This is a genomic window from Streptomyces sp. NPDC093568 (genome assembly GCF_044764945.1).
In the GTDB taxonomy this organism is placed as follows: Bacteria; Actinomycetota; Actinomycetes; order Streptomycetales; family Streptomycetaceae; genus Streptomyces.
The window spans coordinates 1006063-1048664 of sequence record NZ_JBIWJD010000002.1; the positions used below are offsets into that span (position 1 = coordinate 1006063).

Below are 42602 nucleotides of genomic sequence, written 5' to 3' on the forward strand. Positions count from 1 at the left end.
CAGGGCAGCCGGCTGGGCCTGCCCGGCGAGCACCACTTCGACCTGCTGGACCAGGCGGAGCTGGTGCTGCGGCGGGCGGCCGAGCGGGGGCTGTCCGAGGGACGGCGCGGGCCGCTGTTCGAGCAGCTCTTCGCCGCCGTGCTGAAGACGGCCGCCCACCCGCGCCGGCTGCCGCACGGGCGGCGGGCCTTCTTCCGCCGGGCGAGCAGGCTGCACCGGCGGCACTGCCCCGCCGGGTTCCGGCTGCCGGGCGGCAGTCTCGGCGTCCAGCACCGGCTGCTGGCGAACGGGGCGTACTCGGCGTTCCGGGCGCTGCGCGTGGCCAACCAGGCGGCGGCGAAGGCCGCTTCGGGCGTGCCGCGGCCGCGCGGGCTGCGCACGCGTCTGCGCTACCGCTTTCAGCTGCGCCGCCCTCTGGACCCGAACCTCGCGGTGTACTGCGCCTACTGGGGCCGCGGCTACACCTGCAACCCGGCGGCGATCCACGCCAAGGCCCGGGAACTCGCCCCGCACCTGCGCTCGGTGTTCCTGGTCGAGGCGGACCAGGCGCACACCGTGCCGCCGGACGTGGAGTACGCGGTCATCGGCAGCCGCGCGTACTGGGACGTGCTGGCCCGCGCCACCTATCTGGTCAACAACGCCAACTTCGCGGACGCCGTGGTCAAGCGCGAGGGCAGCGTGCATCTGTCGACGCAGCACGGCACCCCGCTGAAGAAGATGGGCGCCGACCAGGCGACGTACCCGGTGGTGGCGGCCGCGACCGGCAGCATCGCCAAGCTGCTGGCCCGCGTCGACCGCTGGGACTACAACCTCACCTCCAACCGGCACTCCACCGAGATGTGGGAGCGGGCCTACCCGGCCGCGCACGAGACGCTGGAGTACGGCTATCCGCGCAACGACGTCTACTACACGGCGACCGCCGACGACGTCGCCCGCGTCCGCCGCGAACTCGGTGTCCCCGACGGCAGGAAGGCCCTGCTCTACGCGCCCACCCACCGCGACCACGCCACCGGTTTCGAGTCGGCGCTCGATCTGGAGGCGCTGTGCGAGGAGATCGGTGACGAGTACGTCGTGCTGCTGCGCGCCCACTACTTCTACGACCGGGGCGGCGCGCGCGGCAGCGGCCGGATCATCGACGTCACCGGGCACCGCTCCACCGAGGACGTGTGCCTGGCCGCCGACGCGCTGATCACCGACTACTCGTCGATCATGTTCGACTACGCCAACCTGGACCGGCCGATCGTGGTGTACGCCGACGACTGGGACGTCTACCAGGAGCTGCGGGGCGTCTACTTCGACCTGATGGAGGCGCCGCCGGGGCGGGTGGCGCGGACGCCGGGCGAGCTCGCGGCGGTGCTGCGGGACGGCTCGTACGAGGACGAGGGGGCGAGGGCCCTGCGGGCGGCGTTCCGGGAGCGGTTCTGCCAGTTCGACGACGGGCGCGCCGCCGAGCGGGTGGTGCGCCGGGTGCTGCTGGGCGAGCCGCCCGAGGCGATCGAGCCGGTGATCCCGCTCGCCGATCGTCTGCCCGCCCCCGCCGCGACGACCCTCGTGAGGAACTGACGTGCCCCGCTTCAGCATCATCGTCCCCGTCTTCAAGGTGCAGGGGTTCCTGCGGGAGTGCCTGGACTCGGTGCTGGGCCAGTCGTACACGGACGTCGAGGTGATCGCCGTCGACGACCGCTCCCCCGACGGCTGCCCGGCCATCCTGGACTCCTACGCCGAGCGCGACGCGCGCGTGCGCGTGCTGCACCTGCCCGAGAACGTCGGCCTCGGGCGGGCCCGAAACGCCGGTCTGGCGGAGGCGAGCGGCGACTACGTCCTCTTCCTGGACAGCGACGACTTCTACACTCCGGGTCTGCTGGAGGCGGTCGCGGCGCGGCTGGCGGCGACCGGCGACCCGGACATCCTGGTCTTCGACCATGTCCGCACCCACTGGTGGGGCCGCGGCGGCCGCAGTACGGCGGCCGACCTGCTGGCGAAGGGGGCCGCCGCGGGCACCTTCGACGTCCGGGAGAACCCGGAGTACCTGCACCTGTTCCTGGTCGCCTGGAACAAGGCGTACCGCCGCGACTTCTTCCTGAAGCACGAGCTGAGCTACGCGCCGGGCCTGTACGAGGACGCGCCGGTCACCTACCGCTCGATGGTGCTGGCCGACCGGATCGCCTGTCTGGAGCGGATCGGGGTGGAGTACCGGCAGCGGCGGCAGGGAGCGATCACGAAGACGCCGGGGCGGCGGCACTTCGACATCTTCGCGCAGTACGAGGGCCTGTTCACGTTTCTCGAGGGCCGCCCGGACCTGGCGTGGGCGCGGCCGCTGCTGTTCGAACGGGCCCTGGACCACATGCTGTTCGTGCTGGCGCGCGAGGACCGGGTGACGCCCGCGGACCGGGCGGACTTCCACCGCGAGATCCGCGCCTTCCACGCCCGCTACCTCCCGGAGGGCTTCACCCCGCCGGCCGGCCGGCGCGGCACGGAGATGCGGCTGCTGGCGGCCGCGCCCTACCCGCCGTACGCCCTGGTGCGCGGGCTGCGTGAGCTGCGCACGGTGGCCGGGGCGGGCAAGCGGCGGGTGACCGGGGCGGTCTCGCGGCGGGCCCAAGGGGCCTGGTACGCCGTCCGGTCGGCGCTGCCGCTCGATCCGCACCTGGCCGTCTACTCGGCGTTCTCGCACCGGGGCGTGCTGGGCGACCCGGCGGCGATCCACGCGAAGGCGGCCGAGATCGCCCCGGACCTCGAGAGCGTGTGGGTGGTGCGGGAGGAGGAGGCTCACTCCCTGCCGGCGGGCATCGACCATGTGACGCCGGGCTCGCGGCGCTATCACGAGGTCATGGCACGGGCCACGTACTGGGTGAACAACGTGAACTGGCCGGGCACCCTGGCCAAGCGCGCCGGCAGCGTCCACATCCACACCCACCAGGGCACTCCGCTGAAGTACATGGGCGCCGACCTGCTGACCAAGCCCGGCGCTCGGCACGGCTTCGACGTGCCGAAGATGCTGCGGCGGGCCGACCGCTGGGACTTCAGTCTGGTCGCCAACCGGCACTCCGAGCTGGTGTGGGAGCGGGCGTACCCGTGTCACTTCACCTCGCTGCGGTCGGGCAGCCCGCGCAACGACGCTCTGGTGAACGCGGGCCCCGAGGCCACCGGGGCGGCCCGGGCGCGGCTCGGTGTGCCGGACGGACACACGGTCGTGCTGTACGCGCCGACCCGCCGCGAGTACCGCAGGGGCGGCCATGTCGACCGGATCGACCTGGCCCGGTTCGCCCGGGACCTCGGCGCGGGCCACACCCTCGTCGTACGGCTGCACCCGTCCCTGGCGACGGGCACGGCACGCGGGATGGGCCTGACGGAGCTGCACCGGCGGGGCGTGCTGATCGACGCGACGGACGAGCCGCACGTCGAGGAGGTGCTGCTGGCCGCCGACGTGCTGGTCACGGACTACTCCGCCCTGATGTTCGACTACGCCAACCTGGACCGGCCGATCGTCGTGCACGCCGACGACTGGGCGGCGTACACGGCGAGCCGGGGCGCCTACTTCGACATCGCGGCGGAGGCGCCGGGTCATGTGTCGCGCTCGTACCGGGAGCTGGCGTGGCTGCTGACGTCCGGGGCCTGGCAGGACGAGGAGTCGGCGCGGCTCAGGCGGGGTTTTCGGGAGCGGTTCTGCGAGTTCGACGACGGGCTGGCCGCCGAGCGGGTGGTGCGGACGCTGATGCTGGGCGAGCCGATGCCGCAGGTGCCGTCCGGCTCACTCGATGAGGTGACGTGAGGTAGCGCCGTTGACCCGGCCGGGAACATACGGCAAATGCCCCAGCCCCACGCGAACCCCTACACCGGAAAGGCGGCCGTCAGCACTCTCGTCCCAAGGACGGTGCGCGGTGCGACCGCGCTGCGCGGCGGCCGCGGCCCGCGTCCGACGCCGTACCAGGTCTTCGGGTTCCTGTTCTTCCTGGTGATGCTGCTGGCCTACTGGGCGGTGCCGCTGTGCTGCGACGCCGGCCAGCACGCGGCGGTGGTGGAGCGGCTGAGGGCGGATCTGCTGCACCCGCGCCATCCGATGGCGGACCTGCCGGGCGCGGGCAGCCCCTACTACTCGCCGTACGCGGTGGCGCAGGGCGTGGTCGCCCGGCTGACCGGGCTGGGCGGCTGGGAGGTCGTGCGGCTGAGCGGTGTCCTGAACCTGGTCGTGCTGCTGACCGGCATCGGCCGCCTGGTGCGGACGCTGACGCCCCGGCCGTGGGCGCCGGTGCTGGCGCTGGGCGCGATGACGTTGCTGTGGGGGACCGAGCGGGCCTGGTGGAGCGGGTACCTCAGCCTGATGTCGATGACCGGGAGCCTCGGCTACCCGTCGGCGTTCGCCATCGGGCTCACCTTCTGGGCCTGGGCGCTGACGGGGGCGCGGGCCCGGGGGCAGCGGCCGGTGCGGTACGTCGGGCCGAGCGGCCTGCCGGGGTACGCCGGGTACGCGGGGCTCGGCGCGCTGTACGCCGGGATCCTGCTGGTGCATCCGATCACCGCGCTGGCGGCGGCGCTGGGGGCGGTGGCGTTCGTCGCGGGGTGGCAGCGGGGGTGGGGGTCCGACGTGGTGCCGCGGTGGGGGGTGACGGCGGCGACCGCGGCGCTGCTCGCCGGGTCCTGGCCGTACTTCGACGTGTTCGCGCTGGCCGGGGACGACAGCGTGGACGGCATCCACCGGCGGCTGTACGAGGACCTGCCCGGGCAGTTCTGGCTGGCGCTGCTCGGCCTGCCCGCGCTGTGGGCGCGGTGGCGGCGGGGCACCTGGCGGGATCCGCTGGTGCTGCTGTTCGGCCTCGACTGCCTGGTCGTGGCCTACGGCTGGATCAGCGGCCACTACACCTACGGCAGGATCCTCGGGCTCACGCTGGTGCCGCCGCAGTTCGCGCTGGCGGTGGAACTGGCCGCGCCCCGGCCCTGGTGCCGGGCACGCCGGGTGCTGGGCGGGGCCGCGGCGGCCGGGGCCTGTGTCGGGTTCCTCACCGTGCAGGGCGGGGCGGTGGTGCCGCGCGCGCTGGATCCGCTGGGCCTCGAACAGCCGTCGCGCTGGCCGTCGTACGCCTGGGTGGCGCGGTACGTGGGGAAGGGCGAGGTGGTGATCTCCGACGGGCACTACGCCCCGCGCTCCCTCCCCGGCTACGGCCCGGACCTCGCGGCACCGATCTGGCCCGACCCCGCCCTGGACGAGCGGGAGCGGGCCAGACGGCTGGCCGACGTCCACGCCTACCTCGCCCCCACCTCGACCCGCGCCGAACGCACGACCGTCGCCCGCCGCTACCACGCGCGCTGGCTGCTGCTGACGCGGTGGAAGCGGGTGCCGGAGGAGGCGGTGGTGGTGGCTTGGAGTGGGGAGACCGGGGAGGTGCTGGCGCGGATCGGGGGGTGAGAGGGATCCCGGCCTTCGGCACTCCTCGTCACGGGACCGGGCGCGTGCTCATCAGCCAGGGCCAGGCGTCCGCGTCCCGCTCCAGCCAGGTGCACAGCACGTCCAGGGTCTCGAACAGCGGAAACGAAATACGCTTCGCGTTCTCCTCCACGTAGCCGCGTACGGTCATTACGAATTCCCCGGCCCCGCCCTCCGGATCGAACTCGATGCTGAAGTGGTCGCGGTGGTAGCGGCGCTCGATGCCGCGCACTTCCTCGTTCACCTCGCCGAGGCGGGCGACGCCGCAGAACTGCGGTTTGCCTCCCCAGTTGGTCACCCGCACGTACCGCAGGACCCGGATATCGCTCAGGCCGAGCCTGCCGCGACCGCGCAGCCCGAGTTCCTCGGACATCTCGCGCAGCATCGTGCTCTTGGCGAGGCGGAGCAGGTCGGGGCAGCGTTGCAGGTCCTTCCAGTCCATGGAGCCGCTGCCCGAGGCGGCCAGCATGCCCTGGCCGGTGTCGTTCTTGTCCCCCTGGAGGGTCAGCACGACCCGACCGCCGGAGGTCACCCCCACGACGTCGACACCAAGGTGGTTGGAGCAACTGCTGTAGCGCAGCCGCGGGATCGTGCCGTTGCGCAGGAGCACGGCCTCGCTGGAGACCAGTTCGCGGCGCCGCTGCCGCTCCCGCAGCATCACCTCTCCGAGCAGGTTCGTGACCACGTGAGCGGAGTACTGGGTCTTCTGCACGCGAACCCGGTCCGTGTCCGGGAGGAGATCGTCGCAGAGACGGATCTTGTCGTCGTCGAAGTCGAGCAGGACGCGCACCAGCCGCCGCGCTTCCTCGCATTCGGTGGGTACGTCCCACAGGCCCGGCTCCACGTGGAGCGAGATGTCCAGATCACTGCGCAGACGGTCGTCCAGGTCCTCGCTGTGCACCGAGGAGAACCCGTTGAATCCGAGACGGCTCCAACCGTCGTACGGTGCGGCGTAGGACGCGTTGAGCGGGTTGGTACGGGTGTCGCGATAGATGCGGGACACCCGCGTCCAGTCTTCGACGATCTGCGCGAAAATGCCGGCCAGGGACGCGAGGACACCGGCCAGTCCCAGCAGCAGCGGGACCAGCGACCCGCCCTCGAAACCGACGAAGCTGATGACGACGCCCAGGACGCCGACGCCGAGCAGGCCGCCGTGCAGTGCCGACAGCCGCCCGAACCGTCCCAGGATGATGCGGAGCAAGTACGGCATGTGCGCGCGTAAGGCACGCCGGCTGGTCAACTGCATCGGTCGGCTCCCATCCGTCGAAGCAGGGTCCGTGTCAGTCCTGGGAAGTTCCGGACTGCGGATAGAAGCCCCAGCCGCCCACCTCAAGGTAGAGCGTGCCGGCCCCGAACTCTCGGTGCTGCCACGTGCCGGGGTTGTCGAAAATCTGCACCGTCTCGGCCAGGCTCGCCCGCAGCCTGGCGTCGTCCACGGTCCGGTAGAGCGTGTGTCCCGTCATCAGGATCACGGTGTCGCACCGCTTCAGGCCCTCCGGGAAGCGCAAGGGCCGGACTCCGGTGATTCCCTGGACCTCCGCCGGCGAGTACAGCGGGTCGTGTGCGTACACCTCCGCGCCCCGCTCCCGCATGTCCCGAATCAGCTGGAGAGCCGGCGACCGGGTGTGGATCTTCATGTCGGAGGCGTAGGCGATGCCCAGTACCGCCGCACGGCCGACCGGCCGGTGCCGCCACACCATCTGACGGAGGGCGAGGAACAGGTCGTTCTCGGTGCGCTCGACGTCGGTCACGGCGCGCTGGGCGCCCGACTCCGTGCCCAGGTAGTCCTTGGCCAAAGGAACGCAGTAGCCACCTATGCCGAACGAAGGGTGGTAGAGGTCCATGTTCCACTTCGTCGACGCGAGGCGCAGGATTTCCGCCGTGTCGAAGTCCGGCAGCATCAGGCTGAGTTCGCACGCCAGCAGGATGTCGCGGTACCGGAAGTAGTTTTCGACCACCTTGACCATGGCCGCGTGCCGGGCGTCTCGCGCTTCGTAGATGTCGTTGCAGACGGCGGCGTACAGGCGCCTCATCAGCATGACGATCTCGGGGCTGTCCCCGCCGATGACCTTCGGCGTGGAGGCCATGCTGCGCTCCCGGTCGGTCAGCCAGTCCCGGCGTGGGGACACCCCGACGTGGTAGTCGAGGCCTCGCCGCAGTCCGGCGTCGCCGAGCACCCGGTGCACCACGGAGTCCAGCCAGGCCGGCGCGATGGTCGACTCGATGATCAGGTACAGAGGTCGGGCCCGTGCCCCCTCGGCTAATCGCCTGACGACGTCCGACAGGGCGGATGCGTCGATCGCACCGTCGGCCTCGGTGGGTACGCACAGGATGTGCACCGCGTGGTCGGGCTTGAGCACGTCGCCCACATCGGTGGTGCCGCGCAGAGCGCCCCGGCGCACCTCCGCGCCGAAGTGGTCCCGCAGGTACGGCAGGTGGTGGAAGGGGCGTTCACCCCGGTTGAGCCTCGCGACCCGCTCGGCGTCCACATCCATCACGACGCACCGCCGACCGGATCTGGCGAGGGCGCCCGCGAGTGAGTAGCCGATGAGCCCGAGGCCCCAGATGCACAGCTCCCCGTCGTCAGTCGTGTTCATGCGAACTCCCCCCGGAGGCCTGCGCGCCGTCGACCGTACGGTGTTCCGTCCGTGCGGCAGGTACGAACCTGCCCGTACGGACGCCTGTCCCCCGCCGCTGGTGCGGCACAGATGGCTATGCCCGCCGCAGCCGGGAGTAATGCAGGCGCGCCCGTCTTTCGCCGCCGGGCCACGGCGTCGTCCCGCCCACGGCCGAGCGGGCCGGGGAGGGCTCCGCGTCACGCCGAAATGGCTGGTCGGCCCAGTCCTCCTCGGTCCGCGCGGAACCCGTCCCCGGCTTGCTCAGCGCATTACTCGATGACGAGGTCGACGTCGATGTTGCCGCGGGTGGCGTTGGAGTAGGGGCAGACCTGGTGGGCCTGCTCGACCAGCTTGCGGCCGGTCTCCTCGTCCAGGGTGTCGGGCAGCTCGACGCGCAGCGTCACCTGCAGACCGAAGCCCTCGCCCTGCTTGCCTATGCCGACCTCGGCGGTCACGGCGGCGTCGGAGACGTCGACCTTCGCCTGGCGGCCGACGAGGCCGAGGGCGCTGCCGAAGCAGGCGGCGTAGCCGGCGGCGAACAGCTGCTCCGGGTTCGTGCCCTCGCCGTTGCCGCCCAGCTCCACCGGCGGGGCCAGCTTCAGGTCGATCTTGCCGTCGTTGGAGACGGCGCGACCGTCGCGGCCGTGGGTGGCGGTGGCGACAGCGGTGTAGAGCGCGTCCATGGAAAACCATCCCTCTCGAGTCACGGTCCGGCGGCTCCGTTGGCGGCCACCGGCACGGCCACAAGTAGAGCACACAATTCAATTGTGCACAACTGAATGGCGGGCGGGAGTTACCCTGAAGGCATGACGACCACGCCCACGGCGGACTGGCTCCGCCTCGACCAGCAGATCTGCTTCTCCCTGCACGCCGCCTCACGCGCCTTCGGCGGCGTCTACCGCGTGGTCCTGAAGGACCTGGGACTCACGTACCCGCAGTACCTGGTGATGCTGGTGCTGTGGGAGCACGGCGACCTGCCCGTGAAGAAGCTCGGCGAACATCTCCGCCTCGACTCCGGCACGCTGTCACCGCTGCTCAAGCGGCTGGAGGCGGCGGGCCTGGTGCGCCGCGAGCGCAGCGCCCGGGACGAGCGGTCGGTGGAGGTGCGGCTGACCGAGGAGGGCACCGCGCTGCGCGAGCGGGCGCTCCAGGTGCCGCGCCGGATCGCCACGGCGACGGGGTTCGGCGCGGACGAGATCGGCCGGCTGCGGGAACGACTCGACGAGCTCACCGCCGCCCTGGACGCGGCCGCACTGCAGGAGACGCCCGGTCAGGGGGCGTGACCTGGCCGACCGCGCGAGGACGCGGATCCCTTAGCAGTCCTCCACGCAGTCAGAAGTGCCGGAGGTACGTATTGGCCGCGTATGTATGGCCGGGGGTTCACGGGGAGTCATCTCGGTGGTGCGCGGCAGTCTTCGCCGCCTGCTTCACTGTCACTGACACAGACCACTGACGAGGGGACGGCCACACATGACCTGGCTGATCACCGGCGGCGCCGGTTACATCGGGGCACACGTCGTACGGGCGATGACCGAGGCGGGCGAGAAGGCAGTGGTCTACGACGACCTGTCCACCGGCGTCGCCGACCGCGTCCCCAACGGCGTGCCGCTGGTGGTCGGCTCCACCCTGGACGGCAAGCGCGTCGCCCGCGCCCTGGCGGACCACGCGGTCACCGGCGTGGTCCACCTCGCGGCGAAGAAGCAGGTGGGCGAGTCGGTCGAGCGCCCCTTGCACTACTACCACGAAAACCTCGAAGGTCTGCGCGTCCTCCTGGAGGCGGTGGCGGCGGCCGAGGTCCCGTCCTTCGTCTTCTCCTCCTCGGCAGCCGTCTACGGCGTGCCGGACGTCGATCTGGTGACGGAGGAGACGCCCTGCTTGCCGATGTCGCCGTACGGCGAGACGAAGCTGGCCGGTGAGTGGCTGGTGCGGGCGACGGGCCGGGCCACGGGGATGGCCACGGCGTCCCTGCGCTACTTCAACGTGGCGGGCGCCGCGAGCCCCGAGCTCGGCGACGCCGGCGTCTTCAACCTCATCCCGATGGTCTTCGAGAGACTCACGGAGAACGCGGCCCCGCGCATATTCGGTGACGACTACCTGACCCCGGACGGCACCTGCATCCGCGACTACATCCACGTGGTCGACCTGGCCGAGGCCCACGTCGCCACGGCTCGCGCCCTGCGGTCCTCGCCCGGCCACGACCTCACGCTCAACATCGGCCGCGGGGAGGGGGTCTCGGTCCGGGAGATGATCGACATGATCAACGCCATCACCGGGTACGACCGCTCCCCGACCGTCACCCCTCGCCGCCCCGGAGACCCGGCCCGCGTCGTCGCCTCCGCGGACCGCACCGCCGCCGAACTGGGCTGGAAGGCCAAACACGACGTGCGGGACATGATCAAGTCGGCCTGGGAGGGGTGGGTGCATCTGCACCCGGAGGCAGCGCGGGGCTGAGCCCCATGCGGGCCGGAACCTCGCGCTCGCGCGGAGTGAGGGAGGGTAAGTCGGGGCGGCGGGTGAGGAGTTCGGTGACGACCTGGGGGTCGAGCGCCGTCCAACCGGCGGGGGCCCGCCCCATCGCGTCGAGGAACTCGTCCACGCGGCCGTTGAGCAGATAGCCGAGGCGCGGCAGCTCCCCGCTCGGCGAGGGCGGCGCGCAGCAGGGCGTTGCCCGGCGACGACGACGTTCACGGCAGCCCGCCCCCGCTCACAACGCCTTGAGCGCCTGAGTAGTCGTCCGCGCCAGCGCATCCAGGTACCCCTTGGGAAGCTTGCGCGTGCGGGCCACCACCATCCGCCAGTACAGCGGTCCCGAGATCAGGTCGAGCGCCAGGTCGCCGTCGACGCCCGCGCGTACCTCACCGCGCTGCTCGGCCCCGACCAGGATCTTGCTGGCGACGCCCTCCTGCCCCTGCTCCAGCGCCTTCTGCAGCGCCTCGGCGATCTCGGGGCTGCGGGCCGCCTCGGCCTGGAGGTCGGGGATGATCTGCGAGACGACGGGGTGCCGCAGGGCGCGTGAGGTCACCTCGTACAGCATCCGCAGGTCGCCCTCCAGCGAGCCCGTGTTCGGCGTGGGCAGCCCCATCACGGCGACCGCGGACACCACGTCCAGGACCAGGTGCAGCTTGGACGGCCAGCGCCGGTACACCGCGGTCTTGCCGACGCCCGCGCGGCGCGCGATGCCCTCGATGGACATCCGGGCGTAGCCGACCGCCGCCAGTTCCTCGAAGACGGCCGCACGGATCGCCTCCGTCACGTCCTCGCGGAGCACGGCCGCCCCCGCGGGGCTCCGGCGCCGGGGCCGCGTCTGGGACTGGTCGGCGTTCGTCGTCATGCGGACCAGCATAGGGCGTTACGACGATACGGTCCCGTCCCCACGTTGTCGTAATCTCGCTCACGTAACGACGAAACGGTTGCGTTCCGACGCCGAATCGACCTACGCTCACGTTGCGACGATACGGTCCCGTCCCGACGTAAGAGTTCGTGAAGAGTCACGTAAGAGAACGTCGCCGCACCCCTCCCCCCGAGCGAAAGCAGCGGATGTGAGCCAGGCCCTCTCCACACCGCCCCCGACGGCCTCCGCCCCACCCGAGGCCCACGACCTCGCGGCGCTCGCCGCCCGGCACGGCCTGTCGGTCAGCGGTGCCCGCCCCTCCCTGCCCGAGTACATCCGCGAGCTGTGGGCGCGCCGCCACTTCATCAGCGCCTTCGCCACCGCCAAGCTCACCGCCCAGTACAGCCAGGCGAAGCTCGGGCAGGTGTGGCAGGTCATGACGCCGCTGCTGAACGCGGCGGTGTACTACTTCATCTTCGGCATGCTCCTGGGCACCAGCCACGGCGTCCCGGACTACATCCCGTTCCTCGTGACGGGGGTGTTCGTCTGGACGTTCACGCAGAGCTCGATCATGGCGGGCACCCGCGCGATCTCCGGCAACCTCGGCCTGGTCCGCGCCCTGCACTTCCCCCGGGCGGCGCTGCCGATCTCCTTCGCCCTCCAGCAGCTCCAGCAGCTGCTGTTCTCGATGGCCGCCCTGTTCGTCATCCTGCTCTGCTTCGGCATTCCGGTCGCCGCGTCCTGGGTGCTCGTACTCCCCGCGCTGTTCCTGCAGTTCACCTTCAACGCGGGCGTCGCGATGGTCATGGCGCGCATGGGCGCGAAGACGCCGGACATCGCCCAGCTGATGCCGTTCGTGCTGCGCACCTGGATGTACGCGTCCGGCGTGATGTTCAGCATCAGCCACGTCACGGGCGGCCACAAGGGCCTGCCGTCCTGGGTGCCCGAGCTCCTTCAGGCCAACCCCGCCGCCGTGTACATCGACCTGATGCGCTTCGCGCTGATCGACAGCTTCCACGCGAGCCAGCTCCCGCCGCACGTGTGGGCGATCGCCACCGGCTGGGCGCTGCTCGCCGGCGTCGGCGGCTTCATCTACTTCTGGAAGGCTGAGGAGACGTACGGCCGTGGCTGAGCACCCGAACGACAACGCCCCCACCGTCATCGCCGACGGCGTCGACATCGTCTACCGCGTCAACGGCACCGGCTCCGGCCGCGGCTCCGCCACCGCCGCCCTGAACCGCATCGTGCGGCGCAAGCAGAGCGAGCGGGCGGCCGGTGTGCGCCGGGTGCACGCCGTCAAGAAGGTCTCCTTCGTGGCGTACAAGGGCGAGGCCATCGGCCTCATCGGCACCAACGGCTCCGGCAAGTCGACCCTGCTCAAGGCGGTCGCGGGCCTGCTCCCGGTGGAGAACGGCCATATCTACACCGACGGCCAGCCCTCCCTCCTCGGCGTGAACGCGGCCCTGATGAACGACCTCACCGGCGAGCGCAACGTCTACCTCGGCGGCCTCGCGATGGGCATGTCCCGCGAGCAGGTCAAGGAGCGCTACCAGGAGATCGTCGACTTCTCCGGCATCAACGAGAAGGGCGACTTCATCACCCTGCCCATGCGCACGTACTCCTCCGGTATGGCCGCCCGCCTGCGCTTCTCCATCGCCGCCGCCAAGGACCACGACGTCCTGCTCATCGACGAGGCGCTGGCCACCGGCGACCGCTCCTTCCAGAAGCGTTCCGAGGCCCGGATCCGCGAGCTGCGCAAGCACGCGGGCACGGTGTTCCTGGTCAGCCACAACAACAAGTCGATCCGCGACACCTGCGACCGCGTCCTGTGGCTGGAGCGCGGTGAGCTGCGCATGGACGGGCCGACGGACGAGGTGCTGAAGGAGTACGAGGCGTTCACCGGCGACAAGGCGGCCAAGCCGAAGGCGTAGCCCGCACCCGCACGCACAGGAGCGCCCCGGACCCGCACGGTCCGGGGCGCTCCCTTACGTGTACGGCCGTGGCCGTTACGTGTGCGTGCGCAGCAGCGTCCGCATGGTGCGCATGGCCACCGACAGATTGGCCAGGTCGAACTCGTCCGACCCGCGGATCTCCTCAAGCGTCGTGCGCGCACGGCCCAGGATCGCGCCGTTGCGCTGCTCCCACGCCTTGAAGCGCTGCTCGGGCGTCGCCGTGCCGTTGCCGGCCGCGAGGACGTCCGAGGTGAGGGCCGCGTGGGCGGCGTAGAGGTCCTCGCGGATGGAGGCGCGGGCCATGGACTGCCAGCGGTCGGCGCGCGGCAGCTCGATGATGCGGTCCATGAGCTGGGTGATGTTCAGCCGGTCGGCGAGGTCGTAGTAGACCTCGGCGACGTCCATCGGGTCCTTGCCCATGCGGTCGGCCACCGAGACGATGTCGAGCGTCGGGAAGGCGGAGGAGAACCCGGCGACCCGCGTGGCGAGTTCGACGGGCACACCGGCGCCGGTCAGCTCGTCATGGATCCGCTGGTACCACTCCAGGTCCTCGCCGCGCAGCAGCTTCGGCAGCTGCGACCACACCTGCTCGACGCGCTCACCGAAGAACTCGACGGTGTCGGCGAGCTGGAGCGGCTGCGGCCGGTTGTTCAGCAGCCAGCGGGTGCCGCGCTCGACGAGACGGCGCGAGTGCAGCCGGATCCGGGTCTGGACGGCCGCCTCGACCTTGTTGTCGAGCGCCTCGACCGCGTCCCACACCTCCGCCGAGCGGAAGATCGCGCGGGCCACGGTCTGCGCCCGGACGATCTCCTCCAGCGAGGCTCCGGTCTCCTCGCGCAGCCGGTGCAGATACGTCGTACCGCCCGTGTTGACCGTGTCGTTGACCAGCACGGTCGTGGTGATCTCACGGCGCAGCGGGTGACCGACGAGGTGCTCGGGGAACCGCTCGCGCAGCGCGGTCGGGAAGTACGCGTGCAGCAGGGTGCTCAGGTACGGGTCGTCCGGCAGCGTGGTGTGCAGCAGCTCCTCGGCGACCGTGATCTTCGTGTACGCCATCAGGACGGCCGTCTCCGGGCCGGTCAGGCCGTGGTCGGCGTTCAGGCGCTCGCGGATCTGGCGGTCGGTGGGCAGGAACTCCAGCGCACGGTCCAGGTGCCCCTCCCTGACCAGGTGCTTCATGAAGCGCTGCTGGGCGTGGAGCATGGCACCGGACTGGGCGAGCGCGTTGGCGATCGCCGTGTTCTGCGCGTAGTTGTTGCGCAGGACGAGACGGCCGACCTCGTCGGTCATCTCGGCGAGCAGCTTGTTGCGCTGCTTGACGGTCATGTCGCCCTCGGCGACCAGGCCGTTGAGCAGGATCTTGATGTTCACCTCGTGGTCGGAGGTGTCCACGCCCGCGCTGTTGTCGATGGCATCGGTGTTGATCTTGCCGCCGTGCCGTGCGAACTCGATCCGGCCGAGCTGGGTCAGACCCAGGTTGCCGCCCTCGCCGACGACCTTGACCCTGAGGTCGGCGCCGTCGACGCGGATGGCGTCGTTGGCCTTGTCGCCGACGTCCGCGTGCGTCTCGGTGCTCGCCTTGACGTACGTACCGATGCCGCCGTTCCACAGCAGGTCCACCGGCGACTGGAGGATGGCCTTCATCAGCTCGGCCGGGGTCATCTTGGCGACCTTGCCCTCGATGCCCAGGGCCTCGCGGATGTGCGCGTTGACCGGGATGGCCTTGGCGCTGCGCGGGAAGACGCCGCCGCCGGCCGAGATCAGCTCGGTGTTGTAGTCCTCCCAGCTGGAGCGGGGCAGCTCGAAGACGCGGCGGCGCTCGGCGTAGGAGGTGGCCGCGTCCGGGTTCGGGTCGATGAAGATGTGCCGGTGGTCGAAGGCGGCGACCAGGCGGATGTGCTCGCTGAGCAGCATGCCGTTGCCGAACACGTCACCGGACATGTCGCCGATGCCGACGACCGTGAAGTCCTCGGTCTGCGTGTCCACGCCCAGCTCGCGGAAGTGCCGCTTGACGGACTCCCAGGCGCCGCGGGCGGTGATGCCCATGCCCTTGTGGTCGTAGCCGGCCGAGCCGCCGGAGGCGAAGGCGTCCCCGAGCCAGAAGTTGTACTGCTCGGCGACCCCGTTGGCGATGTCGGAGAAGGTCGCGGTGCCCTTGTCGGCGGCGACGACGAGGTAGGTGTCGTCCTCGTCGTGCCGGACGACGTCGGCGGGCGGCACGACGTCGCCGGCCACCATGTTGTCGGTGATGTCGAGCAGCGCCGAGATGAAGGTCTTGTACGACGCCACGCCCTCCGCGAGCCAGGCGTCCCGGTCCACGCTCGGGTCCGGCAGCTGCTTGGCGACGAAGCCGCCCTTGGCGCCGACCGGCACGATGACGGTGTTCTTCACCATCTGCGCCTTGACCAGGCCGAGGATCTCGGTACGGAAGTCCTCACGCCGGTCGGACCAGCGCAGACCCCCTCGCGCGACCTTGCCGAAGCGCAGGTGCACGCCCTCGACGCGCGGCGAGTAGACCCAGATCTCGAACGCCGGGCGCGGCGCGGGCAGGTCGGGGATGGCCTGCGGGTCGAACTTCATGGAGACGTAGTCGTGCGGGTGACCGCCCGCCGCCTCCTGGAAGAAGTTCGTCCGCAGCGTCGCCTTGATGACGGTCAGGAAGGACCGCAGGATCCGGTCCTCGTCGAGGCTCGCCACCTGGTCGAGCGCCGCGTCGACCTCTTCGAGCAGCGCGTCCACGATCTCGCGGCCCGCGCGCTGGCGGTCCGGCGACATCCGCGCCTCGAACAGGGAGACGAGCAGCCGGGTGGTGTGGACGTTGTTGCGGAGGGTGTCCTCCATGTAGTCCTGGCTGAAGGTGGAGCCGGCCTGGCGCAGGTACTTCGCGTACGCCCGCAGCACCATGGCCTGCCGCCAAGTGAGCCCGGCGCCCAGCACCAGCGCGTTGAAGCCGTCGTTCTCCGCCTTGCCGGTCCAGGTGGCGGCGAAGGCCTCGGAGAACCGCTCGCGGGCGTCGTCGCCGAGGTACTCGCCGCCGCCCGCCTGCGGGGCCATGCGCAGGCCGAAGTCGTAGATCCAGGCGACGGACCGGTCGGAGCAGCGCAGTTCGTACGGCCGCTCGTCGACGACCTCGACGCCGAGCCGGCTGAGGACGGGCAGGACGGCGGACAGGGAGACGGCCGCGCCCTTGCGGTAGATCTTGAACCGGCGCTCCTCGGGGGCGGCGCCGACCGGCTCGTACAGGCTCAGGGAGAAGTTGTTCTCCTCGGTGAGCTGCTCGATGTGGACCAGGTCGGAGACCGCGGAGCGCGGGGAGTGGTCGGCTTTGTAGCCCTCGGGGAAGGCGCCCGAGTAGCGGCGCAGCAGTTCGGCGGCGCGCTCCTCGCCGAGCTCGGCGTTCAGCGCGTCGGCGAAGCCGTCGGCCCAGGACCGCGCGGCCTCGACCAGGCGGGCCTCGATGCGCTCCTTGTCGGCGTCGGAGAGCTGCGGCAGCTCGGTGCCCTGCGGGACGCGGACGACGAAGTGCAGCCGGGAGAGGATCGACTCGGTGTTCCAGGCGGTGAAGTCGACGCTGGTGCCGTCGAGCTCCTCCTTCAGGATGTCGATGATCCGCAGGCGCACGCCGGTGGTGTAGCGGTCGCGGGGCAGGTAGACGAGGGCGGAGTAGTAGCGGCCGTACTCGTCCTGCCGCAGGTAGAGGCGCAGCCGGCGCCGTTCCTGCAGGTAGAGGACGGAGGTGGCGATGCGCTGGAGCTCGGGGACCGGGGTCTGGAAGAGCTCGTCGCGCGGGTAGGTCTCCAGGATCTGCAGCAGGTCGCGCCCGTCGTGGCTGTTGGGCGAGAACCCGGCGGCCTTGAGCACGTCGTCGACCTTGCGCCGGACGACGGGCACACGGCGGACGGACTCGGTGTAGGCGGCGGAGGAGAACAGGCCCAGGAAGCGCCGCTCGCCGACGACCTCGCCGTTCTCGTCGAACTTCTTCACACCGACGTAGTCGAGATACGACGGCCGGTGCACGGTCGCCCGGCTGTTGGCCTTGGTCAGGATGAGGAGCTTGTGCTCGCGGGCCTTCGCGCGGGCGTCGGCGGGCAGCCGCTCGAAGGAGGGGCTGACGGGGTGGCTGTCGGTCTCGGAGTGGTGCGGGTCGGCGCGCAGGATGCCGAGGCCGGTGCCCGGCACGGCGGCCAGCGAGTCGTCCTCGCGCAGCTCGTACTCTCGGTAGCCGAGGAAGGTGAAGTGGTCGTCGGCCAGCCAGCGCAGTAGCTCGCGGGCCTCCTCGAACTCCTGCTCACGGAGATCGGAGTGGGGCTCCCGCGGCAGCTCGTCGGCCATCCGCAGGGCCAGGTCCCGCATCTTGCTCCAGTCCTCGACGGCCTCACGGACGTCGGACAGGACGCGCAGCAGGTCGGCGGTGATCTGCTTCAGGTCGCCGCGGTCGGTCTCGCGGTCGATCTCGACGTGGATCCAGGACTCGGTGTGCGCGTCGTGCGGCAGCTCGCCGGAGGGCGGGGCGGTGAGGACCTCGATGAGCTTGCCGGCGACGTCACGGCGGACGAGGACCTGGGGGTGGATGACCACATGGATCCCGCGCCCCTGCCGCGTCAGTTCGTTGGTGACGGAGTCGACGAGGAAGGGCATGTCGTCGGTGACGACTTCCACGACGGAGTGGCTGCACGTCCACCCGTTCTCTTCCACGGTGGGCGTGTGCACCCGCACGTTGGCCGTGCCCTGGGGGCGGTTCTCGGCCAGCCGGTAGTGCGAGAAGGCGGCTCCGAAGACGTCGACCGGGTCGCGGTCGGTCAGGTCCTCCGGGGCGGTGTGCAGGTAGTAGCGCTGGAGGAACGAGAGCACGGTGTCGTGGTCCGGGGTGCCGGGGCTGCTCTCGTCCGTGGTCCCGGTCGGTAGGTGCCCCCCGACCGGGCTGTTCTCAGCTACCCGGGCGGCCCTCTCGAGCAGCTCGGCCTTGGCTTCGTCCAGCTTGGTCTGCATTGTCCTCTGGCTCCTGTCGCGCGCCGTTGCGTGACGTTGAAGGAAGTACGGTGTCTTCCCCTCCGGTGTAACGCCGCGACGCGGGGTGTCCGGTCTGGTTCGACGCTATGCCGCGAGGTGGGATGAGCGGGGTTATATGAGCCAATCTTGAGCTGCCCGCGGCGTGTGACGCTGCTCTCTGCGAAGCATGGGCCCAAGGTGCGCATGGCTTGCCGGGAGCCCGTTCGGCTCCCTCCCGCCCGCGAAGACCAGCGACCGCCGCCCGGTCACGGATGTCCTCCGTGCTTCCCGGGCGCAGGGCAGGGGCAACGATGCCCCCGCGAGCTATCGCGCTGATCACGCCACTAAGGCTATCGCTCCTTACAGGGCCCCCGTCATGAGCCGTATGTGTACAAAAGAGGGGGTGGAACTTTGACGTTCTGCACAGGGGCAAAGGGGGTGGGGAGGGCGTAACTGGCGGGGTCGGGTGGCCGGGGGGAGGCTGGAGGGGGCCGGGGTACCGGGCCGCGGTGGTCCCGGAGCGACGAGGACGGGCCGAAACCCAGGCCATCCGGATGCGAGCCGTGTCCGAAAACAGTCGTCGGCCGTGGCCGACCGGCGCCGCCCGGGGTGATAGGTGGCGGGGCGGCGCCCCATCCACCGCGCGGCCCCTTGGCAATCCTCCCGCCCCGAGGCACGTTGCCCCTGGAACGGTCAGCCCGACGGAGCCGCAGACCACGGCCCACTGGAGGAGCGCACCCGACATGACAGCGAAGATCCTCATCGTCACCGGCGACGCCGCGGAGTCCCTGGAAGTCCTCTACCCCTACCAGCGCCTCCGCGAAGAGGGCTACGACGTGCACATCGCGGCCCCCACCCGCAAGAAGCTCCAGTTCGTGGTCCACGACTTCGAACCCGGCTTCGACACCTACACCGAGAAACCCGGCTACACCTGGCCGGCCGACCTGGCCTTCTCGGAGGTCGACCCCGGCGAGTACGCCGCCGTCGTCATCCCCGGCGGCCGGGCCCCTGAGTACCTCCGCAACGACCCCGAACTCCGCAAGATCCTCAAGTCGTTCTTCGACGCCGACAAGCCGGTCGCCCAGATCTGCCACGGCCCGCTGCTCACCGCGGCGATCGACAGCCTCAGCGGCCGCCGCGTCACGGCGTACCCCGCCCTGGAGCTGGACATGCAGGCCGCCGGCGCCACCTTCCAGGACGCCGAGGCGGTCGTCGACGGCACCCTGGTCTCGTCCCGCGTCTGGCCCGACCACCCGGCGTGGATGCGGGAGTTCCTGACCGTCTTGCGGGCTAAGGCGCCGGTGACCTGACGGCGCCGGAGCACGTGGCGCGGTGTACGGGGCGCCGCGCCATGTGGTGGCGCCCTGTACGGGGTGGCACGCCATCTGGGGCGCCCCGTACGGGCGGCAGGCCCCCGCCGCGCCTTACCGGCTCACCGCAGCTCGCCCACCCCTGGGTCCGCTCAGGCGCACGCCCAGGGGCCCGCTCAGGCCGCCAACCGCTCCGCCTCCTCGACCGCCTCCCCCAGCGTGTCCACGACCGGCACCCCCACCTCCTCAAGGCTCGCCCGGCTGTGCGAGCCCCCGGTGTACAGCACGGCCCGCGCCCCCACGTGCAACGCCGCCACGGCGTCGTCCGCGGCGTCCCCGATCACCACCGTGCGAGCGGGATTCACATGCACCAGCGCCTCGATGTGCCGCACCATGTGCTCGGCCTTGCTGCCTCCGGACGGCCCGGTCCGCCCGTCGACCCGCAGGAAGTGCTCCTCGATCCCGAACCCCCGCACCAGCGGGACGAGTTCCTCATGCCCGTACATGCTGAGGATCGACTGGCTGCGCCCCGCCGACCGCCACCGCACGAGCAGCTCCGCCACACCCTCGGTGAGCCCGCATCTCACCCGGTGCTCGGTGTAGTACCGGTGGAAGGTCTCGTCCATGACTTCCCACTCGGCATTCGTCGGCAGCCGCCCGAGCAGCCGCTCGTAGAACTTCGGCACCGGAACGCAGTAAAGCGTCCGGTACTGGTCCATCGTGATCGGCGTCAGTCCCAGCTCGGCGAACGCCGCGTTCGTCGCCCCGATGATCGCGTCATTGTCGTGGAACAGCGTCCCGTTCCAGTCCCAGACAATGTGTGCCCCTGCCTGCTTCCCCATGCCAAAAACCGTACCCGCCCCCACTGACAATCAAGAGAGCAGCAGGTCAAAGCGGGTCAGGAAGCCGTGGGGACACGAATCCGCGCCGGGCTCGGGCCTAGAGCCCCACGAGGTTCGGGATCTCCTGAGTGGCGTACCAGAGCAGCTCGTGATCCTCGGCGCCGTCCACGACGAACTGCGCGTCGTCGTCCCCGGCGTCCGCCGCCGCCAGCGCCTCCGCGCCCGCCGCCACGTCCGACTCCGCGTCCCCGGCGTCGACATGCACGGCCGCCGCCTTGGCCAGCGCCACGCCCCCGGCGATCCGCACCTCGCCCAGCGCCGAGGGGTCCAGCCCGCGGTCGGGGTCGGCGACGGCCGCCCCGTCGGGCACGTCGACGGCGACCACGACCCGGCGCCGCGCGGCGCCCGCGTCCGCCGCAAGCAGCCGCAGCGAGGCCAGTGCGGCCCGGTTGAGCGCCGCGTACTCCAACTCCTCGATGTCGTCGGAGAGATACCACTCGCGCAACGCGGGCGTGACGGCGTACGCGACGAGCGGTCCGCCGCCCAGCTCGCCCGTCTTGTACGCCTCGGCGAGACCGGGGAGGGTCAGAGGGACGTAGACGCGCATGGCTGACCGCTTTCGTTCGTGAGGCTCCGCAGGAACACCGGGAGAGGGCGCTCCCGCGCCTCCCGGACGGCCTTCAGGATACGTGCGGGTGTCCCCTTTCGAGTCCCCACCGCCGCCTCCCGCAGCGTCCACTCCGGTCCGGAAACTCACCCGGCGCACCCTTGCCGTCACGGCCTCCCGCGCCCGCCGTTCACCCGGATAAGTGAATGTTCCCGCCGCCTTCTCCGAGCCTCGACTTCCTTGCCGTCGGCCCCCGCCGCCCCGTACAAGATCACCGACCACCAAGTTACTGCCCGGTATTTCCCGGGCCCGCCGAACGGGGACCCCCATGAACAAGGTCATGACCAGGGCACAGCACCGCCCCGGCACCCGCCCGCCGACCCGCCGCGACTCCCGCAGGCCCGCCGGCTCCCCCACCCGCGCACCGAGCGGCCCCGCATCCCGTACGGCCTCGCCCGTCGGTCCACGCGCCGGCCGCGCCGACCACCCCGCCCCGGCCACATCACCGCGCCCGACGCGAACGCAGGTGACCGCCCCGCCGCAGAGCCCCCTCGGGCCGATCCCCCAGCCCCGCCCCACGGACGTCTTCGCCGACCGTCTGCTCCTGGTCCTGAGCGGCCAACGCCCCGTCCACTCGATGCTCCGCCACACCGCGGGCCGCGCCTACGACGACCTCGCCCGGCTCGCCGAACGCGGCCCCCTGCGCACCCGCGGCGCCCGCCCCGTCGTCCGCGACATCGGCTACTTCGAACCCCGCCCCGGCGCCGTCGAGGCCTTCGCCCGCATCGGCGCCGGCGACCAACTGCGCGCCATCGCCTTCCGGCTGGAGCAGGGCGGCGACCTCCGCTGGCGCTGCACGGCGGTGGAACTGGGCGGCCCGCGCCGGCCCCAACCGAACGACGACTGACCGCCCGCCGAGGTCCGGGCAGCACGAAGGGCCGGGCCCCCGACAGGAGATCCGGCCCTTCCAGCAGTCCAACCGCTAAGGCGCCACCGGCACCGCGGCGCTCACCCGGCGCTACTTCTTACGACGCCGACCGCCACGCGCCTGCTTGCGCCGCTCCGCGCGCGTGAGGCCGTCGGCCTCGGAACGCACCGGCTCGTCGCCGTTGTCGAAGTCGCCCTCGACGATGTCGCCCTCGCCGTCCACCTTGGGCGCCGTGTAGTGCAGCCGGTCCGGGCGGCGCGGGGCCTCGAGGCCCTTGGCACGGATCTCGGGACGCGCACCCGCCTGCGCCGGCACGGCGTCCTTCTTCTCCAGGTCGGCCACCGGCTTGGTGTCCTCGACCGGGACCTCCTCGACCTGCTGCTCGACCTGGACCTCCAGGTTGAACAGGTAGCCGACGGACTCCTCCTTGATGCCCTCCATCATCGCGGTGAACATGTCGAAGCCCTCGCGCTGGTACTCGACCAGCGGGTCCTTCTGCGCCATCGCGCGCAGGCCGATGCCCTCCTGGAGGTAGTCCATCTCGTAGAGGTGCTCGCGCCACTTGCGGTCCAGGACCGACAGCACGACCCGGCGCTCCAGCTCACGCATGATCTCGGAGCCGAGCTGCGCCTCACGCGCCTCGTACTGCTCGTGGATGTCGTCCTTGATGGACTCCGAGATGAAGTCGGCGGTGAGCCCGGCACGGTCGCCGGCCGCTTCCTCCAGCTCGTCGATGGTGACCTTCACCGGGTAGAGCTGCTTGAAGGCGCCCCACAGCCGGTCCAGGTCCCACTCCTCGGCGAAGCCCTCGGCGGTCTCCGCGGCGATGTAGGCGTCGATGGTGTCGTCCATGAAGTGCTGGACCTGCTCGTGCAGGTCCTCGCCCTCCAGGACGCGGCGGCGCTCGCCGTAGATGACCTCACGCTGGCGGTTGAGGACCTCGTCGTACTTCAGGACGTTCTTACGCGTCTCGAAGTTCTGCTGCTCGACCTGCGACTGGGCGGAGGCGATCGCGCGGGTGACCATCTTGTTCTCGATCGGCACGTCGTCCGGGACGTTCGCCATCGACATGACGCGCTCGACCATCTGGGCCTTGAACAGGCGCATCAGGTCGTCACCGAGGGAGAGGTAGAAGCGGGACTCGCCCGGGTCCCCCTGACGGCCGGAACGACCGCGCAGCTGGTTGTCGATACGCCGCGACTCGTGCCGCTCGGTACCGAGCACGTACAGGCCGCCGAGCTCCTCGACCTCGTCCTTCTCGGCCTTGACCGCCTGCTCGGCCCGCTCCAGGGCGGCGGGCAGGTACTGCGCCCACTCCTCGATGTGCTCCTCGGGGTCGAGGCCCTGCTGGCGCAGCTCCGCCTCGGCGAGGTCCTCGGGGTTGCCGCCGAGCTTGATGTCGGTACCGCGGCCGGCCATGTTGGTGGCGACGGTGACGGCGCCCTTGCGGCCGGCCTGGGCGACGATGATCGCCTCACGGTCGTGCTGCTTGGCGTTGAGCACCTCGTGCTGGACGCCGCGCTTGGACAGCTGCTGCGACAGGTACTCGGACTTCTCGACCGACGTCGTACCGACGAGGATCGGCTGGCCCTTCTCGTGCTTCTCGACGATGTCGTCGACGACCGCCTCGAACTTCGCGACCTCGGTGCGGTAGATGAGGTCCGACTGGTCCTTGCGGATCATCGGCTTGTTCGTCGGGATCGGGACCACGCCGAGCTTGTAGATCTGGTGGAACTCGGCGGCCTCGGTCATCGCCGTACCGGTCATGCCGGACAGGCCCGGGACTTCCTTGCCGTTGTGGTCGTGGCGCTTGTACAGGCGGAAGAAGTTCTGGAGGGTGATCGTGGCGAGCGTCTGGTTCTCGTCCTTGATCGGCACGGCTTCCTTGGCCTCGATGGCCTGGTGCATGCCCTCGTTGTAGCGGCGGCCCGCGAGGATACGGCCGGTGTGCTCGTCGACGATCATGACCTCGTCGTCGATGACGACGTAGTCCTTGTCCTTCTTGAAGAGCTCCTTGGCCTTGATGGCGTTGTTCAGGTAGCCCACCAGCGGGGTGTTCACCGACTCGTAGAGGTTGTCGATGCCCAGCCAGTCCTCGACCTTGGAGACACCGGACTCGTGGATGGCGACCGTGCGCTTCTTCTCGTCGACGTCGTAGTCGCCGGTCTCCTCCAGGCCCTTGAGCGGGTTGCCGGCCTCGCCGCGCTTGAGGCGCGTGACCAGCTTGGCGAAGTCGCCGTACCACTTGGTGGCCTGGTCGGCCGGGCCGGAGATGATCAGCGGCGTGCGGGCCTCGTCGACGAGGATGGAGTCGACCTCGTCGACGATGGCGAAGTTGTGGCCGCGCTGGACGAGTTCGTCCTTGGACCACGCCATGTTGTCGCGCAGGTAGTCGAAGCCGAACTCGTTGTTCGTGCCGTAGGTGATGTCGCACGCGTACTGCTCGCGGCGCTGGGCCGGCGTCATGTTCGCGAGGATGCAGCCGACGCTCAGGCCGAGGAACTTGTGGACGCGGCCCATCATCTCGGAGTCGCGCTCGGCCAGGTAGTCGTTGACCGTGATGAGGTGGACGCCCTCGCCGGACAGCGCGTTCAGATACGCGGGCAGGGTGCCGACGAGCGTCTTGCCCTCACCGGTCTTCATCTCGGCCACGTAGCCGAGGTGGAGGGCCGCACCGCCCATGATCTGTACGTCGTAGTGACGCTGTCCGAGGACGCGCTTGGCGGCCTCGCGCACGGTGGCGAAGGCCTCGGGCAGCAGGTCGTCCAGGCTCTCACCGTCTTCGTAGCGCTGCTTGTACTCATCGGTGAGGGCCCGCAGCTCGGCGTCGGAGAGGTCGACGAAGTCCTCTTCGATGGAGTTGACCTGGTCCGCGATGCGGTGCAGCTTGCGCAGGATCTTGCCTTCGCCTGCACGCATGATCTTCGAGAGGACGGACACGGGGGTTGGTCTCCTTGCCGGTCGGGCCTGGGACGGTCGGTTTCCATTTGACTTGGCTGAGCAACGGCCATCGTATGCGAGGACCCCGCCGCGCCGGGAGCCTGCCGGGGGCGCCGGGCGTCCACTGCTTCAAATCTCCGTCAAAGGGGACAACGGACGGGGGTCGCGGATGGTGCCGCGTTCCGCGCAGGAATTGTGCGAAATGCGATCGTGCGCTCACTCACCGCATAAACGTTGGCGCTTGTCACCGACCCGCGAGGAGAATCGGCCGATGGAACCCGTCACGCTCTCCACCGACCGCCTCGTGCTGCGCACGGTCGGCCCCAAGGACACCGATGCCGTGTACGAGGCCGCCCAGGATCCCGACATCCAGCGCTGGACCACGATCCCGTCGCCGTATCTGCGCGAGCACGCGGAGGGCTTCACGGAACAACTCGTCCCGGAGGGCTGGAAAAACGGTTCGATGTTCACCTGGGGGCTGTTCCTCCCCGGAGGGGAGGACCTGGCGGGGATGCTCGGCCTCACGATGCGTTCCATGAGCGAGGCCGAGATCGGTTTCTGGGGCACGAAGGAGCACCGCGGCAACGGCTACATCACCGAGGCCGTCCTCGCCGCGTCCCGCTGGGCCTTCGTGCGGCTGTCGATCGACCGGGTGGAGTGGCGCGCGGAGGTCGGCAACAGGCCCTCCCGCGCGGTGGCCGAGCGAGCCGGCTTCCGCGTGGAGGGCACCCTGCGCTCCGCCATCGTCCACCAGGGCGTACGCCGGGACTGCTGGGTGGGTTCCCTGCTCCCGTCGGACCTGGCACTGCCGTCGACGGCCCCCTATCTTCCGGCGAGGATCCAGCAGGGCTAGGCCCTGTCGTTTGGATCAGGCCGGCTGTGAGGTGCGGCGCCTTTCAACCGACCCGAGCGGGGTCTGGTGCGTGCAGCTGCAAGGCGGAGGAGGGAGTCGACGCGGAGCGTCGGCGAGTGACGACAACGCGGCTGGGGGTGCCCCCTGCTCGAAGAGCTTGGGGGAGGGCGTGCCAGACCCCGCGACGCCGGGATGATCCAAACGACAGGGCCTAGCCGTGACCGCCGCCCAGGAGGCCGCGAATCCCCAGCTCACGTCGCGTTGTCAGTGCCACGTTCTAGGGTGCGGACCATGACCACCCTGCGCCCCACAACCGACCTCTCGGCCGACGAGGCCCGCCGTATCGCGCTGCGCGCACAGGGGTTCCTCGGCGCTCTCGACCGCAGGTCCGGCGTCCGCGGCATCCTCAGGCACCTCGGCGCGGTGCAGCTCGACACCATCTCGGTCCTGGCCCGCTCCCACGAGCTGATCCCGTACGCCCGCCTGGGCGCTGTGGGCCGCAAGACGGTCGAGCGCGCGTACTGGACCGACACGCACGCCTTCGAGTACTGGTCCCACGCGGCCTGCATCCTCCCCGTCGAGGAGTGGCCGCACTTCGCGTTCCGCCGCCGCGCCTACCGCGGCCGCCCGCACTGGAACCACGACCTCCCCGACGGCGCCTACGACCAGGTGATCAAGCAGCTCCGCGCGGAGGGCCCGCTCACGGCGACCGAGCTGGGCGGCGCGAAGCGGACGAGTGAGTGGTGGGACTGGTCGGGCGCGAAGGTCGCCGTGGAGCGGGCCCTGATGTACGGCGAGGTGGTCTGCGTCGAGCGCCGCGGCTGGAAGCGCGTCTACGACCTCGCCGAGCGCGCCGTTCCGCAGGCACTGCTGCACGACGAGCTGGACGACGCCGAATGCCTGCGCCGCCTGGTCCGCCTGGCCGGCCAGTCCCTCGGCGTCGGCACCCGCGCGGACATCGCCGACTACCACCGCCTCAAGGGCGAGCAGGTCGACGCGGTGATCGCCGACTCGGGTCTGGTCCCGGTCACCGTCGAAGGCTGGGGCAAGCCGGCCTGGGCCGACCCGGCGGCCCTGGAGACCCCTCCACGCGGGCGCCACCGTACGACGCTGCTGTCGCCGTTCGACTCCCTGATCTGGGAACGGGCGCGCACGGAGCGGATCTTCGGCTTCACCCATCGTCTGGAGGCGTACGTCCCCAAGCAGAAGCGGATCTACGGCTATTTCGCGATGCCGGTCCTGGCCGGCGGCCACCTCGTCGGCCGCGTGGACCCGGCCCGCGAGGGCCAGACCCTGGTGGCCAAGCAGGTCACGCTGGACGGCCCGAAGGCGGTCCCGGCGGTGGCCCAGGCGCTGGTCGAGGCGGCGAGCTGGGTGGACTGCACGGACGTACGGGTGGAGCGGGTCGACGCCCCCGCCCTGCGCGAACCGCTCGCGAGGGAAGTCGCCCGCCTGGTGGGCTGACCCTCAGCGGATCTCGAGGATCTTCTCCCGCATCGCGTACACCACGGCCTCCATCCTGGAGTGCAGCTGAAGCTTCTCCAGGATGTTGCGCACGTGGTTCTTCACGGTGTTCTCGGAGATGAACAACTCCTTGGCGATGTCGCGGTTGTTCATCCCCGTGGCGACGAGCTTGAGGACCTCCAGCTCACGGTCGGTGAGCCGCGGCGCGGGCACGAGCCGGCGCTCGTCCGTCCGCTGGATCATCGACTTGAACTCGGTGAGCAGCTTCGACGCCATCGACGGGCTGATCTGCGACTGCCCGTCGGCCACCGCGCGGATCGCCGTGGCGACCTCGTCCGTGGAGATCTCCTTGAGGAGGTAGCCGGTCGCGCCCGCCTTGATCGCGTCGTAGAGGTCGGCCTCCTCGTCGCTGATCGTCAGCATGATGATCTTCGCGCTGGGGGCCACCTCCTTGATGGAGGTGCAGGCCTCGATGCCGCCCCGCTTGGGCATCCGTACATCCATCAGCACGATGTCCGGCAGCAGGTCGGCGGCCTTGTCGACGGCTTCCGCGCCGTCTCCCGCCTCCCCCACCACCTGGATGTCCTCCTCGGCCGCGAGCACGATCTCCAGTCCACGGCGGAACAGGGCGTGGTCGTCGACGACAAGGACTCTGATCGGCTCCTTGCGTGGAGAGCCCGCGTCCGGGCCCATGCCGACGACATCACCGTCGGCATCCTCGTCCCGCATCGGTCCGAAGCTGTCCGCCATCGTTCCTCCCCCTGAAGGCTGTGGCTGGTCGTCTGCCATCGCCAACCCAAGGCAGCGGCCCAACGGTTGGGCCGGTGCGGCCATGATTTCATGCCCGGCCGACACTCCGGTGACGAGCGGGGCGCGAAGTGGTCGCACACCGGTGCCCCTGGGGGCGCACACGCGCTCCAGGGGCACCGGCTCAGCTGTCAGCCGGGTGGTTCAGCCGCCCAGCGTGCCGCCGGCCGCGGGAGAATGCGCCTGGGTGACCATCGGGTCCGTGTTGAGGTGGATGACCCCGTAGTCGTAGGCGTGCCGCCGGTAGACGACACTCGGTTCCTTCGTCTCGGAGTCGACGAAGAGGTAGAAGTCGTGCCCGACCAGCTCCATCTCGTAGAGGGCCTGGTCGAGGGTCATCGGGGAGGCGACGTGCGTCTTCTCGCGTACGACGAGGGGTCCTTCGCCCTTCACTTCCAGCGAGCCGATCTTCTTGGTGGGAACTCCGTCGGACTCTTCTTCCTGGAACGTGTGGCCGTTGCCGTTCAGCGTCGCCGCGCCCGGAACGTGGTCGGGGACCTCGGCCGCCGTGAGTCGGCGTGCGCCTCGGCGCGAGAAACGCTTGTCGTGCTGCTTGCGCAGCCGGGCATCCAGCTTCTCCGCCGCGAGGTCGAGTGCCGCGTACGGATCGCTGGCCGCTGCCTCCGCCCGGATCACCGGACCGCGGGAGCGGAGCGTGATCTCCACTCGATCGCTGCGGTCGGCCTGTCGCGGGTTGGGCTCTTTGGACACCTCGACGTCGAGGCTGATCACCTTGGCATCGAGCCTCTGGATCTTCTCCAGCTTCAGCTTCTCGGCCACGTGCTTGCGGAACCGCTCGGGCACCTCGGTCTTGCGGCCTTTGACGACGATGTCCACGCAGAACTCCGTTCCCGGATCGCCCCGCTCCATCGGCGGAGCATCTCCCTTTTTGCACCAGGTCCCGGCGATCTCCGGAACCTCGGACTCGGCGACTTCACCTCCTCCTCCCCCATGGGCAAGATCTCCACCCCATGGCCGCGGGAGATTGAGCTAAACCCGCGGCACGGCATTCGGATATGACGGGGATGGCCTGCGCCTTTCCCTCCACAACCGAACATATCTCGCCCGGACGGATGTCGTCACCCTCTACTCCGGCGTACCTCCGTTCAGGTGAATTGACCCTCTCGTTACCTGCAACGATGCAAGTTCGCAGTCAGTTCCGGTTTATTTCGAAGGAATCCGGCGGCGCAGCGACCACAGCCGCTCGGATCAGGTCGTGCGCTGGTCCGGCGCCCCTGATTCCCGGTCTCTCGCACGTCCACCGCATCGCGTCCTCCGTCGATCCAGCGTTCCGTTCCCCTGTGCTTTCCCGACTTCCCGCCGTGTACACAGCCGTTGTCCCGTCACCACCCTCATCCGGCCCCGTGGTCCCCCATCTATACGCGTCCACCTCCTGAATCGTTCTGCCGCATACGCTCCTCCGTTCCGAGCCATTGACGCTCCCCGAGTCCCCTACGCCCAGCCCCGCTCCCGGCCGACCTGCCCGGCGGCCGTACTCAGCCGTTGGCACTGCCCGTCGGCCGTACTCAGCCGACCGCACTGCCCGCCGGCCGTACGAGGCCGACCGCACTTCCCGGCCCTGGGCTGCCGACTCCGCCGTACCGCTGCGTTCCTCCGCCCGGTCCGAGCCTGGCCGCTCAACCAAGGCCGCCCGCAAGGCCCGCGCCGCCTCCGCCAAAGACGCCCCCGTCGTCATCAGGTCGTCGACCAGCACGACCGGACCGCCACCGGCGAGCAGCCGCCCTCCCCCAGGAGCCACCGTCAGCGCGCCCGCGAGATTGTCCAGCCGTTCACGGGAGTTGAGCCCCGCCTGATCCGCCACCGTCCGCCGCTGCCGCAGCACAGCCAGCACACGCGCCGACGTCCCGGCCCGCCGCAGCTCACCCGCCGCCGCCAGGGCGATCCGCCGCGCCGGATCATGCCCGCGCGCCCGAACCGCCGCACGCGCCGACGGAACCGGCACGAGCAGCACCGGGGCACCGGCGCTCCCGAACCACCCTTGCCCGTCAGCCCGCTCCTCAGAGCCCCGAGGCGGTCCAGCCCGCCCCGACACGCCACGACCGCTCTCTCCTCCGGCCTCCCGAAGCGCCGCCCGCACAGCCCCCGCCAAGGCCGCTCCGAGCGGCGTCGCGAGTGCCAGCGCACCGCGTTCCTTGTGAGCCAGCAGCACGGCCCGCGCCTCGTCCGCGTACCGGGCCGCCGCGTGCACCACCGGCAGCCCGGGCGGCTCCGGCACCGGTCGCACCCGGCTCGGTACGGTCCCGCTCAGGACGGCACGGCACTCCGGGCAGAGCACCGTGCGAGGCCTTCCACAGCCCCCGCACTCGGCCGGCAGCACCAGGTCGGTGAGGTCCTGCCACCACCCCCGCATGCCCACCACTGTGCCAACGCCCACGCCGGCCGACCACCCCTGTGGATAACCCCCTGTGGAAAACTCCGACCTCTGGGGCAGCGACCGGTTTCCGTTGCCCGGGCCGCCCCGAATTCCCGGCCCGCGCGCTGCGGCACACCAGCCGGCAAACCGCGGGACCGCCGCAGCCGCCATAACCGACGTACAAAAGAAAGCGACCGCTTCCCCGGGGAGTCCCCCAGCCGGAAGCGGTCGCCACGAGGCGTTCGAAACCTCACCCCGGATAAACCGGAGCCGTCCCGTCCGTAACGACCTTCTGCCACTGCGCCCCGGACGGCAGCCGCACGATCCCGTCCTCCGAGTACCCGACCAGCGGCAGGCGGGCGTCCTCGGACGCGGTGATCTCCTTGACCCCGCTGAGGGCCGCGGGCGCGGGCCCCTCCGGCGTCGAGCCGTCGACCTGCACATACCGCATCGTCTGCACGCCGCCCTGCTCACGCCCGACCACCACGAGCCGGCTGTCGCCGGCCCACGACATGGCCGTGACCTCTTCCAACGCGGGCGTCGCGGAGCGCAGTTCGTGCACCGAGACGGACGCTTCCTCGCCGGACTTGCCGCCCTCGCTCCGCTCGATCCGCCCGATCAGCAGCGACGACTTGTCGCCCTCCTTGACCACGAGCGCGATCCGCACACCGTCCGCGGCCACCCGCACGGACTCGATACGGCCCTCCAGCCCCGGCGGCGTCTTCACCACCACCGGATCGCCCACGCCCTCCTTCAGCAGGAGCAGCCGGGAGTTGTCGGGGTCGCGGTCGGCCACCCACAGGTCGCCTTGGGCGTCCCAGCTGGGTGCCGAGAGCCGTTCGTCCGCCGTCCTGCCCGCGCTGGTCAGCTCGGGCTCGCCGAGCTGACCGCCCGCGACCAGCGCCCCGACGTACAGGTTCCGGCCGTCGAGGCCGACCCCGGCCGCCATGTCCTCATCGCGCGAGACCGCCACCGACTCGAGCTGTGTGTCGCCCTCGCCGAGGGCACCCGGCACGGGGTCCGGCTTCGTGTCGTTGGTGGCGGCGGCCAGCCGTACCAGGTGGTGCTCGGCGTCGAGGAAGTACAGATAGTTCGCGCGTTCCACCGATCCGCGCACCGCGACGCCCTCGGCGCCCTCCTCGGTCAGCGTGCACAGCTGCCTGCCGCCCGCGCGCAGCTCGACCTCGTCGACCGTGGGCGTGAGGTTCTGCAGCGTGAACAGAAGCTGGGCCGCCATCTCGCTGCACTTGGTCAGCCCGACCCGCGCGGCCTTGTCGTTCAACCGCACGGTCAGCCGGTTCTGGTCGTCGGGCGTCAGCGTGGTGACGTCCTTCTTCAGCGCTGTCCCGGTCGGGAAACTCGACCTGACCACCGGGTTGAGCCAGCTGGTGGGCCCCTTGAGCAGCGAACGCACCGTCTGCGTCATGGGGTCGACGTTGCGGCGCACATAGACGGGATCGGCGACGGCCGCCGTGTGCGGGGAGGTGCCGAGCGTGGTGTTCGTCGCGAAGTAGTACTTGTCGACGGACATGTAGTTGCGCTGGAAGTCCGACTTGCCCATGACGACGCCACGCGGCGGCACGTCGATACGCCACTGCTTGGTCTTCTTGTCGCGCGTGAGGTGCATCGACTCGCTGTAGTTCCCGCTCGCGGGCGCGTACGACTGCTGCGCGTCGACGGTTGCGACCTTGGCGCCGGACAGCGTGTACGAGAGGCTGTCGGTCTCCTCCCGGCCTCCCACACGGTCGCCCTGGGCGGCCGGACCGTCGGCGAGCACCGTCGTGGACAGCAGGGGGCGCCAGTTGTCCGACGCCTCCTTCGTCAGGTATTTGCGCGCGATCTCATAGTCCGGGTCGTCGCTGGTCAGGGCCTCCAGGAAGCCCGAGACGATCTCCGACGACGAGGCGTCCTCGTGCGGCGGCATCGCGAAGACCCGCACCTGGGTGTCCTGGCGCGGCGTGGACTCGACGCCCCGCAGATCGCCGCTGTCGGGCATGGAGGCGCATCCGGCCAGCAGTACGGCGCCACAGGCGACGTACGCCACCGCGCGCCCCGGCGTGCGCCGGGCGCCTCCCTCGCGGTCAGCGCCCACGAGATGCCTCCCCATGCTTGCTCGACTCCTCGGTGTGCCCGGTTTCCTCACTCGGCGGCTCTTCCGCACCCGGCGCCTCGTCCTGGCGCCGCGTGCCCGACGCGGGCCGGGGCACGACTCGCGCGCCGTTGCCGGGCAGTGCCGTCGGATCGGCCTTGGGGGCCGCGGTAGCTCCGTGGCGGGGCGGTATCGGGTCCCGGGACGGCGTCGCGGAAGCCTGGTCGCCGCCCGGCTGGGCCGGCAGCGTGGCGGCCTTGTCCACGCCGCCGTGCGGCAGGCCGGCGTCATCGAGCCCGCGGTTGCGCCGCGAGTCCTTGGGTTCGAGGGGTATGGGCGAGCCCCGCAGCGGCTCGTCCGCCGTCCGCGGCAGTGTCAGCCGGAACTGCGAACCGCCGCCCGGCTCACCCCACGCCTGCAGCCAGCCGCCGTGCAGCCGTGCGTCCTCCAGCGCGATGGACAGCCCCAGTCCCGTACCGCCCGTCGTACGCGCGCGTGCCGGGTCGGCCCGCCAGAAGCGGCTGAAGACGCGCGTCGCCTCGCCGGGCTTGAGCCCGACGCCGTAGTCGCGCACCGCGACCGCGACGGCTCCGCCCGCCGAAGCGAGCTTGACGACGACGTCCCGGCCCTCGCCGTGCTCGACGGCGTTGACGACGAGATTGCGCAGCACACGCTCCACACGCCGGGCGTCCGCCTCGGCGACGATGGGCTGCTGGTCGCCGAGGACGCGTATCTGCGTGCCCTTGCGCTCCGCGAGCGGCTCGGCTCCGCTGACGACACGACGTACGACCTCCCTGAGGTCGATCGGCTCGGCCTCCAGCGCCGCCGCGCCCGCGTCGAAACGGCTGATCTCCAGCAGATCGGCGAGCAGCGACTCGAACCGGTCCAGCTGATCGGCCAGCAGCTCCGCCGACCGCGCGGTCACCGGGTCGAAGTCCTCCCGCGCCTCGTGGATGACGTCGGCGGCCATGCGGACAGTCGTCAGCGGCGTGCGCAGCTCGTGCGACACGTCGGAGACGAACCGCCGCTGCATCCGCGACAGGTCCTCCAGCTGCTGGATCTTCAGCTGGAGGTTCTGCGCCATCTTGTTGAAGGCCTCACCGAGCCGCGCGATGTCGTCCTCGCCGGTGACCTTCATCCGTTCCTGAAGCCGACCGGCCGACAGCCGCTCGGCGATCCCGGCCGCCATCCGCACGGGCGTGACGACCTGCCGCACCACGAGCCAGGCGATGGCCCCAAGGAGTACGACGACGAAGAGCCCGGCGGTCGCGAGTGTCCCCTTGACCAGGCTCAGCGACTTCTCCTCCTGCGTGAGCGGGAAGAGGTAGTAGAGCTGGAAGGGGTCGCCGTTGGGGTCGTTGACCTGCTTGCCGATGACCAGCGCCGGCTGGGCTTCCTTGTCGGCGGTGGGGTTGTAGACGATGCGGGTGTAGCTCTGGAACGCGCCCATGTCGCCGTCGATCCGCTCACGCAGATCCTCGGGCACGCTGGACGTCGGGTCCACGCCGCCGGACGCGCGCGGGCCGCGCCCACCGGTGTCACCTCCGGCGGAGGCCGGGAGGGTCACCACGTCGAAGGCGCCCTGGCCGCCGCTGGAGAGCGAGGAGACGAGGTCGCTCATCCACTGGATGACGTTCTGCTCGGAGCGCTCGTCCGCCGCCGCACCGTCGTCGGCGGTCCCCGCGGCCGCCTCGTCGGCGCTCTGCTTGGCCGCCGCGAAACCGCCGGTGGCCTGACTCTGCGAGGCCTTCACCTTGGCGTCCAGCAGGCCGTTGCGCACCTGCCCGATGACCACGAAGCCCAGCAGCAGGACGACGCCCAGCGACATCAGCAGCGTCGTGACGACGACCTTGAGCTGGATGTTGCGCCGCCACAGCCGCATGACCGGCAGCAGCGGCCGGCGCACCCAGCGCAGCAGCAGACGAAGGACCGGGCTGCCCTGGACTCCGCCCTGCAGCAGCCCGCCCTCCAGAAAACGACCCCAGCGGGAGCCCGCCGACTTCCGGCCGACAGGCCGCTCCGGGCGGGTCCCGGTCCGACCGGGGGCCGAAGCGGCACTGTCCCCGGTCATGTCAGCTCGGCCCTGCCTTGTAGCCGACGCCACGGACGGTCACCACGATCTCCGGGCGCTCCGGGTCCTTCTCGACCTTGGAACGCAGGCGCTGCACATGCACGTTCACCAGACGGGTGTCGGCCGCGTGCCGGTAGCCCCACACCTGCTCCAGGAGCACCTCACGCGTGAACACCTGCCACGGCTTACGGGCCAGCGCGACCAGCAGGTCGAACTCCAGCGGCGTCAAGGCGATCGACTGGCCGTCCCGCTTCACGGAGTGCCCGGCCACGTCGATCACGAGGTCACCGATGGCGAGCTGCTCCGGCGCCGGCTCCTCCGACCTCCGCAGCCGCGCCCGGATCCGGGCGACGAGCTCCTTCGGCTTGAACGGCTTCACGATGTAGTCGTCGGCACCGGACTCCAGGCCCACGACCACGTCGACGGTGTCGCTCTTGGCCGTCAGCATCACGATCGGCACTCCGGACTCCGCCCGGATCAGACGGCACACCTCGATGCCGTCCCGCCCGGGCAGCATCAGGTCCAGCAGCACCAGATCGGGTTTGGTCTCCCTGAATGCGGCCAGCGCCTTGTCGCCGTCGGCTACGAAAGACGGCTCAAAACCTTCACCACGCAGCACGATGCCGAGCATCTCGGCCAGTGCGGTGTCGTCGTCGACGACAAGGACTCGTCCCTTCATAAACGACATCATCCCATTCTCATAACAGTGGCGAAGGCTCAGGTGAGGTAGGTCACCGGGCAGTGACCTTAGTCGTAGGAAGTCACCACTGTCTGCCCTCGCACCTAGCACAGACAGTGACCTTTGGGCGGGTTTGCCCCGCTCTGCCCGCCCGGCCGATTTCGACCGCTACCTCACAACGTCCGCGTCATCCGCCCGCGACCGCGCGCACAGCTCCGCCAGCGCCTCGCCGGTCACCGGCGACACGACCCCTTCCTCGGTGACGATCGCCGTCACGAGCTCGGGCGGCGTCACATCGAACGCCGGGTTGTACGCCTGCGTCCCCAACGGCGCCACGGGAATCCCGCCTCCCGGCTCCCCACCGGCCGTCGGCGCCTGCGGCGCGGCGATCTCGGTGACCTCGAAGCCCGGCCGCTGCTCGACCTCGATGGACGCCCCGTCCGGGGTGTCCGGATCCACCGTCGTCAGCGGCGCCACCACGATGAACGGCACATGGTGGTAGCGCGCGAGCACGGCGAGCGGGTAGCTCCCCACCTTGTTCGCCACCGAGCCGTCGGCCGCGATGCGATCCGCTCCGATCAGCACCGCGTCCACCTCACCGGCCGCGAACAGCGACCCTGCCGCGTTGTCCGTGAGCAGGGTGTACGCCATCCCGTTGCGCGCCGCCTCGTACGCCGTCAGCCGCGCCCCTTGCAGCAAGGGCCGCGTCTCGTCGACCCACAACCGCCTCAGCCGCCCGGTCCGGTGCGCCGCGAGCGCCACCGCGAACGCCGTGCCCTCCCCGCCCGAGACCAGCGCCCCGGTGTTGCAGTGCGTGAGGATGCGGTGCCCGCCGCCCGGCAACAGCTCGTCCAGCAGCGCCAGGCCGCGCTCGGCCATCCGAACGCTGCCCGCGGCGTCCTCCTCGTGCAGCGCCCGCGCCGCCACCAACGCCGCGGCGACCGCCTGCTCGGCGTCCCCGCCGGCGGCCAGCTCGGCCCGGTATGCCGCCTGGGCCCGCCGCACCCCGACGGCGAGGTTCACCGCGGTGGGCCGGGCGCCCGCCAGCGAGTCCGCGGCGGCGTCCACGTCGAAGCCGCGCGCGGCGGCGAGCGCGACCCCGTACGCCCCGGCGATCCCGAGCAGCGGCGCACCACGCACCGCGAGCGTACGGATCGCCTCCACCAGCGCGGGAGCGTCCGTACAGACCAGTTCGACCTCCTCGGCCGGTAGCCTCGTCTGATCGAGAAGGACCAGTACGGGACCTTCGGGTGGTTCGTCCCATCGGATCGCCGGAATCTCGGTCGGCTTGCTGTCCTCGCCGGATTGCGCGTGCTGATCAGCCATGCCGTCAGTCTGCCCCGTCTCCGGCGGACAATTGAAGGTGCGCAGCCCAGACCGCGGCCGGTACCCATCCGACCACCCCATGGCACGATGGCTGCCAACCTGCCACCGCGACCGCGGACGGGCACCGTGAAGGAGCGACGATGAAAGACACTCCGGGCTGGGCCTCGCCCGGATCCGTCCCGTCCGACGGACAGGAACCCGGCGCGACCGGTCCTGCCGAGCCCGCAGACCGTCCCGGCCCCGCGCAGCAGCCGGAAGACCCTCAGGGCCCCGGCTCGAAGTGGTCCAAGGAGCAGCCGCCACCCGGCCAGTGGTCCGCACCGACGGGATCCCCGGCCCCCGGCCAGACTCCGCCACCCCCGCCGCCCGGCCCGGGCTGGGGCGCTCCCCCTCCGGCCGGCCCCGGCGGTTACGGCGGCGGCCACCCGGGCTACGGCGCTCCGGGCGGATACGGCGGCTGGGGAGGCGGCTGGGGCGGACCTCCGCCCGCGGCCAAGCCCGGCGTGATCCCGCTGCGCCCGCTCGGCGTCGGCGAGATCCTCGACGGCGCGGTCTCCACCATGCGCACCTACTGGCGCACGGTCCTCGGCATCTCCCTGACCGTCGCCATCGTCACGGAGATCCTCGTCATCCTCGTCCAGGGCTTCGTGCTGAACGACCTCACGAGCACCGACGCCCTCAACGACCCGAGCGCCAGCCTCGACGAGGTGACCCGCGCTATGGGCGACGCCATGCTGAGCTCCAGCGTGCTCCTGCTGATCTCCATGATCGGCGCGATCATCGCGACCGCCCTGCTGACGACCGTCACCAGCCGCGCGGTACTCGGCAAGTCGGTGACCACCGGCGAGGCCTGGCGCGACGCGCGACCCCAGGTGCTGCGGCTCTTCGGCCTGCTCTTCCTGCTGCTGCTCATGACCGTCGGCCTGGTGATCGTGGGCGCCCTGCCCGGCATCCTCATGGCCGCCTCGGGCTCCGGCGACGCGGGCGCGGCTCTCACCATCCTGGGCATGCTCGCCGCCGGCATCGTCGCGCTGTGGCTGTGGTTCCGCTTCTCCCTGGCCTCCCCGGCGCTGATGCTGGAGAAGCAGGGCATCGTGAAGGCCCTCAGCCGGTCCGCCAAGCTGGTGCGGGGCTCCTGGTGGCGCGTCTTCGGCATCCAGCTGCTGGCCACGATCATCGCGAACATCGTCGCGGCGATCGTCGTCATCCCCTTCACCTTCCTCGGCGCCGCCCTCAGCGGCGACGCCACCACCAACATCCTCGAAGGCAGCACCGACCTCGGCTGGACGTTCCTCATCGTCAGCGGCGTCGGCTCGGTGATCGGCTCCATGATCACCTTCCCGATCTCGGCCGGCGTCACCGTCCTGCTCTACATCGACCAGCGCATCCGCCGCGAGGCCCTCGACCTCGAACTCGCCCGAGCAGCCGGCGTCCAGAACTACGGCACCGGCACCCCGGGGAGCTGAGCCGGTGAGTCTTGCGGGGGGAGTTGTCACGGCGGCATCAGCGCTGCCCGACACAGCCGTACGCGCCGTGCTGGGCGCCGGCGACGCATCCGTACGGGCGCTCGCGCGCTCGGGCGACACGTCCGCACTGGCGCTGCTCGCGCGCTCCGACGACGAGCCGCCCCTGACGATCCCCCGCGATCCCGCGCGGGAGGCGGCCCAGCGCGAGCTGTCCAAGGGCATGTACCACGAGAACGAACCCAGTTGGTTCCAGCGCCTGCTGGACGCCTTCTGGGACTGGGTCGAGGACGTGTTCAACAGCGCCTCGACGGTGACACCCAGAGGGCCGCTCGGCCTGGTCGTCGTCATCGTGGTGGTGCTCGCGGTCGTCGGCGCCCTGTGGTGGCGCCTCGGCACCCCGCGCCGCCAGCCCACCTCCGCCACCGCCCTGTTCGACGACCGCCCCCGCAGCGCCGCCGAACACCGCGCCGCCGCCGAGGCGCACGCCGCCCAGGGCCACTGGAGCCAGGCCGTCCAGGAACGCATGCGCGCCGTCGTCCGCTCCCTGGAGGAACGCGCCCTCCTCGACGTACGCCCCGGCCGCACCGCGGACGAGGCCGCCGCCGAAGCCGGCCGCCCGCTGCCCGCCCACAAGGACCGACTGCGCGCCGCCGCCCGGGGCTTCGACGACGTCACGTACGGCGGACGGACCGCGACCCAGGAGGCGTACCAGCGCCTCAAGGAACTCGACCGCGACCTGGAGAACACCAAGCCCCAGCTCGCGAACAGCGCCCCCAGCACGGCCGACAACGCCCGCCAGGGAGCCGCCGAATGACCACCGAGGCCACGCTCCCCGCCACCTCGGCCTCGCCCACCGCCCGCCAGGTGTGGACCCGCGCGCGAGGCGTCACCCTCGCCGTCGTGCTCCTGCTGATCGCGGCCGTCGTGATCGCCACGATCCGCTCCGACGCCAAGCACGGCGCCCTCGACCCGCGCTCCGTCGACCTCAAGGGCAGCCGCGCCGTCGCCGAACTCCTCGCCGACCGCGGTGTGGACACGCGCGTGGTCACCACCCTGGACGAGGCACGCGCCGCGTCCGCCGCGGACACCACGCTTCTCGTCGCCGACCCCGACCTGCTGACGCACCGTCAACAGTCCACGCTGCGCTCGTCGACCACCGGAGCCGGCAGCCGCACCGTCCTCGTCGCCCCCGGCAGCGCGTCCGTCGAACGGCTCGTCCCCGGCGTCACCGCGGACCCCGCCACCAGCCTCGACTCGGAACTCGCCCCCGACTGCTCCCTGCCCGCCGCCCAGCGCGCGGGCACCGCCGACCTGGGCGGCGTCCGCTACACCACCACCCACCTCGACGCCGACGAGTGCTACCCCAGCGACCGCCTGGCCACCCTGCTGCGCGTCCCGGACGCCACCGAGAACGGCGACACCATCGTCCTCGGCGCGCCCGACATCCTCTACAACGAACGCCTCGACGAGCAGGGCAACGCCTCCCTCGCCCTCCAACTCCTCGGATCCCGCCCCCATTTGGTCTGGTACCTCCCCTCGCTCTCCGACGCGTCGGCCGCCGACGGAGACGACGAACGCAGCTTCTTCGACCTGCTCCCCTCGGGCTGGCTCTGGGGCACACTCCAGCTCTTCATCGCCGCAGCCCTGGCCGCCCTGTGGCGGGCACGCCGACTCGGCCCCCTGGTGCCCGAAAAACTCCCCGTGGCGATCCGCGCCTCCGAAACCGTCGAAGGCCGCGCCCGCCTCTACCGCAAGGCGAACGCCCGCGACCGCGCGGCCGCCGCTCTTCGCTCCACCACCCGCACGCGCCTCGCCCCCCTCGTAGGCGTCCCCGTCTCCCAGGCGCACGCGCCCGAGGCCCTGCTCCCCGCTCTGTCCGCCCACCTCCACAACCACGGAGACGGACAGACCCTGCACACACTCCTCTTCGGCCCGCCGCCCAGCGACGACACGGCCCTCATCGCCCTCGCCGACCAACTCGACGCCCTCGAAAGAGAGGTACGCCGTCCATGATGGACCCGACCACTGACAACGCCGGGAGCACCGGGGACCCGGGCACCGCCCGCGCCTCCCTGGAAGCCCTGCGCGCCGAGATCGCCAAAGCCGTGGTCGGCCAGGACCCCGCAGTCACCGGCCTCGTCGTCGCCCTCCTCTGCCGCGGACACGTACTACTGGAAGGAGTCCCCGGGGTCGCCAAAACGTTGCTCGTCCGCGCCCTCGCATCCGCACTCGAACTCGACACCAAGCGCGTCCAGTTCACCCCCGACCTCATGTCGAGCGACGTGACGGGCTCCCTCGTCTACGACACCCGCAGCGCCGAGTTCTCCTTCCAGCCCGGCCCGGTCTTCACCAACCTCCTCCTCGCCGACGAGATCAACCGCACCCCGCCGAAGACCCAGTCCTCCCTCCTGGAGGCCATGGAGGAGCGCCAAGTCACGGTCGACGGCACCCCGCGCCCCCTCCCCGACCCGTTCCTGGTCGCCGCGACGCAGAACCCGGTGGAGTACGAGGGCACGTACCCCCTCCCCGAAGCCCAGCTGGACCGTTTCCTCCTCAAGCTCACGATCCCCCTCCCCTCCCGCCAGGACGAGATCGACGTCCTCACCCGCCACGCCGAGGGCTTCAACCCACGCGACCTGCGCGCCGCCGGCGTACGCCCCGTAGCGGGCCCCGCGGACCTGGAGGCGGCACGCGCCGCAGTGGCCAAGACAACGGTCTCCCCGGAGATCACGGCCTACGTCGTCGACATCTGCCGAGCCACCCGCGAATCACCGTCCCTGACCCTGGGCGTATCCCCGCGAGGCGCCACGGCCCTTCTCGCGGCCGCCCGCGCATGGGCCTGGCTGACCGGCCGCGACTACGTCATCCCAGACGACGTGAAGGCCCTGGCCCTCCCGGCCCTCCGCCACCGCGTCCAGCTCCGACCGGAGGCCGAGATGGAGGGCGTCACCGCCGACTCCGTGATCAACGCGATCCTCGCCCACGTCCCCGTCCCCCGCTGATGGCCTTCACCGGACGCGCCGCACTCCTGGCGGCCCTGGGCTCCGTCCCCGTCGGCATCTGGGACCCCAGCTGGACGGGCATCCTGGCGGTCAACGCCCCCTTGCTCGCGGCATGCGCCTGCGACTTCGCCCTGGCCGCACCCGTACGCCGACTGGGCCTGACCCGCACCGGCGACACCTCCGCACGCCTCGGCGAAACAGCGGACGTCACCCTGACGGTCACCAACCCGTCCGGCCGCCTCCTGCGCGCCCACCTCCGCGACGCGTGGCCGCCCAGCACCTGGCAGCCCGGCACAGAGATGGCGGCCTCCCGCCACCGCGTGACCATCCCCGCCGGCGAACGCCGACGCCTCACCACTCGCCTACGCCCCACCCGTCGAGGCGACCGCGAAGCCGACCGCGTGACCATCCGCTCCTATGGCCCCCTGGGCCTCTTCGCCCGCCAGGGCACCCACAAAGTCCCCTGGACGGTACGCGTGCTCCCCCCGTTCACCAGCCGAAAGCACCTGCCCTCAAAGCTGGCCCGGCTGCGCGAACTCGACGGCCGCACCAGCGTCCTCACCCGCGGCGAAGGCACAGAATTCGACAGCCTGCGCGAGTACGTCCCCGGCGACGACACCCGATCCATCGACTGGCGCGCTACGGCCCGACAATCCGCGGTGGCCGTACGCACCTGGCGCCCCGAACGCGACCGCCACATCCTTCTCGTCCTGGACACCGGCCGCACCTCGGCCGGCCGCGTCGGCGACGCTCCACGCCTCGACGCCTCCATGGACGCGGCCCTGCTCCTGGCCGCCCTCGCCTCCCGAGCCGGCGACCGAGTGGACCTCCTCGCCTACGACCGCCGAGTACGCGCCCTCGTCCAGGGCCGCGCGGCAGGCGACGTCCTTCCCTCCCTGGTCAACGCGATGGCGACACTCGAACCCGAGCTGCTCGAAACAGACGCCCGAGGCCTGACGGCCACAGCTCTCCGTACGGCACCCCGCCACTCGCTGATCGTCCTGCTGACCACCCTCGACGCAGCCCCGATCGAGGAAGGCCTGCTCCCCGTCCTCGCCCAACTCACTCAGCGCCACACAGTTCTGCTCGCGTCAGTGGCGGACCCCCACATCGCCCGCATGGCAACCGCACGCGGCGACACAGACTCGGTCTACGAAGCCGCAGCCGCAGCCCAGTCCCAAAGCGAACGCCACCGCACCGCGGACCAACTCCGCCGACGAGGAGTTACGGTCGTGGACGCGACGCCAGATGAACTCGCACCGGCATTGGCAGACGCATACCTGGCCCTCAAGACGGCCGGCCGCCTGTAATTCATTCAGGGGGAGTTCCGTGGCTCCCCCCTGAACCCCAAACCACAAACACCGAACTGCCCGCACGAACCAGAAATGCAGAAAGCCCCCGAACCGGTATCCCCGGTCGGGGGCTTTCTCAAGAATTGTTCGGCGGTGTCCTACTCTCCCACAGGGTCCCCCCTGCAGTACCATCGGCGCTGTAAGGCTTAGCTTCCGGGTTCGGAATGTAACCGGGCGTTT

General features: G+C 70.9%; 30 protein-coding genes, 1 rRNA gene and 2 pseudogenes (1 of these 33 running past the window's edge). 16 read left to right on the top strand and 17 right to left on the bottom strand.

Annotated elements, in window-relative coordinates:
- The 3 genes in view from ACIRD7_RS13985 to ACIRD7_RS13995 are tightly spaced (at most 36 nt apart) and all read left to right on the top strand, a layout consistent with a single transcriptional unit that may run on beyond the window.
- Nucleotides 1–1563 carry the 3' portion of a CDP-glycerol glycerophosphotransferase family protein gene (locus ACIRD7_RS13985; RefSeq protein WP_403453019.1) on the top strand. It extends 639 nt beyond the left edge of the window, so only the last 1563 of its 2202 coding nucleotides appear in the window; its start codon lies off the left edge, out of view; it ends in the stop codon at nt 1561–1563.
- Nucleotide 1564: 1 nt separating this feature from the next.
- Nucleotides 1565–3772 carry a CDP-glycerol glycerophosphotransferase family protein gene (locus ACIRD7_RS13990; RefSeq protein ID WP_403453020.1) on the top strand — a complete coding sequence of 736 codons (2208 nt, stop codon included), beginning with the start codon at nt 1565–1567 and terminating at the stop codon, nt 3770–3772.
- A 36-nt stretch (nt 3773–3808) separates the two neighbouring features.
- Entirely contained in the window at nt 3809–5404 is a 1596-nt protein-coding gene (locus tag ACIRD7_RS13995; protein ID WP_403453021.1) for a hypothetical protein, read from the top strand.
- Nucleotides 5405–5432: 28 nt separating this feature from the next.
- On the opposite strand, the gene ACIRD7_RS14000 is transcribed toward ACIRD7_RS13995, so the two are convergent.
- The 3 genes from ACIRD7_RS14000 to ACIRD7_RS14010 all read right to left on the bottom strand — a co-directional run bounded on the left by ACIRD7_RS14000 (nt 5433) and on the right by ACIRD7_RS14010 (nt 8723).
- Nucleotides 5433–6632, bottom strand: a complete 1200-nt coding sequence (locus ACIRD7_RS14000) for a hypothetical protein (protein WP_403453022.1) — start codon at nt 6630–6632, stop codon at nt 5433–5435.
- Between the two features lie 70 nt (nt 6633–6702).
- A complete protein-coding gene (locus ACIRD7_RS14005; RefSeq protein ID WP_403453023.1) occupies nt 6703–8019 on the bottom strand; it encodes a nucleotide sugar dehydrogenase in 1317 nt (438 codons plus the stop codon).
- A gap of 290 nt (nt 8020–8309) precedes the next feature.
- On the bottom strand, nt 8310–8723 hold the full coding sequence (locus tag ACIRD7_RS14010; protein ID WP_403453024.1) for an organic hydroperoxide resistance protein: 414 nt from the start codon (nt 8721–8723) through the stop codon (nt 8310–8312).
- A 123-nt stretch (nt 8724–8846) separates the two neighbouring features.
- On the opposite strand from ACIRD7_RS14010, the gene ACIRD7_RS14015 reads away from it, so the two are divergent.
- Nucleotides 8847–9323, top strand: a complete 477-nt coding sequence (locus ACIRD7_RS14015; protein WP_403453025.1) for a MarR family winged helix-turn-helix transcriptional regulator — start codon at nt 8847–8849, stop codon at nt 9321–9323.
- Nucleotides 9324–9510: 187 nt separating this feature from the next.
- The gene (gene galE / locus ACIRD7_RS14020; protein ID WP_403453026.1) at nt 9511–10491 is read left to right on the top strand and encodes a UDP-glucose 4-epimerase GalE; all 981 of its coding nucleotides are present in this window, start codon (nt 9511–9513) and stop codon (nt 10489–10491) included.
- A 16-nt stretch (nt 10492–10507) separates the two neighbouring features.
- On the opposite strand, the pseudogene ACIRD7_RS14025 reads toward galE, so the two are convergent.
- Together ACIRD7_RS14025 and ACIRD7_RS14030 are read right to left on the bottom strand one after the other, a co-directional pair.
- A pseudogene (locus ACIRD7_RS14025) lies at nt 10508–10660 on the bottom strand (DNA-binding response regulator); the annotation flags it as partial.
- Nucleotides 10661–10744: 84 nt separating this feature from the next.
- Entirely contained in the window at nt 10745–11383 is a 639-nt protein-coding gene (locus tag ACIRD7_RS14030) for a TetR/AcrR family transcriptional regulator (RefSeq protein WP_403453027.1), read from the bottom strand.
- A 196-nt stretch (nt 11384–11579) separates the two neighbouring features.
- Between ACIRD7_RS14030 and ACIRD7_RS14035 the strand changes: the two genes are divergently transcribed.
- Nucleotides 11580–12503: an ABC transporter permease gene (locus ACIRD7_RS14035; RefSeq protein WP_403453028.1), complete on the top strand. Its 924-nt coding sequence runs from the start codon at nt 11580–11582 to the stop codon at nt 12501–12503.
- Nucleotides 12496–13302 (top strand): ABC transporter ATP-binding protein, encoded by an 807-nt coding sequence (locus ACIRD7_RS14040; protein WP_403453029.1) that lies wholly within the window; start codon nt 12496–12498, stop codon nt 13300–13302. The genes ACIRD7_RS14035 and ACIRD7_RS14040 overlap by 8 nt, the downstream gene beginning before the upstream one ends.
- A 75-nt stretch (nt 13303–13377) precedes the next feature.
- On the opposite strand, the gene ACIRD7_RS14045 is transcribed toward ACIRD7_RS14040, so the two are convergent.
- The gene (locus ACIRD7_RS14045; protein WP_403453030.1) at nt 13378–18312 is read right to left on the bottom strand and encodes an NAD-glutamate dehydrogenase; all 4935 of its coding nucleotides are present in this window, start codon (nt 18310–18312) and stop codon (nt 13378–13380) included.
- A 743-nt stretch (nt 18313–19055) separates the two neighbouring features.
- Here ACIRD7_RS14045 and ACIRD7_RS14050 point away from each other — a divergent pair.
- The gene (locus ACIRD7_RS14050) at nt 19056–19622 is read left to right on the top strand and encodes a DJ-1/PfpI family protein (protein WP_403453031.1); all 567 of its coding nucleotides are present in this window, start codon (nt 19056–19058) and stop codon (nt 19620–19622) included.
- Nucleotides 19623–19798: 176 nt separating this feature from the next.
- Here ACIRD7_RS14050 and ACIRD7_RS14055 read toward each other — a convergent pair whose 3' ends face one another.
- The gene (locus tag ACIRD7_RS14055) at nt 19799–20464 is read right to left on the bottom strand and encodes an HAD family hydrolase (RefSeq protein ID WP_403453032.1); all 666 of its coding nucleotides are present in this window, start codon (nt 20462–20464) and stop codon (nt 19799–19801) included.
- Between the two features lie 97 nt (nt 20465–20561).
- Nucleotides 20562–21071 carry a DUF6912 family protein gene (locus ACIRD7_RS14060; RefSeq protein WP_403453033.1) on the bottom strand — a complete coding sequence of 170 codons (510 nt, stop codon included), beginning with the start codon at nt 21069–21071 and terminating at the stop codon, nt 20562–20564.
- Nucleotides 21072–21399: 328 nt separating this feature from the next.
- Here ACIRD7_RS14060 and ACIRD7_RS14065 point away from each other — a divergent pair, with 328 nt between their 5' ends.
- On the top strand, nt 21400–21978 hold the full coding sequence (locus ACIRD7_RS14065; RefSeq protein ID WP_403453034.1) for an Rv3235 family protein: 579 nt from the start codon (nt 21400–21402) through the stop codon (nt 21976–21978).
- Nucleotides 21979–22089: 111 nt separating this feature from the next.
- On the opposite strand, the gene secA is transcribed toward ACIRD7_RS14065, so the two are convergent.
- On the bottom strand, nt 22090–24939 hold the full coding sequence (gene secA / locus ACIRD7_RS14070; RefSeq protein ID WP_403453035.1) for a preprotein translocase subunit SecA: 2850 nt from the start codon (nt 24937–24939) through the stop codon (nt 22090–22092).
- 271 nt (nt 24940–25210) lie between these two features.
- On the opposite strand from secA, the gene ACIRD7_RS14075 reads away from it, so the two are divergent.
- Complete coding sequence (locus ACIRD7_RS14075) at nt 25211–25792, top strand: GNAT family N-acetyltransferase (RefSeq protein ID WP_403453036.1); 582 nt, start codon at nt 25211–25213, stop codon at nt 25790–25792.
- A 291-nt stretch (nt 25793–26083) separates the two neighbouring features.
- Nucleotides 26084–27256 (top strand): winged helix-turn-helix domain-containing protein, encoded by a 1173-nt coding sequence (locus ACIRD7_RS14080; RefSeq protein WP_403453037.1) that lies wholly within the window; start codon nt 26084–26086, stop codon nt 27254–27256.
- A 3-nt stretch (nt 27257–27259) separates the two neighbouring features.
- Here the strand turns inward: ACIRD7_RS14080 and ACIRD7_RS14085 are convergent, their stop codons facing one another.
- The 7 genes and pseudogenes from ACIRD7_RS14085 to mtnA form a co-directional block, all read right to left on the bottom strand.
- Nucleotides 27260–28006 carry a response regulator transcription factor gene (locus ACIRD7_RS14085; protein WP_062156068.1) on the bottom strand — a complete coding sequence of 249 codons (747 nt, stop codon included), beginning with the start codon at nt 28004–28006 and terminating at the stop codon, nt 27260–27262.
- A gap of 201 nt (nt 28007–28207) precedes the next feature.
- Complete coding sequence (hpf, locus tag ACIRD7_RS14090) at nt 28208–28900, bottom strand: ribosome hibernation-promoting factor, HPF/YfiA family (RefSeq protein WP_403453038.1); 693 nt, start codon at nt 28898–28900, stop codon at nt 28208–28210.
- Nucleotides 28901–29642: 742 nt separating this feature from the next.
- Nucleotides 29643–30434: pseudogene (locus ACIRD7_RS14095) on the bottom strand (ComF family protein); the annotation flags it as partial.
- 253 nt (nt 30435–30687) lie between these two features.
- On the bottom strand, nt 30688–32529 hold the full coding sequence (locus ACIRD7_RS14100) for an LpqB family beta-propeller domain-containing protein (protein WP_403453088.1): 1842 nt from the start codon (nt 32527–32529) through the stop codon (nt 30688–30690).
- A complete protein-coding gene (gene mtrB, locus ACIRD7_RS14105; RefSeq protein ID WP_403453039.1) occupies nt 32519–34597 on the bottom strand; it encodes an MtrAB system histidine kinase MtrB in 2079 nt (692 codons plus the stop codon). Before mtrB ends, ACIRD7_RS14100 begins: the two co-directional genes overlap by 11 nt.
- Before the next feature lies 1 nt (nt 34598).
- Nucleotides 34599–35288 (bottom strand): two-component system response regulator MtrA, encoded by a 690-nt coding sequence (gene mtrA, locus ACIRD7_RS14110; RefSeq protein WP_015659998.1) that lies wholly within the window; start codon nt 35286–35288, stop codon nt 34599–34601.
- A 156-nt stretch (nt 35289–35444) separates the two neighbouring features.
- Nucleotides 35445–36602, bottom strand: a complete 1158-nt coding sequence (gene mtnA, locus ACIRD7_RS14115; protein ID WP_403453040.1) for an S-methyl-5-thioribose-1-phosphate isomerase — start codon at nt 36600–36602, stop codon at nt 35445–35447.
- 140 nt (nt 36603–36742) lie between these two features.
- Between mtnA and ACIRD7_RS14120 the strand changes: the two genes are divergently transcribed.
- Genes ACIRD7_RS14120 through ACIRD7_RS14140 form a run of 5 tightly spaced genes read left to right on the top strand, consistent with a single transcriptional unit; the run spans nt 36743 to nt 42380 of the window.
- A complete protein-coding gene (locus tag ACIRD7_RS14120) occupies nt 36743–38068 on the top strand; it encodes a glycerophosphoryl diester phosphodiesterase membrane domain-containing protein (RefSeq protein ID WP_403453041.1) in 1326 nt (441 codons plus the stop codon).
- Between the two features lie 4 nt (nt 38069–38072).
- Nucleotides 38073–38882 (top strand): DUF4129 domain-containing protein, encoded by an 810-nt coding sequence (locus tag ACIRD7_RS14125; protein WP_403453042.1) that lies wholly within the window; start codon nt 38073–38075, stop codon nt 38880–38882.
- Nucleotides 38879–40081 carry a DUF4350 domain-containing protein gene (locus tag ACIRD7_RS14130; RefSeq protein ID WP_403453043.1) on the top strand — a complete coding sequence of 401 codons (1203 nt, stop codon included), beginning with the start codon at nt 38879–38881 and terminating at the stop codon, nt 40079–40081. The genes ACIRD7_RS14125 and ACIRD7_RS14130 overlap by 4 nt, the downstream gene beginning before the upstream one ends.
- Entirely contained in the window at nt 40081–41070 is a 990-nt protein-coding gene (locus tag ACIRD7_RS14135) for an AAA family ATPase (RefSeq protein ID WP_403453044.1), read from the top strand. The genes ACIRD7_RS14130 and ACIRD7_RS14135 overlap by 1 nt, the downstream gene beginning before the upstream one ends.
- Nucleotides 41070–42380, top strand: coding sequence for a DUF58 domain-containing protein (locus ACIRD7_RS14140; protein ID WP_403453045.1), 1311 nt, complete (start codon nt 41070–41072; stop codon nt 42378–42380). Before ACIRD7_RS14135 ends, ACIRD7_RS14140 begins: the two co-directional genes overlap by 1 nt.
- Nucleotides 42381–42507: 127 nt before the next feature.
- Here the strand turns inward: ACIRD7_RS14140 and rrf are convergent.
- Nucleotides 42508–42602, bottom strand: a 5S ribosomal RNA gene (rrf, locus tag ACIRD7_RS14145); the annotation flags it as partial.

Coding starts and splice junctions, on each gene's coding strand:
- ACIRD7_RS14085 (WP_062156068.1), bottom strand. CDS start 28,006: ATGGCGGACAGCTTCGGACCGATGCGGGACGAGGATGCCGACGGTGAT.
- ACIRD7_RS13995 (WP_403453021.1), top strand. CDS start 3,809: ATGCCCCAGCCCCACGCGAACCCCTACACCGGAAAGGCGGCCGTCAGC.
- ACIRD7_RS14055 (WP_403453032.1), bottom strand. CDS start 20,464: ATGGGGAAGCAGGCAGGGGCACACATTGTCTGGGACTGGAACGGGACG.
- ACIRD7_RS14050 (WP_403453031.1), top strand. CDS start 19,056: ATGACAGCGAAGATCCTCATCGTCACCGGCGACGCCGCGGAGTCCCTG.
- galE (WP_403453026.1), top strand. CDS start 9,511: ATGACCTGGCTGATCACCGGCGGCGCCGGTTACATCGGGGCACACGTC.
- ACIRD7_RS14065 (WP_403453034.1), top strand. CDS start 21,400: ATGAACAAGGTCATGACCAGGGCACAGCACCGCCCCGGCACCCGCCCG.
- ACIRD7_RS14015 (WP_403453025.1), top strand. CDS start 8,847: ATGACGACCACGCCCACGGCGGACTGGCTCCGCCTCGACCAGCAGATC.
- ACIRD7_RS14120 (WP_403453041.1), top strand. CDS start 36,743: ATGAAAGACACTCCGGGCTGGGCCTCGCCCGGATCCGTCCCGTCCGAC.
- ACIRD7_RS14005 (WP_403453023.1), bottom strand. CDS start 8,019: ATGAACACGACTGACGACGGGGAGCTGTGCATCTGGGGCCTCGGGCTC.
- ACIRD7_RS14000 (WP_403453022.1), bottom strand. CDS start 6,632: ATGCCGTACTTGCTCCGCATCATCCTGGGACGGTTCGGGCGGCTGTCG.
- ACIRD7_RS14075 (WP_403453036.1), top strand. CDS start 25,211: ATGGAACCCGTCACGCTCTCCACCGACCGCCTCGTGCTGCGCACGGTC.
- mtnA (WP_403453040.1), bottom strand. CDS start 36,602: ATGGCTGATCAGCACGCGCAATCCGGCGAGGACAGCAAGCCGACCGAG.
- ACIRD7_RS14080 (WP_403453037.1), top strand. CDS start 26,084: ATGACCACCCTGCGCCCCACAACCGACCTCTCGGCCGACGAGGCCCGC.
- ACIRD7_RS14135 (WP_403453044.1), top strand. CDS start 40,081: ATGGACCCGACCACTGACAACGCCGGGAGCACCGGGGACCCGGGCACC.
- ACIRD7_RS14060 (WP_403453033.1), bottom strand. CDS start 21,071: ATGCGCGTCTACGTCCCTCTGACCCTCCCCGGTCTCGCCGAGGCGTAC.
- mtrB (WP_403453039.1), bottom strand. CDS start 34,597: ATGACCGGGGACAGTGCCGCTTCGGCCCCCGGTCGGACCGGGACCCGC.
- ACIRD7_RS14030 (WP_403453027.1), bottom strand. CDS start 11,383: ATGCTGGTCCGCATGACGACGAACGCCGACCAGTCCCAGACGCGGCCC.
- ACIRD7_RS14130 (WP_403453043.1), top strand. CDS start 38,879: ATGACCACCGAGGCCACGCTCCCCGCCACCTCGGCCTCGCCCACCGCC.
- ACIRD7_RS14010 (WP_403453024.1), bottom strand. CDS start 8,723: ATGGACGCGCTCTACACCGCTGTCGCCACCGCCACCCACGGCCGCGAC.
- ACIRD7_RS14140 (WP_403453045.1), top strand. CDS start 41,070: ATGGCCTTCACCGGACGCGCCGCACTCCTGGCGGCCCTGGGCTCCGTC.
- ACIRD7_RS14045 (WP_403453030.1), bottom strand. CDS start 18,312: ATGCAGACCAAGCTGGACGAAGCCAAGGCCGAGCTGCTCGAGAGGGCC.
- mtrA (WP_015659998.1), bottom strand. CDS start 35,288: ATGATGTCGTTTATGAAGGGACGAGTCCTTGTCGTCGACGACGACACC.